Source organism: Collinsella sp. AM23-17 (assembly GCF_003470945.1).
Taxonomy (GTDB): domain Bacteria; phylum Actinomycetota; class Coriobacteriia; order Coriobacteriales; family Coriobacteriaceae; genus Collinsella; species Collinsella aerofaciens_O.
In genome coordinates, this window is the sequence record NZ_QRHU01000012.1 from 1 (window position 1) to 57671 (window position 57671).

Annotated in this window: 45 protein-coding genes, 4 tRNA genes, 1 other RNA gene and 2 pseudogenes (1 of these 52 running past the window's edge); 13 read left to right on the forward strand and 39 right to left on the reverse strand. The window is 61.7% G+C overall.

Annotated features, from left to right (window positions below):
* Positions 1-85 precede the first annotated feature (85 nt).
* Positions 86-1849, reverse strand: coding sequence for a threonine--tRNA ligase (gene thrS / locus DW645_RS05640; RefSeq protein WP_118226752.1), 1764 nt, complete (start codon positions 1847-1849; stop codon positions 86-88).
* A 226-nt stretch (positions 1850-2075) separates the two neighbouring features.
* Complete coding sequence (locus DW645_RS05645) at positions 2076-2507, reverse strand: zinc ribbon domain-containing protein (protein ID WP_055251579.1); 432 nt, start codon at positions 2505-2507, stop codon at positions 2076-2078.
* A gap of 485 nt (positions 2508-2992) precedes the next feature.
* On the opposite strand from DW645_RS05645, the gene DW645_RS05650 reads away from it, so the two are divergent.
* The 4 genes from DW645_RS05650 to DW645_RS05665 all read left to right on the forward strand — a co-directional run bounded on the left by DW645_RS05650 (position 2993) and on the right by DW645_RS05665 (position 7451).
* Positions 2993-4456, forward strand: a complete 1464-nt coding sequence (locus tag DW645_RS05650) for an NAD(P)/FAD-dependent oxidoreductase (protein ID WP_118226754.1) — start codon at positions 2993-2995, stop codon at positions 4454-4456.
* 1 nt (position 4457) lies between these two features.
* On the forward strand, positions 4458-5804 hold the full coding sequence (locus tag DW645_RS05655) for an NAD(P)/FAD-dependent oxidoreductase (RefSeq protein WP_118226755.1): 1347 nt from the start codon (positions 4458-4460) through the stop codon (positions 5802-5804).
* Between the two features lie 3 nt (positions 5805-5807).
* Entirely contained in the window at positions 5808-6206 is a 399-nt protein-coding gene (locus DW645_RS05660) for a DUF1667 domain-containing protein (RefSeq protein ID WP_118226757.1), read from the forward strand.
* A 156-nt stretch (positions 6207-6362) separates the two neighbouring features.
* Complete coding sequence (locus DW645_RS05665; RefSeq protein ID WP_118226759.1) at positions 6363-7451, forward strand: Xaa-Pro peptidase family protein; 1089 nt, start codon at positions 6363-6365, stop codon at positions 7449-7451.
* 351 nt (positions 7452-7802) lie between these two features.
* On the opposite strand, the gene DW645_RS05670 is transcribed toward DW645_RS05665, so the two are convergent.
* The 28 genes from DW645_RS05670 to glp all read right to left on the reverse strand — a co-directional run bounded on the left by DW645_RS05670 (position 7803) and on the right by glp (position 40963).
* Positions 7803-9146, reverse strand: coding sequence for a folylpolyglutamate synthase/dihydrofolate synthase family protein (locus DW645_RS05670; RefSeq protein WP_118226761.1), 1344 nt, complete (start codon positions 9144-9146; stop codon positions 7803-7805).
* Between the two features lie 246 nt (positions 9147-9392).
* On the reverse strand, positions 9393-12089 hold the full coding sequence (locus DW645_RS05675) for a valine--tRNA ligase (protein ID WP_118226763.1): 2697 nt from the start codon (positions 12087-12089) through the stop codon (positions 9393-9395).
* A gap of 211 nt (positions 12090-12300) precedes the next feature.
* On the reverse strand, positions 12301-13713 hold the full coding sequence (gene clpX / locus DW645_RS05680) for an ATP-dependent Clp protease ATP-binding subunit ClpX (protein ID WP_118226765.1): 1413 nt from the start codon (positions 13711-13713) through the stop codon (positions 12301-12303).
* 1 nt (position 13714) lies between these two features.
* Complete coding sequence (locus tag DW645_RS05685) at positions 13715-14335, reverse strand: ATP-dependent Clp protease proteolytic subunit (protein ID WP_022095182.1); 621 nt, start codon at positions 14333-14335, stop codon at positions 13715-13717.
* A gap of 162 nt (positions 14336-14497) precedes the next feature.
* A complete protein-coding gene (gene tig, locus DW645_RS05690) occupies positions 14498-15799 on the reverse strand; it encodes a trigger factor (RefSeq protein ID WP_233540720.1) in 1302 nt (433 codons plus the stop codon).
* An 88-nt stretch (positions 15800-15887) separates the two neighbouring features.
* Positions 15888-15971 (reverse strand) — tRNA-Leu (locus DW645_RS05695).
* Between the two features lie 140 nt (positions 15972-16111).
* A complete protein-coding gene (locus DW645_RS05700) occupies positions 16112-18943 on the reverse strand; it encodes a molybdopterin cofactor-binding domain-containing protein (RefSeq protein WP_118226769.1) in 2832 nt (943 codons plus the stop codon).
* Positions 18943-19845, reverse strand: a complete 903-nt coding sequence (locus DW645_RS05705) for a xanthine dehydrogenase family protein subunit M (protein WP_199576437.1) — start codon at positions 19843-19845, stop codon at positions 18943-18945. The genes DW645_RS05700 and DW645_RS05705 overlap by 1 nt, the downstream gene beginning before the upstream one ends.
* Positions 19846-20012: 167 nt before the next feature.
* Positions 20013-21368, reverse strand: a complete 1356-nt coding sequence (gdhA, locus tag DW645_RS05710) for an NADP-specific glutamate dehydrogenase (protein ID WP_118226773.1) — start codon at positions 21366-21368, stop codon at positions 20013-20015.
* 262 nt (positions 21369-21630) lie between these two features.
* Positions 21631-21727, reverse strand: a tRNA-Sec gene (locus tag DW645_RS09935).
* 214 nt (positions 21728-21941) lie between these two features.
* Complete coding sequence (selB, locus tag DW645_RS05715; RefSeq protein WP_118226775.1) at positions 21942-23906, reverse strand: selenocysteine-specific translation elongation factor; 1965 nt, start codon at positions 23904-23906, stop codon at positions 21942-21944.
* Entirely contained in the window at positions 23903-25360 is a 1458-nt protein-coding gene (selA, locus tag DW645_RS05720) for an L-seryl-tRNA(Sec) selenium transferase (RefSeq protein ID WP_118226777.1), read from the reverse strand. The genes selB and selA overlap by 4 nt, the downstream gene beginning before the upstream one ends.
* A gap of 186 nt (positions 25361-25546) precedes the next feature.
* Positions 25547-26383, reverse strand: coding sequence for a formate/nitrite transporter family protein (locus DW645_RS05725; protein ID WP_117635770.1), 837 nt, complete (start codon positions 26381-26383; stop codon positions 25547-25549).
* Positions 26384-26706: 323 nt separating this feature from the next.
* A tRNA-Gly gene (locus DW645_RS05730) sits at positions 26707-26780 on the reverse strand.
* Between the two features lie 6 nt (positions 26781-26786).
* Positions 26787-26863, reverse strand: a tRNA-Pro gene (locus DW645_RS05735).
* Positions 26864-26954: 91 nt separating this feature from the next.
* On the reverse strand, positions 26955-28313 hold the full coding sequence (brnQ, locus tag DW645_RS05740; RefSeq protein ID WP_117635746.1) for a branched-chain amino acid transport system II carrier protein: 1359 nt from the start codon (positions 28311-28313) through the stop codon (positions 26955-26957).
* 68 nt (positions 28314-28381) lie between these two features.
* Positions 28382-29521 (reverse strand): aminotransferase class V-fold PLP-dependent enzyme, encoded by a 1140-nt coding sequence (locus DW645_RS05745; RefSeq protein ID WP_117635745.1) that lies wholly within the window; start codon positions 29519-29521, stop codon positions 28382-28384.
* Entirely contained in the window at positions 29518-29769 is a 252-nt protein-coding gene (locus DW645_RS05750) for a DUF3343 domain-containing protein (RefSeq protein WP_022095212.1), read from the reverse strand. Before DW645_RS05750 ends, DW645_RS05745 begins: the two co-directional genes overlap by 4 nt.
* A gap of 19 nt (positions 29770-29788) precedes the next feature.
* Positions 29789-30415, reverse strand: a complete 627-nt coding sequence (yedF, locus tag DW645_RS05755; protein WP_118226779.1) for a sulfurtransferase-like selenium metabolism protein YedF — start codon at positions 30413-30415, stop codon at positions 29789-29791.
* Between the two features lie 57 nt (positions 30416-30472).
* Entirely contained in the window at positions 30473-31522 is a 1050-nt protein-coding gene (gene selD / locus DW645_RS05760; protein WP_118226781.1) for a selenide, water dikinase SelD, read from the reverse strand.
* A 70-nt stretch (positions 31523-31592) separates the two neighbouring features.
* Positions 31593-32357, reverse strand: a complete 765-nt coding sequence (locus tag DW645_RS05765) for an acyl-CoA dehydratase activase (RefSeq protein WP_118226783.1) — start codon at positions 32355-32357, stop codon at positions 31593-31595.
* Positions 32358-32516: 159 nt separating this feature from the next.
* The gene (locus DW645_RS05770) at positions 32517-33680 is read right to left on the reverse strand and encodes a double-cubane-cluster-containing anaerobic reductase (RefSeq protein WP_118226784.1); all 1164 of its coding nucleotides are present in this window, start codon (positions 33678-33680) and stop codon (positions 32517-32519) included.
* Positions 33681-33830: 150 nt separating this feature from the next.
* Entirely contained in the window at positions 33831-35114 is a 1284-nt protein-coding gene (locus DW645_RS05775) for a double-cubane-cluster-containing anaerobic reductase (RefSeq protein WP_118226786.1), read from the reverse strand.
* Positions 35115-35545: 431 nt separating this feature from the next.
* On the reverse strand, positions 35546-36616 hold the full coding sequence (locus DW645_RS05780; protein WP_118226788.1) for a sulfate/molybdate ABC transporter ATP-binding protein: 1071 nt from the start codon (positions 36614-36616) through the stop codon (positions 35546-35548).
* A gap of 3 nt (positions 36617-36619) precedes the next feature.
* On the reverse strand, positions 36620-38062 hold the full coding sequence (gene modB, locus DW645_RS05785) for a molybdate ABC transporter permease subunit (protein ID WP_233540722.1): 1443 nt from the start codon (positions 38060-38062) through the stop codon (positions 36620-36622).
* Between the two features lie 68 nt (positions 38063-38130).
* Positions 38131-39006, reverse strand: a complete 876-nt coding sequence (gene modA, locus DW645_RS05790) for a molybdate ABC transporter substrate-binding protein (RefSeq protein WP_117769986.1) — start codon at positions 39004-39006, stop codon at positions 38131-38133.
* Positions 39007-39210: 204 nt separating this feature from the next.
* On the reverse strand, positions 39211-39690 hold the full coding sequence (locus DW645_RS05795; protein WP_117769987.1) for a molybdenum cofactor biosynthesis protein B: 480 nt from the start codon (positions 39688-39690) through the stop codon (positions 39211-39213).
* Positions 39691-39700: 10 nt separating this feature from the next.
* A complete protein-coding gene (glp, locus tag DW645_RS05800) occupies positions 39701-40963 on the reverse strand; it encodes a gephyrin-like molybdotransferase Glp (protein ID WP_117770008.1) in 1263 nt (420 codons plus the stop codon).
* A gap of 211 nt (positions 40964-41174) precedes the next feature.
* Here glp and DW645_RS05805 point away from each other — a divergent pair, with 211 nt between their 5' ends.
* Both DW645_RS05805 and DW645_RS05810 read left to right on the forward strand, forming a co-directional pair.
* Positions 41175-42596: a chloride channel protein gene (locus DW645_RS05805; RefSeq protein ID WP_199576439.1), complete on the forward strand. Its 1422-nt coding sequence runs from the start codon at positions 41175-41177 to the stop codon at positions 42594-42596.
* An 87-nt stretch (positions 42597-42683) separates the two neighbouring features.
* Entirely contained in the window at positions 42684-43646 is a 963-nt protein-coding gene (locus DW645_RS05810; protein WP_118226792.1) for a diacylglycerol kinase family protein, read from the forward strand.
* Positions 43647-43667: 21 nt separating this feature from the next.
* Here DW645_RS05810 and DW645_RS05815 read toward each other — a convergent pair.
* From DW645_RS05815 to DW645_RS05830, 4 genes and pseudogenes are all read right to left on the reverse strand, one after another.
* Positions 43668-43979: pseudogene (locus DW645_RS05815) on the reverse strand (peptide chain release factor-like protein); the annotation flags it as partial.
* A gap of 153 nt (positions 43980-44132) precedes the next feature.
* Entirely contained in the window at positions 44133-44711 is a 579-nt protein-coding gene (locus tag DW645_RS05820; protein ID WP_117629416.1) for a xanthine phosphoribosyltransferase, read from the reverse strand.
* 157 nt (positions 44712-44868) lie between these two features.
* Positions 44869-46173: an MFS transporter gene (locus DW645_RS05825; protein WP_118226794.1), complete on the reverse strand. Its 1305-nt coding sequence runs from the start codon at positions 46171-46173 to the stop codon at positions 44869-44871.
* 141 nt (positions 46174-46314) lie between these two features.
* Positions 46315-47598 carry an O-acetylhomoserine aminocarboxypropyltransferase/cysteine synthase family protein gene (locus DW645_RS05830; RefSeq protein WP_118226796.1) on the reverse strand — a complete coding sequence of 428 codons (1284 nt, stop codon included), beginning with the start codon at positions 47596-47598 and terminating at the stop codon, positions 46315-46317.
* A 247-nt stretch (positions 47599-47845) separates the two neighbouring features.
* Here DW645_RS05830 and DW645_RS05835 point away from each other — a divergent pair, with 247 nt between their 5' ends.
* Complete coding sequence (locus tag DW645_RS05835) at positions 47846-48292, forward strand: C-GCAxxG-C-C family protein (protein WP_118226798.1); 447 nt, start codon at positions 47846-47848, stop codon at positions 48290-48292.
* Between the two features lie 67 nt (positions 48293-48359).
* Here DW645_RS05835 and DW645_RS05840 read toward each other — a convergent pair whose 3' ends face one another.
* The 3 genes from DW645_RS05840 to rpsA all read right to left on the reverse strand — a co-directional run bounded on the left by DW645_RS05840 (position 48360) and on the right by rpsA (position 51081).
* The gene (locus DW645_RS05840; RefSeq protein WP_199576441.1) at positions 48360-48998 is read right to left on the reverse strand and encodes a YigZ family protein; all 639 of its coding nucleotides are present in this window, start codon (positions 48996-48998) and stop codon (positions 48360-48362) included.
* Positions 48999-49209: 211 nt separating this feature from the next.
* Positions 49210-49571, reverse strand: an RNA gene (rnpB, locus tag DW645_RS05845) — RNase P RNA component class A.
* Between the two features lie 343 nt (positions 49572-49914).
* A complete protein-coding gene (rpsA, locus tag DW645_RS05850; protein ID WP_022095232.1) occupies positions 49915-51081 on the reverse strand; it encodes a 30S ribosomal protein S1 in 1167 nt (388 codons plus the stop codon).
* A 315-nt stretch (positions 51082-51396) separates the two neighbouring features.
* Here rpsA and DW645_RS05855 point away from each other — a divergent pair, with 315 nt between their 5' ends.
* Positions 51397-52155 carry an HAD family hydrolase gene (locus DW645_RS05855; protein ID WP_118226802.1) on the forward strand — a complete coding sequence of 253 codons (759 nt, stop codon included), beginning with the start codon at positions 51397-51399 and terminating at the stop codon, positions 52153-52155.
* 97 nt (positions 52156-52252) lie between these two features.
* Here DW645_RS05855 and DW645_RS05860 read toward each other — a convergent pair whose 3' ends face one another.
* Together DW645_RS05860 and DW645_RS10020 are read right to left on the reverse strand one after the other, a co-directional pair.
* A complete protein-coding gene (locus DW645_RS05860) occupies positions 52253-52990 on the reverse strand; it encodes a DeoR/GlpR family DNA-binding transcription regulator (protein WP_118226803.1) in 738 nt (245 codons plus the stop codon).
* 150 nt (positions 52991-53140) lie between these two features.
* The gene (locus tag DW645_RS10020) at positions 53141-55387 is read right to left on the reverse strand and encodes a PTS transporter subunit EIIC (protein WP_233540723.1); all 2247 of its coding nucleotides are present in this window, start codon (positions 55385-55387) and stop codon (positions 53141-53143) included.
* Between DW645_RS10020 and DW645_RS05875 the strand changes: the two genes are divergently transcribed.
* The 5 genes and pseudogenes from DW645_RS05875 to DW645_RS05895 form a co-directional block, all read left to right on the forward strand.
* Positions 55364-55765, forward strand: coding sequence for a hypothetical protein (locus DW645_RS05875; protein ID WP_233540724.1), 402 nt, complete (start codon positions 55364-55366; stop codon positions 55763-55765). The genes DW645_RS10020 and DW645_RS05875 overlap by 24 nt on opposite strands.
* An 89-nt stretch (positions 55766-55854) precedes the next feature.
* Positions 55855-56904 carry a tryptophan--tRNA ligase gene (gene trpS, locus DW645_RS05880; protein ID WP_118226805.1) on the forward strand — a complete coding sequence of 350 codons (1050 nt, stop codon included), beginning with the start codon at positions 55855-55857 and terminating at the stop codon, positions 56902-56904.
* A 1-nt stretch (position 56905) separates the two neighbouring features.
* Positions 56906-57049 carry an HAD family hydrolase gene (locus DW645_RS05885; protein ID WP_233540725.1) on the forward strand — a complete coding sequence of 48 codons (144 nt, stop codon included), beginning with the start codon at positions 56906-56908 and terminating at the stop codon, positions 57047-57049.
* Positions 57050-57166 (forward strand): annotated as a pseudogene (locus tag DW645_RS10230) (Arc family DNA binding domain-containing protein); the annotation flags it as partial.
* A 346-nt stretch (positions 57167-57512) separates the two neighbouring features.
* A protein-coding gene (locus tag DW645_RS05895) for a helix-turn-helix domain-containing protein (protein WP_118226807.1) crosses the window boundary here: on the forward strand, positions 57513-57671 show its start. Its footprint extends 462 nt past the window's final position; 159 of the gene's 621 nt are visible here — the first part of the coding sequence; it begins with the start codon at positions 57513-57515; its stop codon lies off the right edge, out of view.

A 57671-nucleotide genomic window follows, 5' to 3' on the forward strand; every position in this document is an offset into this window, starting at 1 on the left:
AACCAGCGGCTTTTCTTATTTTGGTAAGAAAAAGGCGACCGCCCTGTGTGGACGGTCGCCTTTGTTAATTGTTGTGAAGCTCGCCTTAGGCGCGGGTCTTGATCTCCTCGGTCACCTTGGCAACAAACTCGTCAACGCTGATCTGAACGGTCTCGTTGGAGCGATCGCGGACGGAAATGTTGCCGGCCTCGACCTCCTTCTCACCCAGGATGAGCATGTAAGGAACACGGTCGATGCTGCGGGCCTCGCGGATCTTGTAGCCGATCTTCTCGTCGCGATCGTCGCAGACCACGCGAATGCCGGCCTCCTCCAGCTTGGCGCACACCTCGTGGGCGTAGTCGCGGCTCTTCTCAGAGACGGGAAGGGCCTTGACCTGCACGGGAGCCAGCCAAGTGGGGAACTTGCCCGCAAAATGCTCAATCAGAATGCCGATAAAGCGCTCGATGGAGCCAAAGCACACGCGGTGCAGCATGATGGGGCGCTTCTTGGTGCCGTCGGCGTCCACGTACTCTAGGTCAAAGTTGAGCGGCATCTGGAAGTCGAGCTGCACGGTACCGCACTGCCAGGTACGGCCGAGCGAGTCCTCCAGGTGGAAGTCGATCTTGGGGCCGTAGAAGGCGCCGTCGCCCTCGTTGACCTCGTAGTCCATGCCCAGCTTCTCCAGAGCGGTACGCAGGCCCTCCTCGGCGCGCGCCCAGTCCTCGTCCGAACCCATGGAGTCCTCGGGGCGGGTGGAAAGCTCAACGTGGTACTTAAAGCCAAACTTCTGGTACACGGAGTCGATGAGGTTGACCACGCCCACGATCTCGTCGGTCAGCTGGTCGGGACGCACAAACAGGTGGGCGTCGTCCTGGTTAAAGCAGCGCACGCGGAACAGGCCGTGAAGGGCGCCGCGCAGCTCGTGGCGGTGCACCAGGCCAATCTCGCCGGCGCGGATGGGCAGCTCGCGGTAAGAGTGCGGCTTGGAGGCGTACACCAGCACGCCGCCCGGGCAGTTCATGGGCTTAATGCAGTACTCTTCGTCGTCGATAACGGTGGAGTACATGTTGTCCTTGTAGTGGTCCCAGTGGCCCGAGGTCTTCCACAGCTGCTTGTTCATGATAAGCGGCGTGGAGATCTCCACGTAGCCGGCCTTGTGGTGGATCTCGCGCCAGTAGTCCAGCAGCGTATTCTTAAGGATCATGCCGTTAGGCAGGAAGAACGGGAAGCCGGGGGCCTCGTCGCGCATCATAAAGAGGTCCATCTCGCGGCCGATCTTGCGGTGGTCGCGCTTCTTGGCCTCCTCCAGCATGTGCATGTGCTCGTCGAGCTCTTCCTTGGTGGCAAAGGCGACGCCGTTGATGCGGGTGAGCATCTTGTTGTCCTTATCGCCCTTCCAGTAGGCGCCCGAGACGCCGGTGAGCTTAAAGGCCTTAAGGGCCTTGGTGTAGCAGATGTGGGGGCCGACGCACATGTCGATGTAGTCGCCCTGCTGGTAGAAGGTGATACGGGCGTCGTCGTCCAGGTCGCCGATGTGCTCGACCTTGTACTTCTCGCCGCGCTCCTCCATAAGGGCGATGGCCTCGGCGCGGGGCTTCTCGTACACGGAGAACTTGAGGTTCTCCTTGACGATCTTCTTCATCTCGGCCTCGATCGCGGGGAAGTCGTCCTCGCTGATCTTGACGCCCTCGGGCAGGTCGACGTCGTAGTAGAAGCCGTTGTCGGTCGCGGGACCGTAGGCAAAGTCGGCCTCGGGGTACAGGCGCTTGATGGCCTGCGCCATGATGTGCGCGGCGGAGTGGCGGATGACGTGCGTGACCTCGTCCTGCGGGAGCTCGGCCACCGAACCGTCATTGTAGAGTGCCTTCATGGGTATGTTTTCTCCTCTCGGATGCCTGATGCAAGTGCGTGCGATGCGTTCGGCGTTTTTGACTTGCATCATTATAGGCAGGTTGCCTTGGTATACAAGCGCCCGCCGCACCTTAATGGCACGGCGGGCGATTTTCTACGCATGCTTCATCGTGTGGAGGCGGGGTGCGCGCGGCTTGTGGCGCTTGCGACGCCCGTGGCTTGCGGCCGGCCCGGCGATGGATGCGTTACTGGATGCGAGTTCGGCAGTAGGGGCAGACCTTCCAGTGCGCATCGAGCGGACGATGGCAGCTGGGGCAGACGTTGCGAACCTGGGTATCGCACACCGGGCAGACGACGAAGTCCTTCTCGATGGGCGCGCCGCACTGCGGGCAGGTGCCGTACTGGGCAAGCTGGCGCTCGCGCAGGGCCATGTCCAGCTCCTGCTCCTCGCGGTCGGACGCGTAGGAGTGCGGGCGCAAGACCAGGTAGGCGATGAGGCCTACAAACGGGATGAGGGCGATGATGCCCCATGCCACGTAGGCGCTGGCGCCGCGGCGGCGAGCGTCGATGAACACATAGACGACCGACAGCACATACAGGGCGATGATAAAGCCAACGAAGGCATAGACGACGCCCATAAGCTGCGGCGACATGAGCTCGGAGATGTACTTGGACATTACGGGTACCTTTCGGGATATTAACAGTCCGGTCAAGTTTACCACGGGGTTTGTTTATAAGGGACCACGGCTAGGCGCGGGGCTGGCGCGGACACAAACATCTCAATCTGTAACGGGCGGAGACGAAATCCTGGTCTAGATGTTACAGATCGAGACACAGGGGTCCCTCCCCGACTTCAATCTCGATCTGTAACAACTGGGGCCCCAAAACCCCTCTTACTGTTACAGATCGAGACATTCAAAATCCGCCTGAAGGTTTGTCTTGATCTGTAGCATCTAGAACCAAAATCGTCAGCTAGCTGTTACAGATTGAGACGAAAGGTTGCCGTAGTTGTCGGCGGACGAGGTTGTCGACGTTGCCACGTCTCCCCTTTTCTGCCGTTGGCGGGTGTTGCGGGGCTGTTCACCGCATTGCCGCCGCGCTGGGGGTGTGCAGACCGTAGGATAGTCTTATTGACAGCCTGTCAACTCGTGTGGGAGGCACTGTGACGGAAACGTTTGATATCGCGATCGTGGGCGCGGGCATCACGGGGTGCGCCATCGCGCGGCAGCTCGCGCGCTATGACCTGTCCATCTGCGTGGTCGAGGCGGCTAACGATATTGCGCTGGGCGCGTCGAAGGCCAACGGCGGCCTAGTGCACGCCGGCTACGATCCGGCGCCGGGCACAGTTAAGGCGCAGGTCAACGCCCGTGGCTGCGAGTTGTACGGTACGTGGGCGCAGGAGCTGGGCTTCCTGTTCCGACGCACCGGGTCGATGGTGTTGAGCTTTAACGACGAGGACCGCGCGCATCTGGAAAAGCTGCGCCAGAATGGCATAGCCAACGGCGTTCCCGAGCTGTCGATTATCGGCCCCGAGCGCATCCACGAGCTGGAACCACGCGCGAGTGCCCTGGCCACGTGCGCGCTATGGTGCCCCTCGACTGGCTTTGTCGATCCCTTTGAGGTCACCATTGCCGCGCTGGAGAACGCCGTCGCCAACGGCGTGACATTTATGCGGTCTGCGCCGGTGGAAGCGATTGAGGTTGCTGGCGGCGAGGCTACCGACGGGGCGGTGCGCTTTACGCTGGCGACGCCCGCCGGAGAGGTGCGCTGCCGCTACCTGATCAACGCCGCGGGCAACGGCGCCGCGGACATCTCGCATATGGCGGGCGCCGAAGAGTTTAAGATGGTCTGGCGCCAGGGCAACATCGTGGTGCTGGACAAGGAGCCGCGGGCGCTCATGCCGCTCTACCCCGTTCCCACGCCGGTGTCCAAGGGCGTTATCGTCACGGGAACCGTACACGGCAACACCGTGATTACCGCGACGGCCGCCGTGCGCGAGCCGGGCGACACGCAGACCTATATGAGCGATGTAAACGCGCTCCTGAACGGCGCGCGCAAGCTGGTGCCCGACCTGGAGACGCACCGCGTGGTGCGTGCGTTTGCCGGCGGGCGTCCGGTCATTCGGGGAACGAACGACTTCTTTATTGGACAGTCGGCCGTGGTGCCGGGGCTCTTCCAAGCGGCGGGCATTCAGTCCCCAGGCGTGGCGAGCGCGCCTGCCATTGCCGAGCGTATAGAACTTGTGATGCGTGAGTCGGGCGTGGAGCTGCGCGAGCGGGCGGACTGGAATCCAATTCGCCGCGAGCCGGACGACTTTGACCGCGCACCGCTGGCGCGCAAGGAGGAGCTGATCGAGTCCGACCCCGCGTGGGGGCAGATCGTCTGCCGCTGCGAGACGGTGCCCGAGGCCGAGATAGTGGCCGCGATCCGACGCCACCCGGGCGCGGTTTCGGTCGAGGGCGTCAAGCGCCGCTGCCGAGCCGGCATGGGTCGGTGCCAAAGCGGCTTTTGCCAGAGCCGCGTGGTGGCGATCCTGGCGCGCGAGCTGGGCTGCGACCCCAGCGAAGTGCTGTTGGAAGATGCCGGATCTTGGTTGGTCGAGGGACCGCTGAAGGGGGTGCGCTAGGATGGCGGAATTCGGATCGAGCGCGATTGATTGCGGCGTCGTGGAAGACGTACAAACGCAAGTCTTTGACGTGGTCATTATCGGCGGCGGCCCCGCCGGCATGGCGGCCGCGCTGGCCGCGCATAAGGCAGGAGCACGCGTGGCCATCGTGGAGCGCGAGCAGCACCTGGGCGGCATTCTCCGCCAGTGCATCCACCCCGGCTTTGGCCTGTCTCACTTTAAACAGGAGCTCACCGGTCCCGAGTACGCGCAGCGCTTTATCGACCAGGTGCACGCAACCGACATTGCGCTGTTCCTGAACAGCATGGTGCTTGGGATTGATTCAGGCGAGCCTGCGGAACACACCGCGGTCCATACCGTCACGCTCATGAGCACCGCCGGCATGCTGCAGCTCACCGGGCGTGCGGTCGTCCTTGCCATGGGATGCCGCGAGCGCACGCGCAGCGAGATCAAGATCCCCGGCAGTCGTCCCGCCGGCGTGTTTACGGCCGGCCTGGCGCAGCGATACATCAATATCGAAAACCTCAAACCCGGCTCGCGCGCCGTCATTTTGGGTTCGGGCGATATCGGGCTGATCATGGCACGCCGCTGCACGCTCGAGGGGATTTCGGTCGAGGGCGTGTACGAGCTCATGCCGTACGCCAACGGTCTGCGCCGCAATGTGAAGAACTGCCTGGACGACTTTGGAATTCCGCTGTATCTGTCCACCACAGTGACGCGCGTGATCGGGCACGACCGCGTGGAAGCCGTCGAGGTGAGCCAAGTCGACGAGCGCCTGGCGCCCATTCCGGGGACCGAGCGCGTTGTTCCGTGCGACACACTGCTACTTTCGGTGGGATTGATTCCCGAGAACGAGCTTTCGGTTGCCGCGGGTGTAGAGCTTGACCCGCGCACGCGAGGCGCCGTGGTGGACCAGAGCCTGCAGACGGGCGTACCAGGCATCTTTGCCTGCGGCAACGTGCTGCACGTGCACGACCTGGCAGACAATGTGACGACTGAGTCCGAGAGGGCTGGCGCAGCTGCAGCGGCGTACGCGCTGGAAACCGGCGCGGGCCTCGTTCCGGACTGCGAGCTCACCGTCTCCCCTGCCGGCATTGCGGGATACGCGCTGCCGGGACGCATTACGGCCGTGGCGCTCACCAAGCTCAACTTCCGCGTGCGCCGACCAGTCGACGCCGCCCGCGTGCGCATTCTGGCAGGCGACGAAGAACTGTTCGCCGGCAAGGTCCGCCCGTTTAAACCGAGCGTTATGGAAAGCTTCCCGCTGCCGGCAAAGGCGATTCAGCGCGCACTCGACCTGGGCGCAAGCGAGCTTGTCCTGTCTGTCGACCCCGTTGAGGAGGCATAGTTCATGAGCACAAATGTGACCGAGACATTGCAGTTCAACTGCACCACCTGCCCATCCGAGTGCCTCCTGACCGTAGAGATGGAGCGCGATGCCAACGGTGCCGTAACAGCGGTGCGCTCCGTGACCGGCAACAGCTGCCCGCGCGGTGATAAGTTCGCGCATCAAGAGCTCATCTGCCCCATGCGCGTGCTCATCACCACCGTGGCCGCATCCGGCGGCGACGAAGCCCTACTCCCCGTTCGCACGGCCGAAGCCATCCCGCTAGAACTCCACGCCCAGGCCATGGACCTCATCCGCGGCGTGGTCGTCGAGGCCCCCATCCGCATGGGCGACGTTGTCCTACCCAACCTCCTCAACACGGGCATCGACCTCATCGCCAGCATGGACATCGACCCCGCCTAAGCAGCTAATTAAAGACGGGACTCTTTTAGCTACTTTTGCCCGCACGCTTGCTAGGCTGGTCATGCCAAGGAGTGTCCCGAAGTGCCGGCATAAAAGGAGCGTCCCTATGTGCCGGGCTTGGGATACCATGGTGGCAGCCTAGCGAAAGGATGTTTCATGGCACATGTCGATGACCAGCGTGTGGCGCGCGTGCTCGATGCACTCGAGGCTCAGCACCCCGGCGCGCAGCTGCTCGTAAACGACCCGTGGTCGATTTACTATCTGACCGGTTTTTATGCCGATATGTTCGAGCGTTTTTGTGGCGTGCTGCTCGCGCGCAATACCGAGCCAGTGATCCTAGTCAACGCGCTGCATCAGCTGCCCGAGTATGATAATGCGCGCGTCACCTATCACACCGATACCGACATCGTGGGCGACGCCATCGCTCGCGAGGTCGATCCGACCAAACCGCTCGGCATCGACACCGTCATGCGTTCCGGCTTTTTGATGCCGCTCATGGATCGTCGCGCCGCGAGCGAGTTCTTCCTGGGCGACTTTGCCGTCTCCGCCGCACGCGCCCACAAGGATGCCGCCGAGCAGGAGCTCATGCGCGTGTCCTCGGCCGCCAACGACGCCGTGATGGCCGATGCCATCAAACTCGTCCACGAAGGCGTAACGGAGCGCGAAATTGCCGACCAGATGCTCGGCCTGTACCGCAACCACGGCTGCGAGGGCTTTAGCTTTCCGCCCATCGTGAGCTTTGGCACCAACGCCGGCGATCCGCACCACGAGCCCGACGACACCGTACTCAAGCGTGGCGACGTGGTGCTGTTCGACATTGGCGGACGCCGCTGCAACTACTGCTCGGACATGACGCGTACATTCTTTTGGGGCGAGCCGGACGAGGAGACGGAGCGCATCTACGATATCGTGCGCCGCGCCAACGAGGCCGCCGAGGCGCTCATCGCGCCGGGCGTGCGTATGTGCGACCTGGACCGTGCCGCACGCGACGTGATTGAGGATGCGGGCTACGGCAAGTACTTTACGCACCGCCTGGGCCACTCGATCGGCCTGCAGGACCACGAGCCGGGCGACGTCTCGCTCGTCAACGAGCAGGTCGTAGAGCCGGGCATGACGTTCTCCATCGAACCGGGTATATACCTCCCCGGTCACACCGGCGTCCGCATCGAGGACCTGGCCCTGGTGACCGAGAACGGCGTCGAGATTCTCAACGCCTACCCCCACGATCCGGTCCGTCTGGACTAGGCAATGCGGCAAAGGCGCTGTCCCTTTGCCGCATCCCACCAATACCGCGCCACAAAAACGGCCTATCTACTACGTTTAACCCGCAAGGGTCGACCATGCGGGAATTTTTTGAAAATCGACAAGCTATCTACCTGCGGTTTTAATTTCACAATGCTCCGCGTGGTCGAGGGTAGTCGGTAAAACGTAGTAAATAGGCCCATTTCGTGGCGAGCAAGTCAACTCGAGGCGCAGGGCAGCCAAAAAAGCCCCGTCCCAAATTGACTGCTTTTGAGTTGCGGTGATATACGGACCGTTTGAGGCTTCTGGCTTGTAAAACAGTCCGTATTTCACCGCAACTGATGAGGGGATGGGTTAACGGAGCAGCCCCGCTACTTCGCCGGCTAGGGTGATGGTACCGGCTGCTACGAAAGGCTCGCCCGCGGCATCGAAAGCCGCGAGGGCCTCGGATACGCTGGGGTACACGCCCGCGAGCTTGTCGGCGTCCACCAGGGAGGCAAGCTCCTGTGCGGGCAAGGCGCGATCGGAATCGGTCTGGGTTACGACCACGCGGGGGAACGCCGGAACCAGAACGTCAACGATACCCGCCACGTCCTTATCGGCCAGCGCGGCGCACAGCAGCGTGGGGCGATTCTCTACGCACGAATCGATCTCGTCCAGTGCGCTCACAAAGTTCTCGCAGCTCTGAGGGTTATGACAGGCGTCGATCAGCTTGAGCGGATCGGTTCCCAGCACATCAAAGCGACCCGGCGTGGGGCAGGCCATAAGCGACGCATCGAGCTTGTCGTGGTCGAGCTCGCGACCCAGATACCCCTCGCACAGCATGATCGCACACGCGGCATTCTGCGGCTGATACGCCGGCTTGACCATGCTCGACGTATAGATGGCACGCGGCGAGGTGCAGCTGAACTCCACCGTGTCGCCCACATGTGCCGGCACCTTGGTCGTGGCATGGTTCACCACCAGCGGCACTATGCCGCACTCGCGACAACGTGCATCCATCACGCGCTGAACGCTCGCCTCGTGCGTGCCCTCGCCCAGCACAACCAGGCGTCCGGGCTTAATGACCGCAGCCTTCTCCCCCGCAATGGCCTCGAGCGTATCGCCCAAAATGCGTGTGTGGTCGAGTCCAATGCCCGTAATGGCAACGGCGACGGGATCGGTCGCGCTCGTGGCGTCCCAGCGTCCGCCCATGCCGACCTCGAGCACGGCAACATCCACCGCGGCCTCAGCAAACACGACAAGTGCGGCAGCCGTCAGCAGGTCAAACGGCGTAATGGAATAGGCGCGCTCCCCCGCCGCAACACGACGGGCATTCACGCGATGTCCCGCCTCAACAGCAGCAGAAACACCACGGGCAAACGACTCGTCGCTCACAACGCGCCCATCAACCTCCATGCGCTCGGGATAGCGCACCAGCTGCGGCGACGTATACAGCGCGGTCTTTAACCCCTCACCACGCAAGATAGCAGCCGAAAAACGCGTGGTCGAAGTCTTGCCATTGGTACCGGCAACCTGAATGCAATCAAAATATTCGTCCGGACGCCCCAGCTCATCAAGCATATCGACAACCGTCTCAAGCAAAGGACCAGCATCCCCAGAAATCCGCCCCGTATCAGCAGCCAGCCCAACAGCCTCATCAAATGAAAGCAAATCAAACTCAAAAGGAACGGTATACAAGCCGGAACGCTTAGGCATTTTTAGAACCGCCATTCATAGAAAAATAAAACAGTATAGGTTGAGGATAGTCAGCGAAAACGCCTCTGATGAGCCAAGGTGCCGTGAAACAAGGGCGCATAGGGCTTATGCCCATGCGCCCGAAGTTGAACGGCAGATTGGCCATCAGAGGCGTTTGCAGCGTCGAGTCAGCCGCCGTTCGTTAGAACGGCGGAATAGGTGTCCGCAGTAGCGAGCAATGCCCCAAACCGCGTCCCCCAGTACCGCTTACGAGAAGTCAGCAACCTGCGAGGTCAGCGCCGCCAGGATCTCCTTGAGCTCAGCTGCACGGTCCCTCTTCTTTTGGACCACCGCGGGCGCGGCCTTGGCCACAAAGCCCTCGTTGGACAGCGTCTTCTCGCAGCCGGCAAGCTCCTTCTGAGCCGCGGCGATTTCCTTCTCCAGACGCGCCTTCTCGGCCGAAAGGTCAACCTTGCCCTCGAGCACCACAAAGACCTCGACGCCGCTATCGACCACGGCAATGCTCGCGGCCGGCTTCTCAACGTCGGTACCCATAACCAGCGAGGCGGTGTTGGCCAGCGGCTCGATGGTCGAGCGCAGACTCTCGAGCTTCTCGATGTCCTCGGCGCCGGCGCGCACGACCACGTCGAGCTCGGCCTTGGGGCTCAAGCGATAGCGCGAACGCGTGGCGCGGGCGGCAGACACGACGGTGCGGCACAGCTCAAACGCGCGCTCGGCGTCCTCGTCAACATACTTAGCGTAGTCGGCGGGCTCGGGCCACTTGGCGATCATGAGCGCCTCGGCGCGGTCCACGTTGCCCTCGGCATCCAGGTCGAGAACGCTTGCCGGCATGTTGTCCCAGATCTCCTCGGTGACAAACGGCATGAGCGGGTGCATCAGGCGAATGGAGGTGTCAAGCACAAAGATCAGGTTGCGCTGCGCCTGCAGACGGCCCTCGCCCTTCAGGCGAGCCTTGGTGACCTCGACGTACCAGTCACAGACCTCGTTCCAGAAGAACTGCTGCACGCCGCGCGCCATGTCGCCAAAGGTGTACTTCTCAATACCCTCGGTGACCATCTTCACGGCCTTGGCCAGGCGGCTGAACATCCAGGCGTCGGCCGGCGTCTCAACGACGGGCTCGCCGGGCGTGTAGCCCTCCATGTTCATAAGCAGGAAGCGGCTGGCGTTCCAGATCTTGGTCACAAAGCTCTTGGCCTGCTCGGTGCGCGGGCTGTCGATGAGCTTCTTGGTCTTCTTATCGATGTTCGCGTCGAACTTGACGTCCTGGTTGTTAGTGCACAGCGTGAGCAGGTTGTAACGCATGGCGTCGGCGCCGTACATGCCAATGAGGTCCATGGGGTCAACGCCGTTACCCTTGGACTTGGACATGCGGCTGCCGTCCTTGGCCAGGATCGTCGGGTAGATGACAACGTCCTTAAACGGCACCTCGTCCAGGAAGTACAGCGAGCTCATGACCATGCGGGCGACCCACAGCGCGATGATGTCGCGAGCGGTGACGAGCGCCGTCGTGGGGTGATGGCCCTCGAGCAGCTCCGGCTTTTGCGGCCAGCCCTGCGTGGCAAAGGTCCACAGCTGCGAGCTGAACCAGGTGTCCAGCACGTTCTCGTCCTGGTGCACGTGATGGCCGCCGCACTTGGGGCACACGTCGGTGTCCTCGGTCAGGGCGTCCTCCCAGCCGCAGTCCTCGCAGTAGAACACGGGAATGCGGTGGCCCCACCACAGCTGGCGGCTAATGCACCAGTCCTTAAGGTTCTCCATCCAGGTGGTGTAGGTCTGCGTCCAGCGCGCGGGGTGGAAGGTGACCTTGCCGGAGTTTACGGCGTCGAGCGCCGGCCCCTTGAGCTTGTCGACGGCGACGAACCACTGCTCGGACAGCCACGGCTCCAGGGCGGAGTCGCAACGGTAGCAGTGCATGACGGAGTGGTCGAGTTCTTCGACGTGATCGAGCAGGCCGTGCTCGTCAAACCACTTGACAACGGCCTCGCGGCACTCGTCGCGATTCATGCCGGTAAACTCGCCGTAGCCCTCGACAACTACCGCGTGCTCATCGAAGATATTGATCTGCGGCAGGTCATGGGCCTGACCCATGGCGTAGTCGTTGGGGTCGTGGGCCGGGGTGACCTTGACGAAGCCGGAGCCAAAGTTGGCGTCGACATGCCAATCCTCAAAGATGGGAATCTCACGGTCGACGATGGGGAGCTTGACGGTCTTACCCACGAAGGCGGCCTTCTCGGGATCCTTCGGGGAGACGGCAACGCCCGTGTCGCCGAGCATGGTCTCGGGACGGGTGGTAGCGACGACGATGTAGTCCTGGCCGTTGACCGGCTCGGTCAGCGGGTAGCGCAGGTGCCACAGATGGCCCTTCTCGTCCTTGTACTCAGCCTCGTCGTCCGAGATAGCGGTAGTGCAGTTGGGGCACCAGTTGACGATGCGCTTGCCGCGGTAGATCAGGCCGTCGTGGTACCAGTCGCAGAAGACCTTACGCACGGCCTGGGCATAGTCCTCGTCCATGGTGAAGCGCTCGTTGTCGAAGTCGACGGAGCAGCCCATGCGCTTAATCTGCTCGACGATGATGCCGCCGTACTCGTGAGTCCAGTCCCAGCAGGCGTCGACGAACTTGTCGCGGCCGATCTCCAAGCGGCTGATGCCCTCGCTCTTGAGCTTCTTATCGACCTTGGTCTGCGTAGCGATACCGGCGTGGTCGGTGCCCAGCACCCAGCGCGTGGACTTGCCGCGCATGCGAGCCATACGAATGATGGCGTCCTGGATGGAGTCGTCGGTGGCATGGCCCATGTGGAGCTTGCCGGTCACGTTGGGAGGCGGAATGGTGACGGTGCAGTCGCCCACGCCCTCACGGCGCTTGTAGTAGCCGCCGTCGAGCCACTTCTGCAGGATCGCCGGCTCGTTGGTCGACGGATCGTAGTTCTTGGGCATTTCTTCCATATATCTCTCCCTTGCCCGTCGGGGAGGAATGTAGGCCCGCTAGGGTCTGCATTCCTCCCCTTAGGTATCGATTACTTCAGTCTGATATGACTTCGCTGAGGCTTAAACAAACACACAGAATAACACAGGTAGTTGGGTGTTTTGCGTATATATAAAATAGCCTCCGACCGCGGATGGTCGGAGGCTATTTGCAAGCACGTTTTTGGCAGGTTTACCCGTAAATGCGTTGGGGCTGTTCTTCGCCCTTAACCGCCGCTTCGGTCACGATGACCTTGGCGACACCCTCCTCGCTGGGGAGGTCGAACATCGTCTGCTGAAGCACGTCCTCGCAGATGGAACGCAGGCCGCGGGCGCCGGTCTTGCGGGCGAGCGCCATACGGGCGATCTCGTGAAGGGCCGCGGCCTCAAACTCAAGCTCAACGTCCTCGAGCTGGAACATCTTGCGGTACTGACGCACCACGGCGTTCTTGGGCTCGGTCAGAATCGACACCAGGTCGTCCTCGTCGAGCGCCTGCGTCTGGGTGACAACGGGCGTACGGCCCACGAACTCGGGGATCATGCCAAAGGCGTTGAGGTCCTGCGGGAGCACCTGACGCAGCAGGTCGTTCTCGTCGACCGAGGTGGGGCCGGCGATCTCGGAGTTAAAGCCCACGCCCTTGTTGCCCACGCGGTCGGCGATGATCTTGTCCAGACCCACAAAGGCACCGCCGCAGATAAACAGGATGTTAGTCGTGTCGATCTGCAGCAGCTCCTGCTGGGGATGCTTGCGGCCACCGGTAGGCGGAACGCTGGCCACCGTGCCCTCAAGAATCTTAAGCAGCGCCTGCTGAACACCCTCGCCCGAGACATCACGGGTAATGGAGAGGTTCTCGGCCTTGCGGGCGATCTTGTCAATCTCGTCCACGTAGATAATGCCCACCTGAGCGCGCTCAATGTCGCCATCGGCAGCATTGATGAGCTTAAGCAGGATGTTCTCCACGTCCTCGCCAACGTAACCAGCCTCGGTGAGCGCGGTGGCATCGGCGATGGCAAACGGCACCTCGAGGATGCGCGCGAGCGTCTGGGCCAACAGGGTCTTGCCGGTACCGGTGGGACCGAGCAGCAGGATGTTGGACTTGGCGAGCTCCACCTCGTCCATATCGTCGTCAAACTGACCGCCCATGCCCGATGCCTCGTCAAAGGCAGACACCGCGGCGCCGCCCTCGATCACGCGACGATAGTGGTTGTACACGGCAACCGACATGGCGCGCTTGGCGTCCTCTTGGCCCATGACATAAGCCGAAAGCTCGTCATAGATCTCGTGCGGCGTCGGCACGTGCGTGATGACCTGGCGGTCGTCCTCGAGCTCAAAGCCCTCGGTCTCGGGGTCCACAGCGGGCTGCCCGGCAGCCTGGCCGTGGTCGTTGAGGAAGCCCGGCAGCTTGCCATTGCGGGCAGCGTCCATAAAGTCCGAAGCCAGCGACTCCTCCAGAATCTCGGAGCAGGCGGCGACGCACTCGTCACAGATAAAGATGTTGGTCGGGCCCTTTACGAGGCGTCGGACCTGGCCCTGCTCTTTTCCGCAGAAGGAGCAGCGGATGGGGTTGCCGTTCTCGTCAAAGTTGTCCTGCATGTTTCCTGCCATCCTAGGCGTCCTTCGCGGCGAGATCGCGAGAGGTGACGATACGGTCAATCAGGCCGTAGTCGAGGGCCTCGGCAGCGGTCAGGTAGTTGTCGCGCTCGGTATCGGCCTGGACCTTCTCGATGGGCTGGCCCGAGGCGTCGGACAGAATCTGGTTGAGCTCGCGACGGGTCTTCTTGATCTCCTCGGCCACAATCTCAATCTCGGTCTGCTGGCCCTGGGCACCGCCGCTGGGCTGGTGAATCATGACTTTGGAGTGCGGCAGGCAGAAGCGCTTGCCCTTAGCGCCGGCCGAAAGCAGCACGGCGGCCATGGACGCGGCCATACCGACGCAGATGGTGGAGACCTGCGGCTTAATGAAGTTCATGGTGTCAAGAATCGCCAGGCCGGAGTAAACCTCGCCACCGGGCGAATTGATGTAGAGCGAGATATCCTTCTCGGCATCCTGGCTCTCAAGATGCAGTAGCTGGGCAACGACCAGGTTGGCGCTGACGGAGTTGATCTCCTCGCCCAAGAAGATAATGCGGTCGTTGAGCAGGCGCGAATAGATATCGTAGCTGCGCTCGCCGCGCGGCGTCTGCTCGATAACGTATGGCACGAGGGCGGAATCGAACTTGGCGATCATACGCATCTCCATTTCTCTTACGGACCAATAGTGGTTCTAGACAAACGTACGGTGCCCGCATGCTATGCATTGGCTGGCACCGTACGAAGCAACCGGATAACCGGTGTATAACTTTACCCCATCACGGGCGCACCCATGCGCTCGCGGGCAAGGTGGCGAGAATTACTCGGCGTCCTTGGCGGTCTCGTCGACCTCGGTCACCTTGGCGTTCTCGACCAGGTGGTCGACGGCCTTGGAGCGACGGATGGACTCACGGACGGCAGGCATGCGGCCATCGGCGATGAACTCGGCCTTGGAAGCCTCGACGTCCTTGACGCCGGCCTTCTCGAACTCGGCGTTTATGTCGTCCTCGGTGACCTCGATCTTGAGCTCGCGGGCAAGGGCGTCGAGAGCCAGGGACTCACGGGCAACGTCGTTAGCCTGTTTGTGCAGGTCGCCGATGAACTGCTCCATGGTCAGGCCGGAAGCGGGCAGCCAGGTGTCGAGCGTCATGCCACGGGCAGCGAGGTTGGACAGGAAGTTCTGGCCAAGCTCCTCAAAGACGGACTGCTCGTAGTCGGCGTCCATCTCGTCGAGCTGCAGGCGCTCGGCGAGAGCGGAGACGCAACGGTTCTCCTTCTCGGCCGGGAGGCGGGAAGCCTTGTCCTGCTCGATCTCGATCTTGATGGCGTCGCGCATGGCGTCGATGCTGTCGAAGCCAAAGTCGGACTTGACGAGCTCGTCGGTGAGCTCGGGGGTGTTGCGGACCTTGATGCCCTTGACGGTGACCTCGACGGTGTGGGTCTCGGCCTCCTCGCCCTCCTCGACCTCGTCGGTCCAGGTGACGGTCTTGACATCGTCAACGTTAGCGCCGATCAGGGCCTCGTTGAACTCGGCGGGGTTGCTGTCGCTACCGGCGATGAGCATGCGGCCCTCAGCAGCGAAGTTGTCGGCGTTCTCGACGGCCTTGAGGTCGACGGTGACGTAGTCCTCGGCCTCGACGGCGCGACCCTCAACGTCCTCGAAGGTGGCACGGTAGTTGAGGAGCATCTCGACCTGGTTGTTGATCTCGGACTCGGTGACCTCCGCAGGGGGCATCTCGATCTCGACAGCGTCGAAGGAGGAGAGCTCAGCGGCGGGACGCAGGGAGAACTCGACGGTGTAGGTGTAGTCCTCGTGATCCTTAGCGAGGTCGAGGTCCTTGTAGTCACCGCTCTTGGTGGGGACGATGTCCAGCTCGTTGAGGACGGCGGGCTCGTTGGCGGCGATCAGGTCGTTGGTGGCCTGAGCGAGGGTTGCCTCGGCGCCAAGAGCGGAGTCGATGACCGGACGGGGAGCCTTACCGGCGCGGAAGCCCGGGAAGCGGTACTTCTTGGCGGTGTCCTTGTAGGCCTTCTTGATCGCGGCGTCGACGTCGGCGGCCGGGATGGTGACCGTAGCGGTGAGCTTGGCGTCCTTGACGTCAGAAGCGGTGATGTTCAACACGTTCCTCCTCATACTGCCCAGCTTATCTGAGGTGCTGGTACCTTTATGCAACAAAGAGTCGCGACGGCGGGAGCCGACGCAGATGCGTTGGTGCGGGCGAAAGGACTCGAACCTTCACGGGAATCCCACCAGAACCTAAATCTGGCGCGTCTACCAATTCCGCCACGCCCGCATGAGCGCACAGACTAGGAATGATAGCAGATACGAACGGCAAGCGCACGCACACCTTTTACAGGCTCACGACCTCACCACGAGTGCAAAAGGCGGGGCGAGTTGCCCCACCCCGCCAATTACGACTTATTCGCTGACCCGCTACTCCCCCAGCAGGGCCTTCTCGGGCGTGATGGGCAGCGAGCGGACCTGGTGGCCGGTGGCGTGTGCCACGGCCGAGGCCACGGCGGCGAGCGGCGTGTTGATGACGACCTCGCCGATCGATTTGGCGCCAAACGGGCCCGTCGGCTCATAGCTCGGCTCAAAGGCCACGCGGATGCTGCCGATATCCAGGCGCGTGGGCAGCTTGTAGCTCATAAAGTTGCCGGTACGCAGACGGCCGCGGTCGTCGTGCTCGACAATCTCGTAGAGCGCGTGACCGATACCCTGGGCAATGCCGCCCTCGGCCTGGACGCGCGCGAGCGCCTCGTTGATCACGGTGCCGCAGTCGACGGCAGCCGCGTAGTCCACAACAGTCACCTTACCGGTGGCCTTGTCGACCTCGACCTCGGCAATGCCGGCCATAAACGGCGGAGGCGAAACGGGCAGGCAGGCAGAGGCATGCGAGGTCAGCGCGTCGCCGCCCTCGATGTTCTTAACGCACAAGTTGGCAAAGTCGCGCAGCGTGAGGTAGCGGTTCTGCTCGCGCGCGGCACGCTCGTCGGACAGGCGCACGTACTGGCCATCAAAGACCACGTCGGTTGCGTCCACGTCCCACATCTGGGCGGCCTTAGCGCAAATCTTCTCGCGCAGCTCGGTCGCGGCGTTCTTGGCGGCAAGGCCCGTCACGTAGGTACCGGAGCTCGCGTACGAGCCGGCGTCGAACGGCGACACGTCGGTATCCACGCCGCGCACCACGATCTGCGAGCTCTCCACGCCCAGCTCCTCGGCGGCAATCTGCGCCAGGATCGTGTCGACGCCCATGCCGTTATCGGTAGCGCCGGTGCCGATGGTAATGAAGCCATCCTCTTCCAGGCGCATGTCAATGCCGGCGATGTCCACGTTGGAGATGCCCGAGCCTTGCATGGTGAGCGCGCAGCCCAGGGCGCGCACGCGGTCGCCCAGGTCCACGGCCAGCGGCTTGTCGCGCCAGCCGATCATATCCATCGCGCGCAGCAGGCAGCGGTCGAGCGCGCAGGCGTTAAGCTTCTCGTTGTAGTACTGCGGCATGATCTCGCCCTCGCGCACCATGTTCTTGAGGCGCAGGTCGGCAGGATCCATGTGCAGCATGTCGGCGAGCTCGTTGACGGCGCTCTCCACGGCAAACTGGCCCTGGGTGGCACCGTAGCCACGATACGCGCCACCACGGTTGGTATTGGTGTAGACGGCGTCCCACCTAAAGCGGCTCGCCTTCACATGGTTGTAAATCGGCAGGCTCTTGTGGCCCGAAAGGCCGATCGTTGTGGTAGCGTGCTCGCCGTACGCGCCGGCGTTGGACAGCGTGTGCAAGTCGATGGCCGTGATGGTGCCGTCGTTCATGGCGCCCAGCTTAACGGTCATCTGCATCTGGTGGCGCGAGTTACCCGCGGTGATAGTCTCCTCGCGGGTGTAGCAGCAGTAGCTCGGACGGCCAGTCTGCTGGGTCACGAACGCAACGAAGATCTCGCAGCAGCCCGTCTGCTTGGAGCCAAAGCCGCCGCCGATGCGCGGCTTAATGACCTGCACCTGCGACTGCGGAATGTCGAGCGACTGCGCGACCATGCGGCGCACGTGGAAGGGCACCTGCGTCGAGGTGGTCACCGAGATGCGGCCGAAGGCGTCGGTCGTCGCAAAGGCGCGGAAGGTTTCCATGGGCGCGGTCTGCGTGGCCTGGCTGGTGTAAGTGCGCTCAAAGACGATGTCGCTCTGGGCGAAGGCCTCGTCCAGATCGCCATAATCGCTGGTACCGCTGCACACCAGGTTGCGCGGAACATCGCCGCCCTGCGGGAACATAAAGGTCACGTCGCCCTCGGGGTGGACCACGATGTCGTTATCGAGTGCCTGGGTAAAGTCGAGCAGGGGCTCGAGCACCTCGTAGTCGACCTTGATGAGCTTGAGCGCCTTATCGGCGGCCTCCTCGGTCTCGGCGGCGACGATCGCCACCTCTTCGTTTTGGTAGCGGACGAGGTTCTCGAGAATCAGACGGTCGTAGGGACTCGGCTGCGGATAGCTCTGGCCGGCAATGGTAAAACGGCGCTTGGGAACGTCCTCGTAGGTGTAGACGCCCACCACGCCGGGCACCTTCAGGGCGCGCGACGTATCGATGGAGCGGATCTTGGCGCGGGCATACGGGCTGCGCTTAAGTTTGACGATGAGCGCACCGGCGGGCACCATGTCGCCCGTGTAGACGGGACGGCCCTCGAGCAGGGCCTTCGAGTCCTTCTTGGGCTGCTTGTGGGTAATCTGCTTGTAGGTGACGCCGTCAGAGCTCGTGTCGTTGACCGGCAGCTCGGGCATCTCGAAGCCCACCTGCACGCCGGACTCGTTAAGAAAGCGGACGATGGCGCGCAGCTGGCTCTCGTAGCCGCTGCAGCGGCAGAGGTTGCCAGCCAGCTGGCGCGAGAGCTCCTCGCGCGTGGCGACGAGGCTCGGGTCCTCCTTGGCGGCGCGGGCAAGCGCCAGCACGTTCATGATGAGGCCGGGGGCGCAAAAACCGCACTGCTCGGCACCTTCGGAAGCCATCGCACGGGCAAGCGCCTCGGACTCGGCCTTGAGGCCCTCAAGCGTGGTGATGGTGTGGCCCTCAACACGGGCGGCGGGAACCGAGCAGCTCAGCACCGGGTCGCCGTCGAGCCACACCGTGCACAGACCGCAGTTGGTGGTCTCGCAGGCGCAACGCACCGACGCGCAACCCTGCTCGCGCAAAAGCGCAAAGAGCATGGTATCGGGGGCAATCTGAACCTTGACCTTGCGACCGTTGAGCGTAAAGGAAAGATCGATGAGTTTGGCAGCCATTAGCGCACCTCGCTAGAATCGACGCCGGGCACGCGGCGGCAGGAATACTCGTCCGTGGCGAACTTAGGGATCTGCACGCACTCGAGTTCGCGGGCAAGCGCGGCCGAAAGCTCGATGCCGGCGGCGCGGCGCACGGCCTGAATCGCCAGCGGGGCCGAGATGCGGCGGCGGTAGTCGGCCGAGCCCCACAGGTTGGTGCCGTAGCTCAGCGCGCGCACGGATGCGGCAAGGGCACGCAGCTCGTCCTCGGAAGGCTGCTCGGCGGTAAGGCCACATGCCTCGCCCTGCAGCAGGGTCGCGCGCAGCGGGCGGGCGCCCACGGTGACATGCCAGGTGTTATCCCACCAGGCGGCGGTGACGTTGAGCGAGGGGAAGTCGGTCGCGGCCTTGCGCACGGCCTCATAACTCGCACGGTAGTCGTGCTTGACGACCACGACGTGCTCGATCACGTCGCGCACGTAGCCCATGTTCACAAACTCGGCGAGCGGCACACGTCCGGCGCCCGTCAGCTCAACGTACGAATCGAGCGCCAAAAAGGCCGAGAGAACGTCCGAGAAGCCAAAGCGGCCGTAGATGCTGCCGCCCACCGTGGCGGTGTTGCGCAGCTGCACGCCCACGATGTCGTGGACGGCGAACTCGAAGACATTATTGACAAGCGCGTTGAGCCCGGCATGACGCTCGAGCTGGCGCAGGGTGCACATGGCACCGATGCGAAACTCGGTCTCGGTCTCCTCGATCTGATCGAGTCCACAGGCCGAAAGGTCAATCGCCGTCGCCACACGACGCGAACCCAGGCGCATCCAGATGCCGCCGCCCACAATCTTGTTGTTACGGTTCTTCTGCAAGAGCTCATAGGCTTCGGCCGCGTTTCCAACACGGACGTAGGTACCGAACTTGAGCACGTTCTCCCCCATCTCTTCACTTGTCCAGTACCTTTAAGTGTACCAAACGAGGGGGCATAGCTCGTGTCGGGACAAAATGAACCGTTTTCCTCCGTCGCATGCGGATCAAAAAAGGCTCCCAGCCAAGATGACTGGGAGCCTTCTGCGATGCTATATCGAGCGAAGATTTAGCAGACGCCCTGGGCGAGCATGGCGTCGGCGACCTTCAGGAAGCCGGCGATGTTGGCGCCCATGACGAAGTTGCCCTCCTCGCCGTACTCCTTGGCGGTGTCGTCCACGTTGTGGAACATGCCGCGCATGAGCTGCTCGAGCTTGCCGTCGACCTCCTCGAAGGTCCAGGACAGGTGCTCGGCGTTCTGGCTCATCTCCAGGCCGGACACGAGCACGCCGCCGGCGTTGGCAGCCTTACCGGGCATAAAGGCGACGCCGTTCTCCTGGAAGTAGGTCGTGGCCTCGATGGTCGTGGGCATGTTCGCGCCCTCGCCGACCACCTTGCAGCCGTTGGCGACGAGCGCCTGGGCGTCCTCGAGCAGCAGCGTGTTCTCGCGAGCGCAGGGCAGCGCGATGTCGCAGGGAAGCTGCCACACGCCGCGGCCGTCGCCCTCGTGCCACGTGGCATTGGGCTTCTCGTCAACGTACATAGCGAGCGTGACGCCCTTGTCGTGGCCGGAGCGCTTCTTGTTGTAGACATGCTCGAGCACGGTGTAGTCGATGCCGTCGGGATCCTCGACCCAGCCGTGGGTGTCGGAGCAAGCCAGGACCTTGCCGCCGAGCTGGGCGACCTTCTGGACCGCGTAGATAGCGACGTTACCGGAGCCGTGAACGATGACGTTCTTGCCCTCGAAGGACTCGCCGCGGCTCTTGAGGTACTCGTCCACAAAGTAGACCAGACCGTAGCCGGTGGCCTCGGTACGGGCAAGCGAGCCGCCAAAGGAGAGACCCTTGCCGGTGAGGACGCCGGTCCACTCGTTGGTCAGGCGCTTGTACTGACCGAACATGTAGGCAACCTCGCGGCCGCCAACGCCCAGGTCGCCGGCGGGAACGTCGGTGTTGGGGCCAATGTGGCGAAAGAGCTCGGTCATGAAGGACTGGCAGAAGTGCATGATCTCGTTGTTGGACTTGCCCTTGGGGTCAAAGTCGGAGCCGCCCTTGCCGCCGCCCATGGGAAGGGTGGTCAGGCTGTTCTTGAGGATCTGCTCCAGGCCCAGGAACTTGAGCATGCCCAGGGTGACCGTCGGGTTAAAGCGCAGGCCGCCCTTGTAGGGTCCAATAGCAGAGTTGAACTCGACACGATAGCCGCGGTTGACCTGAACCTTGCCCTGGTCATCGACCCAGGGGACACGGAACATAACGATGCGCTCGGGCTCGACGAGGCGCTCAAGCAGGGCGGCCTCCTCGTACTCGGGATGGGCGTCGAGCGCCGGCTGGATGGTGCCGAGGATCTCGGTCGCGGCCTGGATGAACTCAGGCTGCTCGGGATAGCGGGCCTTGAGCTCGTCGAGAACTTTCTGCGTGTAGCTCATGCTTCCTCCAATTGATGGAAAAGAAAGGTGTCGTTCGCGGCGCCTCATACGCCGCGAGCTTTATCGAGTATGGATAATATCGCACTGTTGCAGCAAAGTTTCGCATAAGCCGACGAGCAGATGTTTCGTTTTGATTACGATGCAGGTAGAAGCGTTTTTGAGCACCCGACGTACAAATCGCGTGTTTCGAAGCTGTTTCGTCCACGTGGTCCATACCACCACAAAGAGGACAGGCACCTTTGTGGCGGTTGGCAGGATGCGTTGGCGGGAACGTATGTGAATCGAACACATCCAAGACGTTTTGCACGCCTCACAACGGTTTTGAGGACCGCGGGGCCCACCGGAGCCCATCCGTTCCCAAACGTGGCGGTATTTTACCAAACGCGCAGTGTCGCGCCACGAAAACGGCCCATCTACTACGTTTAACCAGCAAGGGTAAACCATACCCACTTTTTCGTAACATCGGCAAGTCATCTACCTGCGGTTTTGTTTTTGCGGTTTTTGAAATGGTCGAGGGTAGTCACTTAAACGTAGTAGATAGGCCGGTTTTGTGGCGAGCGGCGATTCGGAGCCCTAGCGCAGGGATCTGAGACCGCCGGCCTCCTTGTTGAGCGTCGTAAAACGCACCGCATCCAGGTGCTCCAAGATGCTAATGGCTCGTTTGCGCGACACGCCTAAGGCCTCGCGCAGCACACTCGTCGTGGCAACGCCGCCAGCAGCCTCGATAGCCGCGGCGACGACCTCACGTGCATGGGCCTCGGCGGCGGCAGACAAGGCAACGTCGCGTTCGATCTTAACGATCGCGCGGTTGAGCGAAAGCTCGCGCAGGGCACGCGTCATGGTGTCGCGATCGAGCTGCAACTGTTCGCTCACCTCGGGAAGCGTCGGCGCATTAAGACCGGCCTCATCCAGCAGGGCCACGATACGCTGGCCAGCCTCGCGCACCACGCGTATCGCCGCGGCGGCGGAATGCGGGTCGAACACCTCGGCACCGTCGACGGCGCACACGCCACGTGCACAGCCCTCGGCAATAAGTGCCATCGCGACATCGTTACCGGCGCCCGGCCAAGCCGCGTGCGCGACCGCACCGGACGTAAAGCCGATCTCCTTGGGAGCCGCCGCGTGCATGGAGGACAAGGCCGCAGCCAGCACATCCATTGCAGCATCGAGAGCCGAGGCATCTGCGTAGAGCACCGCACCGCCCGCAGCAAGCTCGCACACGGCAGCCTGGTCCACAAGCCCACGCAAAACGATCTCGACCTCGCCGGTAACAAGATCGAGCGCTGCGGCAACACCGGCAGCAGCAACAGGCAGCGTTTGCAGCGCCAGCCACGCGTGTACGCCGTCCGCGACATCTCCGGACTCAAGCGCCGCATACAACGCGCGCTCCCCCGCCGACAGGACCCGCGCGCGGCGACAGCGCGATAGCAGGACGCGTCCGCCGCCAAGCAGCGAAATCGGCGAATACGACAGAATGACGGCATGATCGCCGGCGCGCAACGGCAGCGGCCGTTCCAGGCGCACCTGCACCACACGCGTCTCGCCGACCGCAATAGGCGGCTCGTCGTCTAAAAGCATAATGCGGCCGAGCACCCCAGCCGTGCCCGCCATAACGTGCACGCGTGTACCCGAAGCAAGAACGCCGGCTCGCACGCCATCGCGCCCCACATATGTCAGTTGCATCAAAAAGCGCAGCGTCTGGCCCACGCGACCCTCGACGCCGAGCATCTCGCCGCGCTTGAGGCCCGCCACGCCATCGCCCACCAGGTTCAGGGCGACGCGCTGGCCGGGAACCGCGCACTGGGTATCCCCGTGAACCTGCACCCCGCGCACGCGACAGCGCGTTTGCGACGGCAGCGCAACGAGCTCATCGCCAACCGAAACGGGACCGTCGTGCAGCGTACCCGTCACGACGGTTCCGGTGCCGCGGATGCTAAAGCAACGGTCGATGGGAAGACGGGGCGCGGCGCCCGAGCCAGCGGTCGCCTCCAGATGCTCCGACCAGCACGAACAAACCGTGTTATCGAGCGTCGTAAGCAGCTCGTCCAGGCCCTCGCCCGTCTTGGAGGACACCGGCACTATAGAGGCACCCGCAAACACGGTCCCGTCCAGAAACGCCTCGACATCGAGCTCCGCCAGCGCGGCAATCTCGTGGTCGGCCAAATCGCGCATCGTGAGTGCGACGACCATGCGCGTCACACCCAACAGCTCCAGAACCCGAACGTGCTCGCGGGTCTGCGGCATCACGCCCTCAACGGCCGAAACCGCCAGCAACGCAACGTCCACGCCGGTGGCGCCCTGCACCATGGCGCGCAGATAGTGCGCATGCCCGGGTACGTCGACCAAGCCGACAAGCTTGCCGCTGGGAAGCTCGAGCTCGCCAAAGCCGAGCTCAGTGGTCATGCCTCGGCGCCGTTCGACCTCCAGACGGTCGGGATTTTTGCCGGTCAGCGCCTCGATAAGGGCCGACTTTCCGTGGTCGACGTGTCCTGCCGTTCCGACGATAACGGGACATTCGACAAGCTCGCGCGCGGTCATCGACGCAAACCTGCCCGCACGGCATCCGCCAACGCAGACGCACACAGGTCAAGGTCGGTGTCGCGCAAAAGCGTGCGAACGTCAAAAAGCACCTGGTCGTGCCGCACGCGCGTCACAACCGGCGTATCGGGCTCCTGTACCATAGCGCGCTTTAGGCCATCGGCGGATAGACGCCCATCGACGGGACAGACGGCAACGCAAAAAGTTGGGAGCTCGACGGTCGGCAGCGAACCGCCGCCCGGAGCAGACACGCCCTCGACAACCTGCAGCTCCACCGCCTCCTCACACTGAGACTCGCGAAGCTTGCGCAGCATGCGGTCATGCAGGCGCTTGGCCTGACGCTCGAGCGGAGCCGGCGCGCCGGAAAGCATGTTGAGCACCGGGATCTCCCGCTGTGCCGTATCGAGACCGGTCACATACAAGCGCAAAGTGGCCTCGAGCGCCGCGAGTGTGAGCTTGCCGGGACGAAGCGCGCGCATGAGCGGATGCGAAGCGCAGACGGCGATTACTTGGGCGCTACCGAGAATAATGCCCGCCTGCGAGGCGCCGAGCAGCTTGTCGCCCGAGCACGAGACGACGTCAACGCCGGCGCAAAGCGAAGCGGATGTTGGCTGCTCCCCCGCATCGGCGAGCACCCCGTCTGCAAGCAACGCGCCCGAGCCCTGGTCCTCGTACAGCAACAGCCCGTGCTCATGCGCCAGCACGGAAAGCTCCGCCACCGAAACCTCCTCGTGGAAGCCTTCGATACGGTAGTTGGAAGGATGAACTTTCAGGATCATCGCCGTGTTGGGCGTAATGGCGCTTCGGTAATCATCCAGATGCGTGCGGTTAGTAGAACCCACCTCGACAAGTTTGGCACCCGAAGCCGCCATGATGTCGGGGATGCGGAAGCTGCCGCCCACCTCGACAAGCTCGCCACGGCTCACGATGACCTCTTTGCCGCACGCATGCGCGGCAAGCACCAGCAGCACCGCCGCGGCGTTGTTGTTGACAACCAGGGCGTCCTGCGCCCCCGTGAGCGTGCGCAGCAGACGCGCGGCATGCTCTTTGCGACCCCCACGGGCACAGGTCGCGACGTCATACTCAAGCGTGCTGTAGCCGCGGGCGACATCGGTCACCGCCTGCACCGCTGCGGGAGCGAGCGGGGCACGACCCAGATTGGTGTGAATCACAACGCCCGTCGCGTTGACAGCAGGGCGCAGGGTCGGCAGCGACAGTCGGTGGCACCGCCGCTCGATGGCCAAGGCAAGCTCGCGCTTGTTCCTAGCAGGAGCGCCAGAGCGAATCGCCGCGCGCTCGGCATCGAGCTCGGCGTCGATCGCCTCGCGCGCAATCGTGTCGCCCGCATCGCCGGCAGCCTTCATGACCGGCCACTCGACCAGCAGCTCGTGAACGGCGGGAATGGAGCGCAGGCGGTCGCGCACCTCGGCAGGCATGGATTCGCAGTCGCTCATGGAAAGCCTTTCGACATGTTCAATAAAAAGCAGGTCCCCCCTTGGTCGTCATCAGCCAAAAAGTGGCGACGCGCATACAAAAGGGACAGGTCCATTATGGCAGCTCGCGACAAGACGGCGAAGCGCCTCGTCCAAAACCTGCCAAAATAAACCTGTCCCTTTTTGGTCGGTTATGGCTTGGGGCCGTTAGGCCTCTTTGTTGGCGTAGATAAACCAGTAGCCCAGTGCCACGATCAGGGCGCCGCCCACGATATTGCCCAGCGTGGCAACGGAAAGGTTGAGCGCCAGCCCGGCGGCGTTGAGGGCATCGGCGCCGGCGATATCGGCTCCATAGCCGCAGGAGTGCATCAAAATGCCCATGGGCAAAAAGTACATGTTGGCAACGCAGTGCTCAAAACCGCAGGCCACAAAGGCGGCAATGGGCAGCAAAATGCCCACGACCTTATCGACCACGGTCTTGCCGGCAGTGCCGATCCATACGGCCAGGCAGACAAAGATGTTGCACAGAATGCCGCGGAAGAAGATGGTAACGGCGTCGATCGTAACCTTACCGGCGGCGACGCTCACCATGGCGTTGGCGACGGCCTCGCCGTTGAGCTTGTAAATAGCTGCCATGTAAATCAAAAAGACAACGAACAGGGCGCCGGCAAAATTGCCGATCCACACAATAGCCCAAGCCTTGAGCATCTGGACGAGCGTGATCTTGTTGCTCTTAAGCGCGCAGACCATAAGCGAGTTGCCGGTAAACAGCTCCGCGCCGCAAATAAGCACGAGCACCAGCCCCAGGCAAAAAGCAAGGCCACCCACAAAGCGCTGAGCGCCCCAGCCAAGGGACGCATCGCTCAGAAAGACCGTGAAGAACAGGCCGCCAAAGGCGATGAACGCGCCGGCGAACATGGCGAGCAAAAAGGCCTTCGAGACCGGCAGGTTGGCCTTGGTAACGCCTGCGGCCTCGGTCTTCGCCTCGATCGCGGCGGGCGCCAGGCAATCGGAGGTGGGGTATTCTGCCTTGCTCTGCGCCATGGCAATCACTACTTTCTTACGATTTGGGACAAACGCTCCTGGTTCATTTGCCCCGCGAGGTCGGACGGTATAAAAATAAACGCGAGCCAAATTAGCATATTGGCCTGCGATTATATAGCTTGGAGCGGGCGACGGGAAGTCCAAGGATTTGCTTCGCAAATCCTTGTTTCGCTGCGGGCCTTCGGCCCTTGCGTGCTGCGCTGGAAAATGCTCACGCATTTTCTCAGCTCCGCACCCTGGCGGGCTCGATTCCCGTCGCCCGGCGCGTAAACGAAAACAGCTCTGATCCCCAAAGGAAACCAAAGCCGTTAAAACAATTCTTATGGAGCGGGCGACGGGAATCGAACCCGCGTCATCAGCTTGGAAGGCTGGGGTTCTACCATTGAACTACGCCCGCAAGATATGGTCGGGACGACAGGATTTGAACCTGCGACATCCTGCTCCCAAAGCAGGCGCGCTACCAAACTGCGCCACGTCCCGAAGGTGTTGAGCAGCTAAGGCATAAACCTTGCGTGTCCCAAAGCGTAGGAAATTATAGGGGAGACTCCCCGCCTGTGCAAGCGGCGATATTCTAGCTCCTCGAATGTGCGACAAACCGGCTGTGGAGCAGGCCTATCACAAACGCCACCACGGCGACCGGCGCCCACGCGGCTCCAATGTCCGCCAACGGCAGCGCATCGAACGGTAGCCACGCGCCAGCAAAGAACGCGTCGCGGACCGAGGTGATCACGCTCTGCACCGCGACGACGCCGCCGACCCAGACCCATACCTGCGGATGCGCGTCGCAAAAACCGTGCACCAGGCCCATAAGCACCAGCACAATGGCAACGGGATACAAGGCATTGAGCATGGGCACCGAGAACATAAGAATCACGTCGAGGCCCACGTTGGAGAGCACGCACGAAAACGCTGCGAACACAAAGGCGAGAACCGCAAAGGGGCGGCGCATGGCCTCCTCAGAGGCCTCCGCTCCCCCTTCGACCACATACGTCTCGCAAAAGTAACGCGAGCAGCAGCTGATGAGGCCGATGCACACGTTCATGCAGGCGAGGAAGAAGATGGCGAAGACCACGACCGTGCCGGCAAGACCAAAATGCATGGAGGCCGAACGGGCGAGGATGGCGGCGCCGTTGGTAGCGTCGGGCATCACGGTGCCGAGCTGCATACCGGCAAGGCCCAAGCCGCAGTAGATGATGGCCATGAGTACGCCGGCGATCACACCGGAACGCGAAATCTCGAAGGCCACGCGCTTGTCATCGGTAACACCCAACTCGTGGATGGTCTCGGCGATGATGATGCCAAAGGCGAGCGACGCGAGCAGGTCCATGGTCTGATAGCCAGTCAGAAAGCCCTGCACGGCAGCGCCTGCATCGTAGGGGGCCTGCGGCGCGGCAGCGGGACCCAGCGGCGAGATCACGGCAGCACCAACGACCAGCACGATGAGCGCAATGAGCGCGGGGCCCGTAATGCGGCCGAGCACGCGTGTGATGACGCCCGGGCGCAGCGTGAGCGCAAACGCGACGACAAAGAAGCCGACGGCAAACACCAGGCGCGCCGTGCCGAGCGAGACGCCCTCGGGCAGCAGCGGCACCAGCATCTCGAAGGCCGTGGAGCTCGTGCGCGGAATGGCAAGGCACGGGCCGATAGCCAGATACACCGCCGCGACAAAGAACTCGCCGAACTTGGGATGCACGCGGCCGGCAAGCTCGCGCGCCGTTCCGGCAAGTGCCACGGCGATAAAGCCCATGACGGGCAGGCCGATGGCGGCAATGAGAAAGCCGAGCATGGCGATCGGCGTGGCAGAACCCGCCTGCAGCGCCAGCAGCGGCGGAATAATAAGGTTACCGGCGCCAAAGAGCATCGAGAACAACGCAATGCCGACGGTAACGACATGGTCGGAGCGCAAACCACGCGGGGCGGATGAGGCCATAGGCACACCTTTCGGGTCGAAACAAAAACGGGACGGGCAAAAACACCCGTCCCGCAAGTATATACGCTTTAGCAGGCTAAATCGCGCAAAGCGTCAATCGCGATGTCGACTTCCTTATCCGTGTTGAAATACCCAAACGAGAAGCGGACGACACCCTGGCGCTCGGTCCCCAACGCACGGTGCATGAGCGGAGCGCAATGGGCACCGGGGCGCGTCGCAATCCCCCACCCTTGCATGAGCGCGTCCGAGATCTCGGCAGAGTCGATATCACCCACGTTGAGCGACACGATCGCAGAGTGCGCCGGCTGGTCAAAGGCACCGTAGAGCTTAATCCCCGGAATCTCGCACACACCGGCAAGGAAGCGATCGGCGAGCGCACGCTCGTGGGCAGCAATCGCCTCGACCCCACCCTGGGCCTCGATAAAGTCGAGGCCGGCAGAAAGGCCCGCGATGCCGTGGCCGTTGAGCGTGCCCGCCTCAAGGCGCGTGGGCCACTCAAGCGGCTGCAGCGCATCGAAACTGTGCATGCCCGTGCCGCCCATGGCCCACGGCGCCACGTCAATGCCCTCCGCCACGGCCAGCCCGCCGGTGCCTTGGGGTCCCATGAGCCCCTTGTGGCCGGTAAAGCACACGACGTCGAACCCCATGGCTTGCATATCGATATGCGCCGTACCGGCAGACTGAGAGGCATCGACGATCACCAACGCGCCGACCGCATGGGCGATGGCAGACACACGCGAAACGTCGACCGCGTTGCCGGTCACATTGGAAGCGTGCGTCACCACCACGGCACGCGTACCGGGCGTGACCAACCGCTCGAGCTCGTCGTAGTCGAGCGCGCCGTTCGCGTCGCAGCCCGCATGCTCAACCGTCACACCCTGCTCCGTCGCCAAGCGATTGAGCGGACGCAGCACCGAGTTGTGCTCAAGCACCGTCGTGACCACGCGGTCACCGGGACGCACCACGCCATTGATGGCGGTGTTGAGCGCAGCCGTGGAGTTGGGCGTAAAGCACACATGGTCCGCCCTCGGGCAGCCCAAAAGGCGCGCGAGCTTGGTACGGCAAGCGTGAATCGTACGAGCGGCATCGAGGGCACCCGACGTGGCACCGCGCCCGGCATTGCCGAGCGAGCACATCGCCTGCGTCACGGCATCGATGACCGTCTGAGGCTTGTGCATGGTCGTCGCCGCGTTATCCAGGTAGATCATCGCACGACCTCCCACATATCAATCACGGTATAGCCCTCGGTAGGAACGCCCGCCGCGGCGAGTTCGCCGCGCAGCAGCTCCTCATCGGCAGGCAACGCCTTCCACGCCAGACCACAGCCGGCAGCGACCTCCCCGGGCACGGGAATCGTTCGCCCGGGAAGGCCGCGCTCGATGCACAGGGACTCGCAGCCCATGGCGGCCGCCGTGGTGGGAAACGTGATGACAAGCGCCGGGCGCTTCTCCCTCATGGCAACTCCAACCAATACGCTACGGGCGCACAACGCGCACGGCCTGCTCCATCTTCTCCACGATCACGTACATGTTGGTGACCTCGCCCACCGCAAGCTGGTCTTTAATGCCATAGTGGTCCAGGCAGGTGCCGCAGGTAAGGATCTCGACGCCCTGCTCGGCCAGCCCCTTAAGGTCGTCGAGCACCGGAGAGCCCTCGACGGTGAGTTTGGCGCCGCCGTTATAGAACAGCATGGTCGCGGGCAGCTCCTCCTGCTGCGTCACGGCAAAGATAAACGCCTTCATGAGCTTGTGGCCCAGCTCGTCGTCGCCGCGGCCCATGCAGTCGGTGTAGACGGAAATGACGAGCTTGCCCTTGCCGGCGCTGGCGTCACAGAAGGCAGCGCCATCCTGCTCGGGATCAGCCACGGCAACGGCACCGGCGGTCGTGACGGTCACGTGCCACTCGGCGTCCGAGATCTTCTCAACCGAGGCCGTGCAGCCCTTCTCCTGCGCCATCTTGGAGATGTTCTTGACGGCGGTCTCGTTGTCGACCGAGGTCACCACGGCGCCCTCGCCATCGAGCTGCTTCAGGGCCTTGAGCGTCTTGACGACGGGCAGCGGGCAGGCATCGCCCATGGCATTGACTTCAATCTTGGTAGACATAGCTTTTCCTTTCGAATAAATCGTTTTAGAACGGTACATAGCTCAATAAACGTATCGTTAACGGACAACGCGAACAGCAGGACCGCCCGGCACCGGCTCGCACACGCGGCCGATTGTGGCGGCAACGCGCCCCTCGGCATGTAAACGACGCGCAAGCTCATCCACATCCGCCGCGGGCACCGCTATGAGCAAACCACCAGACGTCTGCGGATCGTAAAGCGCATCCAACATGCCCGGCTCCAGGTCCTCGTCGGCGGTCACGCGCGGGCCAAAGAAATCCTGGTTGCGGTAGGAGCCCGCGGGGATAATGCCCAGACGCGCCATGTCGAGCACCTGGTCAAAGAGCGGCACCGCCCCCGACGCAAGCTCAATCTGCACGCCCGAGCCCTCGGCCATCTCGCACGCATGCCCGATCAAGCCAAAGCCCGTGACGTCGGTACAGCCGTGAAGCTCGAGCCCCTCGGCCAGACGAATCGGCGCCTCGTTGAGGGTGCGCATCGAGTCAAACATGGCTGCGGCCTCGTCCTGCTCGATGAGCTTGCCCTTAATGGCCGTGGTGATGATGCCCGAGCCGATCGCCTTGGTCAGCAGCAGGACATCGCCCACGCGCGCACCGCTGTTGGCGAGCATGCGGTCGAGCGCGACAAAGCCGCTCACGGACAGACCGTACTTGGGCTCGTCGTCGTTGATGGTGTGGCCGCCCGCGATGGCGCAGCCAGCCTCGACGCACTTGTCGGCGCCGCCCGCCAGAATCTGGCCGGCGACCTCGATGCCCAGGCAGCTCGGGATGCACAGCAAGTTCATGGCATGGCTCGGCCGCCCGCCCATGGCGTAGATGTCCGACAGCGAGTTGGCCGCGGCGATCTGGCCAAACAGGAACGGGTCGTCGACCATCGGCGGGAAGAAGTCGATGGACTGCACGAGGCCAAGGTTCTCCCCTACGCGGAAGACGCTTGCATCGTCGGAGGTATCGAACCCCACGAGCAAGTTGTCGTTATGCACATTGGGTAAATCGCCCAGGACCTGGGCGAGGGCTCCGGGGGCCAACTTAGCGGCTCAACCGCTCGCGGCAGTCATAGACGTGAGCTTAATCTGATCGTCAGCCATCGATACCTCCTCTCATCGGTCAATCATTTTCTCCCAGTATACGCATGAATGCGAGCCTGGGGCGGATGCATTAATTGAGCGCCTGCGCGCGAATCGCCGCGCCGATGGCACCGGCAAAGCGAGCCTGGGGCGATGTGGTCACCGGCGACCCCAGTAGCTCGCCCAACCGCTCCACCACGAAGGCGTTCTCGCACAGGCCACCGGTCAGGTAGTACGGGGCGCCCGCGGCCTGCCCGGCCATGGTCGCCACGCGCGAGACCACGCTGTCGATCACGCCACGTGCGATGTTCTCGCGCGGCTCACCGCGACCGATCAGGCTGATAACCTCGCTTTCGGCAAATACCGTGCACATGCTGCTGATCTTGGTAGGCTCGCCGGAACGCGCCAGGTCGGCCATCTGCTGCTGGGAAATGCCTAGGCGGTCGGCCATGATCTCCAAAAAGCGCCCCGTGCCGGCAGCGCACTTGTCGTTCATGGCAAACTTGGCCACGCGGCCGCCTTTAAGCTGGATGACCTTGGTGTCCTGGCCCCCCACGTCAATCACCGTGCCGTGATCGCCAAACAGACGCACGGCACCGGTGCCGTGGCAGGTAATCTCGGTCACGACCTTGTGCGCATAGGGCACGGCAACACGGCCGTAGCCAGTCGCGACCACGCGAGCATCGTCGGCGCACACGTCATAGCCGGCCGCTGCCAGTGCCTCGCGCAGCCGCTCGGAAGCATCGACCGAGGAGAACCCGGTGGGCTGCACGCACGTCCACGCCGCCGAACCCTCCCCATCGACCACGGCAGCCTTAGCCGCCGTAGACCCGATATCGATCCCGATCCCTATCATGGCTCTCTCCTAATCAGCAAGAAAATCAAACGATCAGACACTGCTGCAACAACGGCCCTCTGGCGTCTGAGGTGCCCGAGATTCCGAGCGACAAGCCCGACGAAGCGTACTCAAGGTACGCGAGGAGGGTTGGAGCCGGAAGGTCGGGTGCCTCAGACGTCAGAGGGTTTCGATAAAGGCGGCGATGCGCGTCTCTATCTGGCCCATGTCGCCGTTGCTGTAGTCGGTCTCGATCTTCATATACGGAATACCCGCACCCTCGACGGCCTCCTGCATGCGTGCACTCTCCACGTTAAAGGTGTGGCACGCCTGGAGCACGCTCTCCACTACGCCATCGACGTGATACTTCTTGCACATGGCCAGCGTGTTCTCCATACGACCGTCGTTGGGCGTCATAACCGAGCAGTTGATATCCAGGTAGCGGTCGGCGATCGCACGCAGGATGTCGGGCGCATCCGGGTCGACCATCATGGCCGCCGTGCGCTCACCCGAGCAGTCATCCATACACACGACCACGCCGCCGTTGGACTCGATGGTGCGACCGATCTTGTTGATCACGCCGCCCACGGGGCAGCCGGTGATCAGGATGCGCTTGGCATCCGCCGCAACCGGGCGCTCGCCCGCGTCGTAGGCCTCGCGCAGCTTGGCAACCTTTTGCTCCAGTTGCTGCGTATAGGCCTCGATATCAAAGCTGAACGTACCGGCGAACATGGTGCTCATCAGGTCGACGCCGCTCATGGCCGCCGGCTGGTTGGCCTGCAGCGCAAACATCTCGAGCTGAGCCGCACGCAAACGGTTGCGACGACGGACGGCAGCGCGCAGGTCATCGTCGGTAATCGTGATGCCGTAGAAGCCCTCGAGTTCCTCCTTGAGCAGGCGGCACTCCTCGTACCAGCCCTCGCGCTCGTAGGCGCGGTCGCGACCCTGCGGAAGATGCAGAATGTGCGTGCGCTTAAGCTCGTTTAAGAGCTCGTACATCTTCTTCTTGCCGTCGCAGGTGGTCTCACCGATGATCATGTCGCTAAAGTACGTAAACGGGCACTTTTGCGAGTAGGCAAAGCCGTACGTCGATTTGATGAGCGGACACAGATTTGCCGGCAGCACTTTCTCGGCCTCGGGGATCACCTCATCGGACGTACCGCACAGAGCGACACTTGCGGCCCCCGCGGCATCGATAATCTCGAGCGGCGTATAGCTGCACAAAAAGCCGACCAGGCGATTGCCCGCCTGCTTATAATCCTTAACGCGAATAAACGCGGCCTTGCGCTGCTCGTTGAACTCCTCAAACGTGCTGGGCAACGGCTGCTCAATATTTTCCGACATATAACTCCTAAACCTTTTAACCAACCAAGGAAGCGGCTTTCCCAGGTGCCCGAGGTTGCCGTGAAAGAGGCGCGCCGCGTACTTTCGCACGCAAGCGACGGTTTGAACGGCAAGATCGGGTGCCTGGGAAAGCCGCCGGGACGGATAGCCCTAAATGGTTTCCAAGAAGGCCTCGATCCTGGTTTGCAGTTGGCCTGCATCCTCACCGGCGTAGTCGGTCGTGATGTGCATAAACGGAATGCCGGCTTCCTCGGCGGCCTTCTCCACGGCAAACGACTCCATCTCATAGAGCGTGCAGAACTGCAGGGCCACGTCGACGATGCCGTCGGCATGCAGGTCCTTGGCCATCTGGACAATGTCCTTCATACGCTGGTCGTTGGGCGTAAAGACGGCGCAGTTGATCTTAAAGTAGCGCTCGGCGATGGCATCGAGCATCTCGTCCACCGTCTCACCGGACTCGTCGACCAGGTCCTTGTAGTAGCGCGAGCCCGTGCAGGACTCCTCGCCTACCACAACGCCGCCGGCTTTCTCGATAAGGTTGAACAGCTTCCAGTTGGGCACGGCCATGGGCGTGCCGGTGTACAGAATGCGCTTGGTCCCCTTGGGCGCCACGCCCTCGCCGGCCTCGACACGCTGCTCGCACTCAGCCGCCATATCGTTAATGGCTCCGGTCAGACGTGGCGTGTCGTCCATAAAGGCGGCCTGAACGGTCAGCAGGCTGTCAAGACCGCTGATGGGCGCAGGGTCGGCAGCGCGCGTGGCAGCGAGGCGCTGCAGGGCGCGACGCTTCTCATTGACGGCGTGGATGGCGGCCTTCAGACGCTCAGGCGTAATCGTGACGCCGCACTCTTCCTCGATCTTGGCGGCGAGCTTCTTGACCTCGGCCTTCCAGGTCACGAGCGTTGACTCGTCGTGTACGTTGGGAATATCCATGACGTACATGTTCTTTTGCGTGGCAAAAAACTCATAGGCTTTCTTCTTGCCATCGCAGGTGTTCTCGCCTACCACCAAGTCACTCGACTCAATGTAGGGGCAGACCTCGCCCAGCTTAAAGCCGGCAAAGCTCTTGATAAGCGGGCAGGTGTTGCGCGGCAGATGCTCCTCGACCTTATCGGTTGCCCAATCGGCACCCGAGCACAGGCCCACGGGAATACCGTCGCAGGCGAGCACAATCTCCTCGGGCACGTACACGCAGAACGAACCGACGATTTTGGTGGCCTCGCCAGCCTCCTTCTTGTCGAACATCTCCTTAATACGGCCGCTGTGGATGTTGGTGGCCACAAAGTCCAGGTAGGACGTGGACTTGGGGCGATTGTTCTGCGTCAAGAACATATCGCCGTACATCTGGCCCACGGCGCCTAGCAGCATGTCGTGGTCGGCAAGATTCATGCCGAGGCTCTCCCACATCGGGTGGAAATCAAATTCTTCAGCCATAACGGTTCCCCTCTCGAACCAAAAACGGATAACAGCGGTATCGATGCACGACGGACGGCGATTGCCCGACCGTGCTCAAACCCGGAATTTTAGGGAACCTGCTTTGCGGTCGATTATTTAGTTGTGCGTCGTCTCTCCCGGAGCCGTGAACATACCTGCTCATATGCGACTCCGAGCCATATACAGGGCGCGCGCGGCAACGCGGCGAATGTATGTCGTCTGCGGCATGTGCGCACCCTCCTTTACAAGTTGAGGTCAACTATATCAACGGTCATCTACCATGCGAACACCGTTGACATTCGTACGACAGCGTCGTGTTCCGTCATTCAATAAATTATTATCTTGATTGATAAGAGTTTGTCATCCCTCATTCGGTGAACGGCAAAAACAAAGCCGCCGAGGCTTATATCCCCCGACGGCATTACCCGGCGCTATCGACAAACCAAATGAATCCTGCTCGCATCAAAATGCATGCGCAAGGTCTCCCCCGCCTGTGGCAACTCCTCTACAGGTACGCCCACCTTGTTGACCTTCCACTGCAGGCGAGTCGGCGCATCGGTACGTGGCACATCCAACAGCACCAAGCGCTCAAAACGCGAATCGCTCACACGGGCCACGTGCAAATCGTAGCTGTTGCGGCCCCGTTCGGCACGGTTGTCAACATGGAAGTAACTTGCACGAATCCCCAGGTACGCCACATCATCGGGGACCTCGCGGCCCACGTTAAAGGTCATGCCCCAATCGAGGGCCTCAACTTCTTCGTAGCCGATCTTGCGCGCACGGCTCGTGTTCTTGCAGCCCGTCAGGCGCAGCGCCGCCAGTGTCTGCGGGCGGCGAACTACGTCCTCGACAGAACCAATCTCCTCAATGTGCCCGCTATGCATCACGCAGATGCGTTGGCACAGGCGGCACGCTTCGTCGATGTCGTGGCTCACGTAGAGCACGGTGCGGTTGCACACGTCGAACAGGTCGAGCATGTTCTGCTCGAGCGCGCTCTTAAGGTAAGCATCGAGCGCGCTCATGGGCTCGTCGAACATAAAGATGCCCGGGTGCGCCGCCACCATGCGCGCGAGCGCCACGCGCTGCTGCTGGCCGCCCGAGAGGCGCGCGGGATAGCGATCGGCAAAATCGGCCAGACCGAAAATGCTCAGATAGCGCTCGGCGAGCGTTTTGCGCGCGGCGGCGTCACCCGCGTCCTTTACACCGGCGCATACGTTATCGGCCACCGTCATGTTGGGAAACAGCTGATAGTTTTGGAACAGCAGGGCACACTTGCGCTCCTGGGGCGACAGGTTGATACCCGCCGCCGAGTCAAAGAAGGTCACGCCGTTGACGACGATCTCGCCCTCGTCGGGCGTCTCCACGCCGGCAATGCAACGCAAGGTGCAGCTCTTGCCACAACCCGAGGCGCCCAGCAGCGCCACGCGCTCTTCGCCGGCCTCAAGCTGCATGTCGAGCATAAACCCGGGATAGCGTTTTTTGATATCCAAAACGAGCGACATAGCTTATCGACCTCCCTGCGGTGCTGCGTCATCGCGCATGAGCTCGGCCAGCGCCTCGCGATCGATACGCAGCGCATCGCCGCCCACTGGGTCGAGCGAATCGATCTGGCTACCCAGCTGCTTGGCCTGCTTGCGCTCCGCGTGGGACAGGCCGCGCTCGCGGTACTTTTGCGAATGCGCCGTGTACATATTGATGAACAAAATGACCAGGAAACTAAACACGATCACGACGACGACCCAAAAGAGGGCCACCGAGGTGTTGCCGCCCATCCACTCAAAGTAGATGGCGATAGGGATGGTCTGGGTAATGCCGGCGTAGTTGCCCGCAAAGAACAGGGTGCAGCCAAACTCGCCCATGGCACGCGCGAAGGCAAGCACCGCGCCGGCGGCAATCGAGGGCCAGCCGAGCGGCATCATGAGCTTGGTAAAGATGCGACACTCGGACCATCCCAAGGTTCGCGCGGCGTCGAGCATCTGCGTGTCGAGACTCTCGAAGGCTCCGAGTGCCGTACGATAGACGAGCGGAAACGACACAACGACGGCCGAAATAACCGCCGCGGGCCAGGTAAAGACGATCGAGATGCCGCGCGCGATCAGCCACTGGCCCACCCCGGTCGAGCGGCCAAACAGCATGAGGAGCAGAAAGCCGCAGACCGTGGGCGGCAGCACCATAGGAATCGTAAAGACCGAATCGAGCAGGCCCTTGATGCGACTCGAGGTACCCATAGTCTTCCACGCGGCAAACAAGCCCAGCGCAAAGGAGATCAGCAGGGCAAGGCCGCTCGTTTTGATAGACACCCAAAACGGGCGGTAGTCGATGCCGCCTAAAAAGGAGGCCAGAGAGGTCAAGGGCCCCTGCTCATCCCGCAACACGACAGACGATGCCTCTACCATTTGAGCGCTATCAAGCCAACGCGCGCCGCCCTTGGCATCACCCGAGGCCGATGCAACCACCACATAGCGGTCCCCATCCGCACCGCGCTCGTCAAAGCCATAGGTATAACCGCCGGCATCAAACATTGTTTCCGCCGTAACATACCAAGGAAGATCAACGTCCCCTAGCTGCGCACCTCCCATGGAGTTTGCGCTGTCGAGCTCGCAGACGAGGGCCTTGAGACCCGATACGCACTCGTTGTCCTGCGGATCCAATCCAAACTTCTCGACCGCCTTGGGCGATATCCACACCACAACGCGATCGGCAGCAGGCGCCACTACAAGGTCCACGTCCTCGTCAACGGGAAACCGGAAGCCCTCAGGCTGGCCCTCCATGGCACGAGCGGTCCCCTTGGCCAACCGCTCAAAACCCTCGATCCCATAGGAAAGCCCATGAGCGGTCGCAGCAACCTGGGCCCCGTCCTCAGCGTCCCCAGCAAACGCAAATCCCGGCACCCAGCAAAGCGCGAAGGTCAAAGCACAGGCGACAAGCATGCGGAATCTATTAAGCACGAAAAGCTCCAAGCGAATACAAGGACGGAGTGAAACACAAAACGATGGAATTATCGCGCCAAGCCGCACTACGCGGAAAGCTCAAAGCCGTACTTAGCCCAAATCTTCTGAGCCTTCTTGTTGGACAGGCAAAAGTCGATGAACGCCTTAGCCTCGTCGGCATGTTCGGAGCTCTCGGCAACGGCGCCCGGATACACGATGGGCTTGTGCGAGTCCTCGGGACACACGAACGCCTCCTCGATGCCGTCGTAGCGGAAGATATCGGAGCTGTAGACAAAACCGGCCACGCAGTCGCCTGTGGACACATAGGCGGCAGCGGTACCAACTTTGTCGGCCAGTGCGACCTTGTCGGCGATCTCGGGAGCATACTCGCCGTCGTCGCCTTCGGTGCCGGTGTAGAGGCCCACGGAAGCCAACGCCTGGTTGGCGTACTTGCCGGCGGGGACGGTCTTGGCGTCGCCGATGGCGATCTTGCCGTCCAGATTCGCGACGTCGGCGATGGCCTCGACCTTGGTGTCGGAGCCCTCGGCACGAATGATCACGAGGTCGTTGACGAACATATCCTCACGCGTGTCGGCATCGACGAGCTCGACGGTCTCAGCGTCATCCATGGTGCCCTTGGAAGCGGTGATGAGCACGTCGACCGTGGCACCGGCACGCATCTGCTCAACGAGGTCGCCGGATGCCTTAAACTGCGTGTCGGCAAAGGTGGTACCGGTCTGCTCGGTGTAGAGCTTCTGAACCTCGGGCAAAGCCTTCTCGAGCGAGTTGGCAGCAAAGACCTGCAGCTCGACGGTTTCCTTCTTGGAAGAGGCCTTGGCGGAGCCGGCATCGGAGCCGGTCGCCTCAGGCTCCTTGTTGCCGGAGCAGCCGGCAAGCCCAAGGCCGGCAGCGGCGACAGTAGAGAGCGAGACGAATCCGCGGCGAGAAACCATATCGAACATGTTCAACCCTTTCGGACCTTGTGCCCGGGTACCCCACCGCGGGCTTTATTCTGTAATTAAATTATACTTCGGTGCGAATAATGATTATGAGAAATTATTCTCTTCTGAGAATATAGCTTCAGGCATGCCTACAGAATGCCGTCCCCTTGGGCGCAAATAAAAAGCGGAGCAGCCGTTCAGGTCGCTCCGCCGCAGGTAAATCGCTTAGTTGGTATGTCCGCCGCCCGCTGTCATCTGAGCCGCATGCTCCAGCTGGTCCGCTATGGCCTCCCAGCTTTCGCGAGCGGCCTTCGTAGAACCGGGAAAGTTTACGACAAGTGTATGACCTCGTTGCATGCAAATAGCGCGCGAGAGCATGGCGCGGCGCGTCTTGGTCATCGAGTACGCACGGATCGCCTCGGCAATACCCGGCACCTCGCGATCGCAGACGGCACGCGTCGCCTCGGGCGTCACATCGCGCATCGAAAGCCCCGTGCCGCCGCAGGTGAGCACGACATTGGCGTGGCACTCATCGGCGGCTTCCACAATAGCATCACCAATCTCGCTGACGTCATCGCGCGCGACCACATGCGAGGCGACCGTCCATCCCTGCGCCTCGATAAGCTCCTCGAGTGCGGCACCGGCCTCGTCCTGGGCAAGGCCCCGCGTATCCGAACACGTCACGATCGATATCTTCAGCTCCATAGCATTCCTCCTACAACACGGCGCCCTCAGGCAGGTCGACACGCACGACATCCACGACGTCGCCCGCCTTGAGCTCGCACGGACCTTCGTCAATACGCAACAGGCAGTTGGCCCGCTGCATCGTGCCGAGCAACGCCGAATTCTGCGTCTTGGCCTCGGTCACCAACAGCTCACCGGTCTCGGAGTCGCGCAAAACCGTGGCGCGATCGAAGAAGCGGCGATGCTGTCGCTTTTTCACGCCGTGCGTGAGCGTCGCCTGCTGCACGGGACGCGCCCCCTCGGCAAAACCGCGCATCTTGCGAATCGCCGGGCGCGCGAGCATCTCAAAGCCCACATACGCCGCCGCGGGATTGCCCGAAAGCCCCAGATACGGCTTGCCGCCGAGCAAGCCAAACGTGATGGCCTTGCCCGGACGCATCGAGATGCGGTCAAACAGCACCTCGCCCTCGCGCCGGACGAGCGCCGTCACGAAATCGTAATCGCCCGCCGAGGCGCCACCGCTCGTAATGACAAAATCGCACTCCTGCACGGCACGATGCACCAGCTCGGCAATCGCCTGCTCATCATCGGGCGCAATGCCGTAGAACACGGGCTCGGCTCCTGCATCGAGCGCCTCGGCCATCAACGCCGACGAGTTGGAATCGCGAATCTGACCGCGCGCCGGTACCTTACTCGGTGTGACCAGTTCCGTCCCCAGCGAGATAATGCCCACGCGCGGAGCGGCATGCACCTTCACGCTCGCATACCCGGCGCTCGCCAGCAAGCCGGCGCCCGCCGGTGCCACAACCTCGCCGACACGCATCACGATATCGCCGGCATGCGCCTCCTCGGCGGCAGAGCGAACGTTCTCCCCCACCTTGGCAGGCGCCGAGAACCTCACACGCGAGCCCTCGTTGCCGTCGCCATCGAGCACATCGACGATCTCGTACTTCACCACGGCATCGGCACCTTCGGGTACCGGCGCGCCCGTCATGATGCGGACCGTCTCACCCGCGCCGATTGCGCCCTCAAACACACGGCCCGCGGCCTCGTGTCCGATAACGTCGAGCGTCACCGGCGCCTCGCCAGATGCCCGCGCCAAGTCCGACGAGCGCACGGCATATCCGTCCATAGCGCTGTTGGCAAACGGCGAGATGTCGATATCGGCCACCGCATCCTCGGCCAAGGGAAGACCGACGGCCTGCCACACGGGAATCTCGACGACTTCGGTGCGATTCACGTGCGACAAGACGATCGCCTGTGCGTCCTCCAACGGAATGAGTTTCTCAGCCATATGCACCTCTAGCATGCTGCGGCGCGCAACAAAAGCGCCGATTCTTTATGTTTATCTCAGTATAATCCCTCGCCGCCTGCTCAAGACCTGGCCCGCGGCCGCGAATACATCTGTCGGCCGCAAGCCGCGAAACAATACCAAAACCAACCTGCCGGTTTGTCACGTATGGCACGTTCTATAATGCTCGTGTTGCAACCTAAAAGAGGAACGTATGGCTTTTACCGACAAACCCGAAAGCGCAAACGAGGCGCAGGATCATTCCCAGTCGCTCGACGACGGCGGCTTTTTCTCCCTTAATGACGTCATCATGGCAGGCAGGCAACAGCTCACCCGCTCCGAGCATCTCTTGGCTGCCGACACGCGCCGCAACGCCCGCAACCTACTCGCGAGCGCCAAGTTGCTCGCGCTCGTCGTCATCGTCTCGCTCGCCATGGGCGTTGCCGCTTGGGCGTTTTTGGCCTCGCTGAATATCGCGACCGACTATCGCGAGCACCACGCGTGGGTCTACGCATTGCTTCCCGTTGTGGGCATTGCCACCGCATGGGTGTACAAAAACCACGGCCTTGCTGCCAAACGAGGCAACAACCTGGTCATCGACTCCGCTCTGGGCACACGCCTCATCCATATGCGCATGGCCGTCCTCACCTTCGTCTGCTCCACGCTCACGCACCTAACGGGTGGATCGGCCGGTCGCGAGGGAGCCGCGGTGCAGATTGGCGGCACCATCGCCAGCAACATCTCGAGCCTCGCCCACCTCAAAAAGCATGACCACCACGACCTCATGCTCGCCGGCATCTCGTCGGCCTTTGGCGCCGTATTCGGTTCGCCCCTTGCTGGAGCTTTCTTTGGCATGGAGATGTGCTTTATCGGCAAGATCGACTACACCGCGGGCATCTACTGCCTGGTCGCCTCGTTTACCGGCTACTTTACGTCACTCGCCCTGGGCACCCAGTACGAGAGCAACGTCATCGCCAGCGTTCCCGACATGACGCCCAGAACGGTTGCCATCGTCGTTATCGGAGCCATTGTCTTTGGCCTGACGGCGCGCCTCTTTGCCTGGTCGGTCCGCACGGTCAAGAACCTGTATGCGCGTTTTATCACCAACTATCTCGTCCGTGCGCTCGTCGGCGCACTCGTGGTGCTTGCGGCCTATGCGTTGCTTGACGCCTGGGAGTATGCCGGCCTTTCCACGTGGCTTTCGGGCGCCGGGTTTGCCGGCACCACCACCCTCGCCGACGCCGCCATCAAGCTCGTCGTAACGGCGCTCACCCTGGGTGCCGGTTTCCAAGGCGGCGAGGTCACGCCCCTGTTTGGCATCGGTGCGGCGCTCGGCGGATGGATTGGCTGCCTCGCTGGACTCGATCCGAGCTTTATGGCGGCCCTCGGCATGCTCGGCGTCTTCTGTGCCGGCCTCAACGTGCCCATCACCACCTGCATGATGGCTATCGACTTGTTCCATGGAACAGCCGCGGGCTTCTTTGTCATCGTCTCGTTTATTAGCTATCTCGTCGGCGGCCACCGTGGCGTGTACCCCGCGCAGCGCATCGTGTCGCCCAAGCGCCGCTCGCTTATCGTGGACGAGGGCGGAACGGTGGCAGAGGCTATCGAGCGCCACAATGACCTGATAGAGTAGACGTAAGTAATCGCCGTGCAGCCACAATCGGGGGCAATTCGACCCGAGCGCGACCGCACCGTCATGCCACACGCCGGGAGTCGCCCCATGCACGCAACTGACTTTGGTCGCACGATCATCATCGCCAATCCTGTCGCCCAGTCGGGCGCCGCGCGCGAGGTTGCCGAGCGCCTGCAACGCTTTTTGGACATGACGGCGCGCACGTCCCAGTTTGACCTAGTGCTGACCGAGTGCATGGGGCACGCCAAGGAGCTTGCCGCACAGGCTCAGGGATACCGCACCGTTATCGCCCTTGGCGGCGACGGCGTGATCCACGAGGTCGTCAATGGGCTCATGGCGCAGGAAGAGGCCATCCGTCCCGCCCTTGCCGTCCTGCCCGTGGGCTCCGGCAACGATTTTGCCCAGACGCTCGGAATCGACGATTTCTCCGGTAAGGATTTTGGCGCGCTGCTCACCTGCGAGCTGCAGCACCAGGATATCGGGCGCATTCGCTCATGGAACCCCGCAAGCGGAAGCGGCGAGGCTTCGGTTGAGTACTACGACCAGACGCTCTCGGTCGGCATCGATGCCGCCATCGGCCTGGGCACCACCGAGCTGCGCAAAAAGACCGGCTTGACGGGCGCGCCGCTCTACACCCTTTCGGGACTTGAGCAGTTTGGCCTGCGCTACCGCAACTACCCCATGACAGTCAGCTTTGACGGCGCGCCCGCCGAGCGCGTGAGGGCGATCATCATGGCGATTCAGCTTGGTCCTACCTATGGCTCGGGCTATCGCATCTGCCCCGATGCCGACCCCTGCGACGGCATGCTCGACGTCTGCTACGCCTGCGGCCCCGTCCCTCGCGCGGTAGCCCTGCCTATGTTCCTTTCGGCCAAGGACGGCCACCATACCAAGTTGCCACCGGTTCGCATGCGCCGCTGCCGCCATGCCGAGCTAACTTTTGAGGAGCCCGACTACCCCATCCAGGCCGACGGCGAGCCCGTTGACGCCTCGCGCATCGAGGTCGACGTCCTCGGCAGCGCCATCCAAGTTTGGCACCCTACCCGCTAGCAAGGCCAGTGGAACAAACGACTACTCGTCGCTGCCCGGCTTGCGTCGGTTGGCCTTTTTAATGGCATTGAAGTGCTTGTCATTGAGCCTGCGCTGACGAGAGCGCTGGGGCACCTTGGTCTTTACACGTCGACGCGGTGGACGTCCGCGTCGCTCGAGCTCGGCGTGCAGCTTGCGCAGGCAGCTCGCGCGATTTTGGAACTGGCTGCGGCTCTCGCGCGCCGTCACGGTAATCCCTGTGGGCACGTGCTTCATGCGCACCGCCGAGTCCGTCGTGTTCACGCCTTGTCCGCCCGGACCCGTCGCGCGAAACACCTGTACCTCGCAATCGCGCGCCAACTCTTCGGCCGCCATCGCGGCATAGCGCGCATACTCGCACCATCCCATCTTGTTCTCATCCATATCAATACCTCCCCTCATACAAAAAAATGTGACAAAGGGACAGTCCCTTTGTCACATCGCATACCAATCGCTTGTGTTGCGCGCTTAGGCGAAGGTGATCTCGCCGGTCTCGCAGTCCATATCGGCGATACGGGCCAGGCTCTCAACGCGGAAGCCACGCTCGCGGAGCTTATCGCCACCGCCCTGGAAGCCCTTCTCCACCGCAATGCCAATGCCGGATACCTCGGCACCCGCAGCCTCGCAGATCTTGATAAGACCCTCGAGCGCGCAGCCGTTGGCCAAGAAGTCGTCGATGATCAGGACCTTGTCGCCCTCGGACAGGAAGCGCTTGCCCACGATGACCGGATACTCCTTCTGCTTGGTAAAGGAGTAGATGGTCGTAGCATACTGCTCGCCGTCGAGGTTGATGGACTGTGCCTTCTTGGCAAAGACAACCGGCACGCCACCAAAATGCTGGGCTGCGATGCAAGCCATACCAATGCCCGAAGCCTCGATCGTCAGAATCTTGTTGATCTCGACATCCTTGAACAGACGGGCCCACTCAGCGCCCATGTGGTCGAACAGCTCAACGTCGCACTGGTGGTTGAGGAAGGCATCAACCTTAAGGACGTTACCGGCCTTTACGATGCCGTCATGGCGAATACGATCCTCAAGCTCCTGCATGGCGCAACCCCTTCTCGCGGCAACGATGCCGCGCGATTAATAAACGTTGTTCGATAGTCTACCACGGACCGACCCCCGCCCGCCCCACAAGCCGCATCGCACCACAAACCGGTCTTTTTGGGACGGCGCGAATCGTGGCAGACAGTCTCTCAACACACTAATGGCGGGCGCGCATCCTCACCAAACGCACCATGGCGAGCGCAAAACCCACAGCGGCCACAGCCATGAGCACATAGAACACCGAGCGAAAGCCGAACAGGAACACATCCGGACGGCCTGCAACGAAACTGGTCACGGACTCGCCCATCGCCACGCTCATCTGCCCATACAGGATATGCGATGCCGCTGTAATGCCCACTGCCATACCCGCATAGCGCGCCAGGCTACCCAGGCTGCCCGCAAAGCCGAGCGCTTCGCGCGGAGCCGAGCCCATATACAGCGAGTTATTGGGGCTCTGGAAAATCGACGTACCGCACGACATAAACGCGACGCAACACACGATCACAGGGATGGAAGAGTGCTCGTCGAGCGTGCTTACCGCAAAAAGACCGCATACGTACACGCCTAGGCCGACCGCCGTGGGGCCCTCGCAGCCAACACGGTCCGAAACCGTTCCCGAAAGCGGGCCGATAAAGGCATTCACCATTGGCAGCGCCAAAAACAGCAGGCCCGAAACGTCAGACCCAAACCCATGCGCATCCTGAAAATAGAACGGCAGAATAAACTCGGATGCGCCAATACCAACGAACACGATGAGCATGCAGGCAAGGTTGATGGTGAAAGCCGAATTTGCAAAGCAGCGGCGAGCAGCCTCGATCAGGGACATGGGGCACTCGCCGGCCTCCGGCTTAACATGCGGTAGCGTATAGAGCCCCACGATAAACGAGATGACTCCAATGGGCAGGTTGATGAGGAAGATGCTCTCCCAGGGAAAGCTTGCCACCAGCACGCCGCCGAGTACGGGGCCACACATCATGCCGAGGGCCACGAAGGTCGCGAGAATACCCATGGCACGGCCTCGTTCGCGCGCCGGAAACGACTCGGTGATGATACCCATGTTGTTGGCCATGGCCGCTGCGCAGCCGACGCCCTGCACAATGCGTGCCAGAATAAGAACTTCGAGCGAACTCGAAAGGCCGCAAAGCAGCGAGCCGGCCGTAAAAACGATTACGCCCAGCTGGAATACGCCCACCTTGCCGCGCACGTCGCCCAAGCGGCCAAACGGCAGCATAGCCACGCATGTCGCAAGCAGGTACACCGAGCTCACCAGCTGGATGCGGTCGAGGCCCACGCCCAGCTCCTTTTGCATCACGGGCAACGCCACGGTCACGACGGTCGAATCCAGACACGACATAAACGTCATGATGAGCACGGTAAACAGAATCGCCCATTTGTTCTTGCCATGGGTGTCGCCCTCAAGGGCAATGTGCTCGCGGCGCAGCTGCTCTGCGGTTTTCTCCATATCCATCCTTTCGAGTGGCGCAACGCAAAAACGGGGCCCCAATCGCCTACAAACAGTCGCGATTGGGGTCCCGCCTACGGAATCGGAACGAAAGATCGCCGAAGCTTTCTGCCAGCATCGGCGCCTTATGCGAACGCTAGCCTAGCACTGCTCGAGTGCCTGCTCAAGGTCGGCAATCAGATCGGCCGTATCCTCGAGGCCGCACGACAGGCGCACCATATCGGCGGAGATGCCGCAGGCGATGAGCTCCTCATCGTTCATCTGGCGGTGTGTGGCATTAGCGGGATGCAGGCAGCAGGTGCGGGCGTCAGCCACATGCGTGGCGATCTGGGCAAGTTTAAGGCTCTTCATAAAGGTCTCGGCCGCCGCGCGACCACCGTTAAAGCCAAAGCTCACAACGCCGCAGGTACCGTTGGGCATGTACTTCTGAGCCATGTCATAGTACTTATCGCCCTCCAGGCCCGGATAGCTCACGAAGCGTACCTTGGGATGGCTCTGCAGGAACTTGGCAACGGCCAGGCCGTTCTCACAATGACGCGGCATGCGTACATGCAGGCTCTCGAGCGAGCTGTTCAGGAAGAAGGCCGCCTGCGGGTTCTGCATGGGACCGAGGTCGCGCATGAGCTGCGCGGTGGCCTTGGTAATGAAGGCACCTTCGCGACCGAACTTCTCGGCATACGTCACGCCGTGGTAGCTCTCGTCGGGCGTGGTGAGACCCGGGAACTTATCCGCATGGGCCATCCAGTCAAACTGGCCGTGGTCAACGATCACGCCGCCCAGGTAGGCAGCATGTCCATCCATGTACTTGGTGGTGGAGTGCGCAACGATGTCGGCGCCCCACTCAAAGGGACGGCACATCACGGGTGTCGGGAAGGTGTTGTCGACCATCAGCGGCACGCCGTGGTCATGCGCGGCCTTGGCAAAGCGCTCAATATCGAGCACGGCAAGGGCGGGGTTGGCGATCGTCTCGCCAAAGACGAGCTTGGTGTTGGGCCGGAAGGCTGCCTCAAGCTCCTCGTCGGTGCAGTCGGGGGCGACGAACGTACAGGTCACGCCCATACGGCCCATGGTGTGGGCGAGCAGGTTATACGTACCGCCGTAAATGGCAGAGCTCGCGACCACATGATCACCGGCACCGGCCACGTTAAAGATCGCGAGGAAGTTCGCGGCCATGCCCGAACTCGTGAGCATCGCAGCGGTGCCGCCCTCCATCTCGCAGATCTTGGCGGCAACCAGATCGCACGTGGGGTTCTGCAAACGGCTGTAGAAGTAGCCCGACTCCTCTAGGTCAAACAGCTTGCCCATGTGCTCGGACGTGTCGTACTTCCACGTGGTGGACTGGTAGATGGGCACCTGGCGCGGCTCCGCATCGCCCGGATGATAGCCGCCCTGAACGCACGTGGTACCGATAGTCTGCTCGCACATATCCAACTCCCTTACTTGGGTTTTGTTTTATTCGGTTCACAATACCGCTACCCCGCACCCCTCTCAACCCATCCCGCCGATAGGTTATGGGACAAATTAATTGGGACAAATTAATCAGGTTTATTTGTCCCAAATCTTAAGAAAGTGTTCGATGGCGAAAAACAATGAGATATGCACTGCGGTCTCGATAAGCGAATGCGCCAGCAAGGGTACCATAGGCGGGTACACCGCAATCAAGGAGACACCGATGAAGCAGATTGATACCACTCAGCTCAACACTGCCACCTGCCAGGCTCAGGCTGCCGAATACCACGCCCGCGGCTTTAACTGCGCGCAGGCCGTCGCCTGCACGCTCGCGCCCGCCGTCGGGCTCGACCCCCAGGTCGCCTTTACCCTCACCGAGGGCTTTGGCGCCGGCATGGGCGGCATGACCGAAACTTGCGGTGCCATCTCGGGCGCCGTGGCCATCATGAGCTTTGTAATGAGCGATGGCATGGAAAACCCCAAGACCAAGGGCCAGACCTACAAACTGTCGCGCGAGATTGCCAAGCGCTTTGGCGAGAAGAACACGACGACCGTCTGCGGCACGCTCAAGGGCATCGGATCGGACAAGGGTCCGCTCCGCAGCTGTCCCGGTTGCATCGACGATGCCGTCGAAATCGCCTGTGATGTACTAAAGCAGCTCGCCGAGTAAACGGCAGCGACATAAAACGACGGTCGGTGTGCTTGGGATCCGTCCAAAAGCACGCCGACCGTCGCCGTTAGAACTCGGCAAATTCGGGAGTGCTGACCTCAATCTCCTCGCGCCCCGCCATAAGCTCGCGCATCTTAGCGCAAAACGACCCCTGCTCCCCCGCCTTAAACACCAAATGAAGTGTCACGGCATCCGCGTACTCGGTATCCGAAACCTTGGCACCGGAATCCTGGGCCAAGCGAAGCACCTGCTCATACTGCGGATAGGCCACATGCACGTCAACAGGCACGACACTCGTCATCTCGACGATCTGCCCGGCCTCCTGAGCCGCGGCCACCGCCGCTTGCGTCGCCGCAGTATAGGCGCGAACCAGGCCGCCCGGCCCCAACAGCGTGCCGCCAAAATAGCGCGTCACTACGCAGCAAACATTTTTGAGCTCCGCACCGCGCAACACCTCGAGCGTCGGCATACCGCTCGTGCGGCTCGGCTCACCATCATCGCTCTGGCGCTCGCGTCCATCGACCAAAATCCACGCGGAAACATTGTGTCGAGCGTCGTAATGACGCTTGCGAACCATCTCGATAAAGGCATTCGCCTCGTCCTCGGACTCAATATGGACCAGCTGGGCAATAAACCTGCTCTTGCGGTCCACAAACTCGCCCGAAGCCTCAATATTCGATTGCAGAGTAAAAAAGCTGTCCAACAAAGCCCCTCAACAACAAGCAAAGCAACAAACAGCCTCAATAATACGATAACCCTAGTAAAAAGAATGACAACGCCGATGATTCCGTCAACGAAAGCGAGAACCCGTCAGCGCGAGCAAGGTGCCTTGAAAGCCGAGGGCATTGACCTTATGGTCATGCCCGAAGGCTTGAAAGGCAGATTGCCGCGCTGACGGGTTCGCAGCGTCAACAAAAAAGCTGAGTGGGCCGATAAGCCGGGTTCTGTCGTGAACGGTCATTTATCTTGTCTGCACGTTACCGTGCAGCTCCACGCACGCTACCCGAACGCGGACCGGGCCGGCCCATAGCGTTCCTATTCGCGCTTGCTCCGGATGGGGCTTGCCAAGCCGCCGTGTTGCCACGACGCTGGTGGTCTCTTACACCACCGTTTCAGCTTTTCCCTTTACGCCTTGCGGCGCAGGTGGGAGTCTTCTTTTCTGCGGCGCTTTCCGTCGGATCACTCCGCCCGGCCGTTAGCCGGCATCCCGCCCTCTGGAGCCCGGACTTTCCTCACGCGTGCTGCAAGCAGCACATCGCGCGACCGTCTGGCCCACTCAGCAGTGCAAGAGTGTAGCACACCGTCAGCATAGGCAGCGGCACAACACAAGCGCTCGACACGATAAACCAAGAACCATGTCATGCAGTACAATAGGAACGCCGATGGGCAACGTTGTCAGTCGAGACGCGACCGCGCTCCGCACCCCTCCGTCTACTCGGTGCGTTCCCGCCTCCTCCCCGAGGCGGGATGTCGGCGTTTTTTCATGCACCGACAACTCAATAGCAAGCGAACAGCCCAAGCAGCGTTACGCGCAGGCACTACCGAACATCTCGGCAGTAAATGCAAAAAGGGACCCGTCCATTACGGACGGATCCCTTAAAACAAGTGATCGTCAAACCGATTTACTCGGCGTCGGTCTCCTCGTCCTTCTTCTCGGAAGGCAGCGGGGTAACCTCGATCTCGACGCCCAGAGTCTCAGCAGCGGACTTCATGGACAGGGAGATACGACGACGGTCGAGGTCGATCTCCATGACCTTGACCTGAACCTTGTCGCCCACGTGGGTGACCTGAGAAGGCTGATCGACGTGCTTGTTGGCCATCTCGGAGATGTGCACCAGGCCCTCGATGCCCTCGCCCAGGTCGACGAAAGCGCCGAACGGGACAAGCTTGGTCACCGTGCCCTCGACGATAGCGCCGACGGGGTACTTCTTGACCAGTGCGCGCCACGGATCCTCGGTGGTCTGCTTGAGACCCAGGGAGATGCGCTCGCGGTTGAGATCGACGTCGAGAACCTCGACCTCGACCTCCTGGCCGACCTTGACAACCTCGGAAGGATGGTTGACGTGGTTCCAGGAGAGCTCGGAGATGTGGATGAGGCCGTCGATACCGCCGAGGTCGACGAAGGCGCCGAAGTCGACGATGGAGGAAACAGTGCCCTGGAGACGCATGCCAGACTTGAGCTTGGACAGGATCTCGGAGCGCTCGGCCTTACGGGACTCCTCGAGCACGACGCGACGGGAGAGGACGACGTTGTTGCGGTTGCGGTCCATCTCGATGACGCGGGCCTCGATGCGGGTGCCCATGTAAGAGGTGAGGTCCTTGACGCGACGGAGGTCGACGAGGGAAGCGGGCAGGAAGCCGCGCAGGCCGATGTCGAGGATCAGGCCGCCCTTGACAACCTCGATAACCTCGCCCTCGACGTTCTCGCCGGAGTTGAACTTCTCCTCGATGCGGTTCCAAGCACGCTCGTACTCGGCACGCTTCTTGGACAGGACCAGACGACCGTCCTTGTCCTCCTTCTGGAGAACCAGGGCCTCGATGGGATCACCGAGTGCAACGATGTCTGCAGGGTTAGCGTCCTTGCGGATGGACAGCTCGCGGACCGGGATAACGCCCTCGGACTTGAATCCGATGTCAACGAGCACCTCGTCATGCTCGATCTTAACGACAGTGCCGTTAACGAGATCGCCCTCATCAAAGTCGGTAATCGTACCGTCGATGAGGTTGTTCATCTCCTCCTCGTTGACATCGTCAAGAGAGAAAATGGACGAGTTCTGAATCTCACTCAAAGGTGGACCCCTTTCGAACTACGGGGCCCCGATTGCTAGGACCTACAGAAGGGTGCGACAAGCACACAACGTTTAGGAACACTCGGGAGCCGACAGATACTGATGTGACGCTTATGCAATCACGTCCGTATAGATTACGGGGAAATCGCTTCGATTTCAAGCGTGAACTGCGATTTTTTACTCGTATGGAGACTTTTTCGCAATCTTGTGAACGACTGTCTCCACAAGTTGACGATGAGCAGCTAGGCACACTGCTTTGGGGTAAAGTATCCCAGACATACGATTCTGGAACGATTTTTCGAGAAAGGTGCCCGCGTGCTCAAAGCAGTCGTTTTCGATATGGACGAGACGCTTCTTAGCATCAACCTCAATGCGTTCATCCTTCGTTATTTTAAGGATGTCTCGTCGATGCTCGCGGATATCGGACGTCGCAGCCGCGGGGGCACGATGACGCGCCTCGGCACCATCCTGGTCGACCTCAACGCCAATCGCCGCAGCAGCACGGACAATCGCACCAATCTTGAGTTTTACCAGACCGAGGTCGAGCGCCGGTGCGGCATTTGCCTCTCGGACCCACTTATCTACGAGGCGTTTACCTACTACGATCACGAAGTTCTGCCGTACAAGAACGATGACATGATCAACGCAAAAGCCATGCCGGGCGCACATGCCGCGCTCCAGGCCGTACAGGATGCAGGACTGCGCTGCGCGCTCTTCACCAACCCCAGCTTTCCGCAGGGGGCCATCGAATGCCGCATGGGCTGGGGCGAGCTGACAGACGCGCCCTTCGAACTCGTAACGCACATGGGCAACGCCACGCGCTGCAAGCCCGATGCCACATATTATCTAGAGCAGCTGCAGGTCATGGGGCTCGAGCCACATGAGGTCCTCATGGTGGGCAACGACCCCAAGCGCGATTTCCCCAGCCCCGACTGCGGCATTCAAACCGCCTATGTGGGCCAAGGAAAGCCCGGCCGCGCCACCTGGCGTGGAACCATGGAAGACTTCGCCCGCGACTTTAACGCCGTAGCAGAAGCCTTCTACGAGCACCAAATAGCCGACGAACTAAGCTAGTCCCCAAATCAGGAATGAGACAAAAGGTCAGGTACGTTTGCCGCATGCTTCCTTACGTAGGCAGCGACTTGAGGACAAGATGCGATGCCCCGGCGTCCTAGGCCGTAATCATCTTGACGCGCTCGCCGATTTTGGCGTCGCGCTTGTCGGAGATAACAGTAAAGCCCTCCAGGTCGCACACCTTTACATTTGAAAACACATGGAACTTGGAGCTGTCGGCGAGTACATAACTCGCTTGGGAATTCCGCATCACAATGCGCTTTTTGATAGCCTCGGGATAACCAGGCGTCATGATGCCACGATCCTCGTCCACCGCGTTGACGCCTATAAACGCCCGGTCAAAGTACAGCTCACGCAACGCGTTCTCCACCATTGGCCCGGTCAGCGAGCAGGTAACGGGATTAAAGTCGCCGCCAATCACCACCACCTTAGCAGCAAGCTCGCCCGTAAACCTACATGCGTAGCCGTTGGTGGTGTAGATAGTCACTGGTTTGTCGACGAGCAGACTCAGGAGCGCCGTCGCGGTGGTACCGGAGTCGACATAGACCGTCTCACCGTCCTCGACCTCCGCTGCCGCACGACGCGCGATCAGGTCCTTCTCACTACTCCGCTGCGCGCCCTTTTCAAAGACACTCACCTCGCGAGCCGCAGAATGCAGTTTGACCGCACCGCCGGTCAGATACTCGATGCTCCCCCGCTTCTCGAGCTCCTTGAGGTCGCGGCGCAGCGTAGACATCGACACATCGGGCATAAAGGCCGCGAGCTCATCTATCTTGAGCAGGTCAGCCTCCTTTAGCTTATTAAGAATCAGTTCATGGCGCTCATACGGAATCATCGGCGTTCCTTCCTTTTCATCTATTTTCAAAGTTTAACCTAATCAAGCCAATCAAAAGCAAAAAGGGCCGCTGCCATATAAGCAGCGACCCTTTATCAGATGGAGGTCGGTCTTGGCCTTGAGCTCATGACGCAGGGTCTCAAAGCGAGATTAGGCGAGCTGATCGTCCTTGTCGGTGAAGATGTAGCCGAGTACGCCGGCGACAACAGCCGAGATAACCATGCCGATCATGGCGAAAGCGAAGTTTATCGGATCGGAGGAGACGAAGGCCGGGAACGTAGTGACGGAGCCAAAGACAAAGGCCGTGGTGACGACCTTGAAAAGGCCGAGGAACGCGCCGCCGCAGGCACCGCCGATGATCTGAGCCAGGAAGAGCTTCTTGTTCTTGACAAGCATGCCGAAGAGCGTGGGCTCGATGATGGCAGAGAGGCAGATGGTCACGGCACCGGTCATGGCAAAGCTCTTGAGCTTCTGATCACGGGCCTTGAGGAAGACGCCGAGGGCACAACCGATGACGGCAAAGTTGCAGGCAAAGGTGGCCGGGCAAATGTAGTCGAAGCCGTTGGAGGCGATATTGTTAATCATGATGGGGTTGACGGCCCAGTGAATACCCATCGAGACGAGCACGGACCAGCCGCCGCCCACCAGGATGCCAGCAAGCACGTTGGAGCGGGCGATGAGCCAGTTGACCACGAAGGCGATGCCCTCGCCGGCATAGACGCCCAAGGGGCCGATCACGAGCATGGTGGCGGGAACCATGATAATCAGCGAGACCGCGGGAAGCACGACGAGCTTAAGGGTCTCGGGCACATGCTCATCCAGGAACTTATAGAGGAACGAGTAAACCCAGATGGCGATGATGGCCGGGATAACGGTGGAGTTGTAGCTCATGAGCACCACGGGGATGCCGAAGAACTCGCTCATGGCGCCGTTGCCCGCATCGCCCATCAAGCCGATAAAATCGGGATAGAGCAAACAGGCGCAGATCAGAGCCGACAGGTACGGGCTCGCACCGAAGCGTTTGCCCGAGGAGAAGCCTAGAAGCACCGGCAGGAAGTAGAACACGCTCATCGAGAGGGTGTAGAGGATGGTGTAGGTACCCGTGCCCTCGGTGATAAGGCCAAGCTGAACCGCAAGGATTAGCAGGCCACGGAGGATACCGGAGCCGGCCATGGCGGGCAGCAGCGGAGCAAAGACGCCCGAGATAGCAGAGAAGATCCTGGAGACGATACCCTCATCGGAGGAGGTGCTCGTGGAGACCTCGGCGCCCGAGCCCTTGACGAGCGGCTCGAACTTCTCATAGAGCTTGGGCACCTCGGTGCCGATCAGCACTTGATACTGGCCGGCCGAGTTGACGGTGTTGACCACGCCGTCGACCTCCTTGACGGCCGCGTCGTCACACTTGGAATCGTCGCGTAGGTTCAGGCGAAGACGAGTGGCGCAGTGCGTCATGCCCGAGATGTTCTCGGGGCCGCCCACGGCGGCAAGAATGCCCTTGGCAGTAGCTTCCCAATCGCGTTTCATATAATGATTACCCCCCATCGTGCAGAAGAGCTCGCGCACGAGCGCGGCCGCTGCAAGCGCATCGTTTGCATCGATCACGGACTGAATCTTTTCCTGGCCCACGCTTTCCAGGGCGTCATTCATAAGCTTCATCATAACGAGGTTATGAGCGCACTCCCCTTCCGCATCCTCGATAATCGGGAACGTATCGAAGTAGACGGCGCGGTCAAAGGCGTACTTCTTGAGATAGAAGAGCATTTCGAGCATCTTGACAGGCGTAGCCATGCCAATCATGAGTCCGTCGTCCATCACGCCGTAACCATCGTTGAGGTGAATGCCGTAGAGCTTGCCGGCACGGCCGAAGATATCGGTAGCCATCGCGGGGTTCTCGTGCTTCATGAGCATGTGACAGTAATCGAGCGTGACACCCAGATTCTCGCGGTCCGCCGCGTTGAGGATCATGCCGGTGAGGCCCATCGTATCGATATAGGCGTAGCTGCGCTCCTCATAGGGCTTGTACTCGATGAAGATATGCAGGTCGGGCGCATAGTCGCAGACCGCCTGGAACGCCTTAACGAGGTTGTCAAACACGTGGGTGTAGTCGATCTGGAAGCTGTAGTCGAAGCCATCGTGGCCGAGCCAGATCGTCACGGTATCGCCGCCGCAGGTGCGACAGTAATCGCAGGCCTCATAGCAGAGCTTAAGCGCCTCTCCAGCGAGCGCGGGATCCTGGTTGCCCAGGTCCCCATTGATAAAATCGCTGCGAAAGCGAAGAGCCGTGCCGTTGAGCTTAAGGTCGTGTGCGTCGAGCTTGGCCTTCATCTCCTCGGCGGGGATGCCCACCACGTGCTCAGGGTAATTAAGGTCCACATGGGTGAGGCCGACAAGGGCCACATCCACCATCGCCTGATCCAGGAGGGCTACGACCAGCGCCAGGCGGTCCTGCTCATCTACGCATGGTGTCTACTGCTCTCCCTCGGCGCGATGGTGATCAACCAGGTCCCCGTGGGAGCCCGCGTGGTGATCTTCCTCTTGCTGTTCGCGTGCTCGGCGCTATTCGCCGCGCGCCTGCACCTGTTTGAGCCAGTACTGCGTCACCACTACAATCCCAAGACTCAGCGAGATGAGACCGTCACGCCCAAAGACCCCGCTTTCGCCGCCGAGGAGCGCGCGGCGCACGTGGCCCATGAGGAGCGGCTCGAGCATATCGAGGGGCTCCTTCCCAAGAAGGGAAACGACCCTGCGGGACGACAAGGCGAAAACCATCGTTGATTCCGGCAAGAGACGCCGTTTCTCTGGTAGCTTCATCTTCAACCAAGACCGACAATGCCGGCCGGGCACTCAACCCAAAAGGAGACAGCATGCCCAACGAGCTCAGCTATGAGGTCAGCCTCGAGCGCAGCAACCAGATCCGCGCCGACCTGCCGCAGCACCCCGAGAAGTACACCATGCTCACCGGCGACCGCCCCACCGGCCGCCTGCACCTCGGCCACTACTTCGGCACGCTCAAGAGCCGTGTCGAGCTGCAGGACATGGCCGTGCACACCAACGTGCTCATCGCCGACTACCAGGTCATCACCGACCGCGACAGCACCGATAACATCCAGGACAACGTGTACAACATGGTCATGGACTACCTTGCCTGCGGTATCGATCCCGACAAGACCATGATCTACGCGCACTCCGCCGTGCCCGCCGCCAACCAGCTCATGCTGCCGTTCCTGTCGCTGGTGTCCGAGGCCGAGCTGGCGCGCAACCCCACGGTCAAGGCCGAGATGGAGGCCTCGGGCCACGAGCTCACCGGCCTTCTGCTCACCTACCCGGTGCACCAGGCCTGCGACATCCTGTTCTGCAAGGGCAATGTGGTGCCCGTCGGTCGCGACCAGCTGCCGCACATCGAGCTCACCCGCACCATCGCCCGCCGCTTTAACAACCGCTACGGCAAGGTGTTCCCCGAGGTCGAAGCGCTGCTGTCCGAGACCCCGCTGCTGCCGGGCCTGGACGGTCGCAAGATGAGCAAGAGCTACGGTAACGCCATCAACATCTCGATGACCGCCGAGGAGACGGCCAAGCGCATCAAGAAGAGCCAGACCGACTCCGAGCGCATGATCACGTTCGATCCCGAGAACCGCCCCGGCGTGTCCGGCCTGCTTTCGACGGCCGCCATCTGCACCGGCCGTTCCGAGGTCGAGATTGCCGAGGAGATTGGCATGGGCGGCTCCGGCCAGCTCAAGAAGTACGTGACCGAGGCCGTCAACGAGCACTTCGCCCCCATCCGCGCGCGCCGCGAGGAGCTCGTGCAGGATATGGACTACGTCAAGGACGTCCTGCACGAGGGCAACCGCCGCGCCAACGAGATTGCCGAGCAGACCCTGGCCGAGGTTCAGGACGCCATGGGCATGGTGTACTAGCATGTACCGCCTTGTTGCAGGCGATATGGACGAGACCTTCCTCGACTCCAATCACGCCATCCCCGAGGCGAACATCCGCGCGCTCAAGCGCATGAAGGAGCTGGGGGTTCTGCTCGTCCCCTCAAGCGGGCGCTGGTACTCGTAGATGCGCAGCGCCAACGGTCAGGTGGAATGGATCTTGCGAGACGCCCTCAAACGCGCGGGAAGGCTGCCAAAGAAAGAGCCCTCGTTCAAGGGCACAACCAAAGGCGAGGAGGGCTAAGCCGGGAAGACAGGGCTCGGGCGCGGCCGACGTCGGGGCAAAGCCGCGCTCTGCCTCGCCAGCGCCGAGGCAGAGTTGAGCCCCGCCGCTCCAAAGTCGAGCCGAGCGGCGGGGCCAACACCAACCCAAAGCAAGCTCGCCCCCTCTATACGCACCAACCGGTCCCCGGAGGCACCCGCCTTTGGAGACCGTTCTTTTCCCAGCTAGATGTCGTATATAAAGCCTTTTGACAGCTCGATTTTGCCCCGTGGGGGTCAAATATAAAGACCTTTGATGGTACGATGCTCGCGTCAATGACATGGTGGCTCTCGACAGGGGTCACCCCGACCCTCTAGGGAGCAAACGCATGGAGCTGGGCTCGCACATCAAGGAGCATCGCACGGAGCTCGGACTGTCCCAAGACGATCTGGCGGAGCGCATCTACGTGTCGCGCCAGACCATCAGCAACTGGGAGTGCGGCCGTACGTATCCGGATGTCCAGAGCCTGCTGCTGCTTTCCAACGTG

Coding starts and splice junctions, on each gene's coding strand:
- thrS (WP_118226752.1), bottom strand. CDS start 1,849: ATGAAGGCACTCTACAATGACGGTTCGGTGGCCGAGCTCCCGCAGGAC.
- DW645_RS05645 (WP_055251579.1), bottom strand. CDS start 2,507: ATGTCCAAGTACATCTCCGAGCTCATGTCGCCGCAGCTTATGGGCGTC.
- DW645_RS05655 (WP_118226755.1), top strand. CDS start 4,458: ATGGCGGAATTCGGATCGAGCGCGATTGATTGCGGCGTCGTGGAAGAC.
- DW645_RS05660 (WP_118226757.1), top strand. CDS start 5,808: ATGAGCACAAATGTGACCGAGACATTGCAGTTCAACTGCACCACCTGC.
- DW645_RS05665 (WP_118226759.1), top strand. CDS start 6,363: ATGGCACATGTCGATGACCAGCGTGTGGCGCGCGTGCTCGATGCACTC.
- DW645_RS05670 (WP_118226761.1), bottom strand. CDS start 9,146: ATGCCTAAGCGTTCCGGCTTGTATACCGTTCCTTTTGAGTTTGATTTG.
- DW645_RS05675 (WP_118226763.1), bottom strand. CDS start 12,089: ATGGAAGAAATGCCCAAGAACTACGATCCGTCGACCAACGAGCCGGCG.
- clpX (WP_118226765.1), bottom strand. CDS start 13,713: ATGGCAGGAAACATGCAGGACAACTTTGACGAGAACGGCAACCCCATC.
- DW645_RS05685 (WP_022095182.1), bottom strand. CDS start 14,335: ATGATCGCCAAGTTCGATTCCGCCCTCGTGCCATACGTTATCGAGCAG.
- DW645_RS05700 (WP_118226769.1), bottom strand. CDS start 18,943: ATGGCTGCCAAACTCATCGATCTTTCCTTTACGCTCAACGGTCGCAAG.
- gdhA (WP_118226773.1), bottom strand. CDS start 21,368: ATGAGCTACACGCAGAAAGTTCTCGACGAGCTCAAGGCCCGCTATCCC.
- selB (WP_118226775.1), bottom strand. CDS start 23,906: ATGACCGCGCGCGAGCTTGTCGAATGTCCCGTTATCGTCGGAACGGCA.
- selA (WP_118226777.1), bottom strand. CDS start 25,360: ATGAGCGACTGCGAATCCATGCCTGCCGAGGTGCGCGACCGCCTGCGC.
- DW645_RS05725 (WP_117635770.1), bottom strand. CDS start 26,383: ATGGCGCAGAGCAAGGCAGAATACCCCACCTCCGATTGCCTGGCGCCC.
- brnQ (WP_117635746.1), bottom strand. CDS start 28,313: ATGGCCTCATCCGCCCCGCGTGGTTTGCGCTCCGACCATGTCGTTACC.
- DW645_RS05745 (WP_117635745.1), bottom strand. CDS start 29,521: ATGATCTACCTGGATAACGCGGCGACGACCATGCACAAGCCTCAGACG.
- DW645_RS05750 (WP_022095212.1), bottom strand. CDS start 29,769: ATGAGGGAGAAGCGCCCGGCGCTTGTCATCACGTTTCCCACCACGGCG.
- yedF (WP_118226779.1), bottom strand. CDS start 30,415: ATGTCTACCAAGATTGAAGTCAATGCCATGGGCGATGCCTGCCCGCTG.
- DW645_RS05765 (WP_118226783.1), bottom strand. CDS start 32,357: ATGATAGGGATCGGGATCGATATCGGGTCTACGGCGGCTAAGGCTGCC.
- DW645_RS05770 (WP_118226784.1), bottom strand. CDS start 33,680: ATGTCGGAAAATATTGAGCAGCCGTTGCCCAGCACGTTTGAGGAGTTC.
- DW645_RS05775 (WP_118226786.1), bottom strand. CDS start 35,114: ATGGCTGAAGAATTTGATTTCCACCCGATGTGGGAGAGCCTCGGCATG.
- DW645_RS05780 (WP_118226788.1), bottom strand. CDS start 36,616: ATGTCGCTCGTTTTGGATATCAAAAAACGCTATCCCGGGTTTATGCTC.
- modA (WP_117769986.1), bottom strand. CDS start 39,006: ATGTTCGATATGGTTTCTCGCCGCGGATTCGTCTCGCTCTCTACTGTC.
- DW645_RS05795 (WP_117769987.1), bottom strand. CDS start 39,690: ATGGAGCTGAAGATATCGATCGTGACGTGTTCGGATACGCGGGGCCTT.
- glp (WP_117770008.1), bottom strand. CDS start 40,963: ATGGCTGAGAAACTCATTCCGTTGGAGGACGCACAGGCGATCGTCTTG.
- DW645_RS05805 (WP_199576439.1), top strand. CDS start 41,175: ATGGCTTTTACCGACAAACCCGAAAGCGCAAACGAGGCGCAGGATCAT.
- DW645_RS05810 (WP_118226792.1), top strand. CDS start 42,684: ATGCACGCAACTGACTTTGGTCGCACGATCATCATCGCCAATCCTGTC.
- DW645_RS05820 (WP_117629416.1), bottom strand. CDS start 44,711: ATGCAGGAGCTTGAGGATCGTATTCGCCATGACGGCATCGTAAAGGCC.
- DW645_RS05825 (WP_118226794.1), bottom strand. CDS start 46,173: ATGGAGAAAACCGCAGAGCAGCTGCGCCGCGAGCACATTGCCCTTGAG.
- DW645_RS05830 (WP_118226796.1), bottom strand. CDS start 47,598: ATGTGCGAGCAGACTATCGGTACCACGTGCGTTCAGGGCGGCTATCAT.
- DW645_RS05835 (WP_118226798.1), top strand. CDS start 47,846: ATGAAGCAGATTGATACCACTCAGCTCAACACTGCCACCTGCCAGGCT.
- DW645_RS05860 (WP_118226803.1), bottom strand. CDS start 52,990: ATGATTCCGTATGAGCGCCATGAACTGATTCTTAATAAGCTAAAGGAG.
- DW645_RS05875 (WP_233540724.1), top strand. CDS start 55,364: ATGGGTGAGGCCGACAAGGGCCACATCCACCATCGCCTGATCCAGGAG.
- trpS (WP_118226805.1), top strand. CDS start 55,855: ATGCCCAACGAGCTCAGCTATGAGGTCAGCCTCGAGCGCAGCAACCAG.
- DW645_RS05885 (WP_233540725.1), top strand. CDS start 56,906: ATGTACCGCCTTGTTGCAGGCGATATGGACGAGACCTTCCTCGACTCC.